Origin of the sequence: Janibacter melonis, from assembly GCF_003721155.3 — a bacterium.
In the GTDB taxonomy this organism is placed as follows: domain Bacteria; phylum Actinomycetota; class Actinomycetes; order Actinomycetales; family Dermatophilaceae; genus Marihabitans; species Marihabitans melonis.
Map to the genome: position 1 here is coordinate 2977708 of NZ_CP044548.2, position 55813 is coordinate 3033520.

The 55813-nt window shown below is 70.8% G+C and carries 48 protein-coding genes, 1 tRNA gene and 3 rRNA genes (2 of these 52 running past the window's edge); 32 read left to right on the forward strand and 20 right to left on the reverse strand.

Features of this window, described 5'->3' with window-relative positions; translation table 11 throughout:
* The 4 genes from EEW87_RS14270 to EEW87_RS14285 form a co-directional block, all read left to right on the forward strand.
* Positions 1-161, forward strand: the end of a protein-coding gene (locus tag EEW87_RS14270) for a thiamine pyrophosphate-dependent dehydrogenase E1 component subunit alpha (RefSeq protein ID WP_224767056.1). It extends 1078 nt beyond the left edge of the window; 161 of the gene's 1239 nt are visible here — the last part of the coding sequence; the start codon falls outside the window, past its left edge; it ends in the stop codon at positions 159-161.
* Positions 161-1150 carry an alpha-ketoacid dehydrogenase subunit beta gene (locus tag EEW87_RS14275; protein WP_123092421.1) on the forward strand — a complete coding sequence of 330 codons (990 nt, stop codon included), beginning with the start codon at positions 161-163 and terminating at the stop codon, positions 1148-1150. Before EEW87_RS14270 ends, EEW87_RS14275 begins: the two co-directional genes overlap by 1 nt.
* A 1-nt stretch (position 1151) precedes the next feature.
* Complete coding sequence (locus EEW87_RS14280) at positions 1152-2582, forward strand: dihydrolipoamide acetyltransferase family protein (protein ID WP_123092420.1); 1431 nt, start codon at positions 1152-1154, stop codon at positions 2580-2582.
* Positions 2583-2702: 120 nt separating this feature from the next.
* A complete protein-coding gene (locus EEW87_RS14285; RefSeq protein WP_123092419.1) occupies positions 2703-3371 on the forward strand; it encodes a GOLPH3/VPS74 family protein in 669 nt (222 codons plus the stop codon).
* A gap of 78 nt (positions 3372-3449) precedes the next feature.
* On the opposite strand, the gene EEW87_RS14290 is transcribed toward EEW87_RS14285, so the two are convergent.
* From EEW87_RS14290 to EEW87_RS17180, 3 genes are all read right to left on the reverse strand, one after another.
* On the reverse strand, positions 3450-5138 hold the full coding sequence (locus EEW87_RS14290) for an alpha/beta hydrolase (RefSeq protein WP_123092418.1): 1689 nt from the start codon (positions 5136-5138) through the stop codon (positions 3450-3452).
* 128 nt (positions 5139-5266) lie between these two features.
* Positions 5267-6175 carry a serine hydrolase gene (locus tag EEW87_RS14295; protein WP_123092417.1) on the reverse strand — a complete coding sequence of 303 codons (909 nt, stop codon included), beginning with the start codon at positions 6173-6175 and terminating at the stop codon, positions 5267-5269.
* Entirely contained in the window at positions 6172-6981 is an 810-nt protein-coding gene (locus EEW87_RS17180) for a LysR family transcriptional regulator (protein ID WP_123092416.1), read from the reverse strand. Before EEW87_RS17180 ends, EEW87_RS14295 begins: the two co-directional genes overlap by 4 nt.
* Before the next feature lie 95 nt (positions 6982-7076).
* On the opposite strand from EEW87_RS17180, the gene EEW87_RS14305 reads away from it, so the two are divergent.
* Positions 7077-9035 carry a penicillin-binding transpeptidase domain-containing protein gene (locus EEW87_RS14305; protein WP_163562466.1) on the forward strand — a complete coding sequence of 653 codons (1959 nt, stop codon included), beginning with the start codon at positions 7077-7079 and terminating at the stop codon, positions 9033-9035.
* Positions 9032-9769, forward strand: coding sequence for a hypothetical protein (locus EEW87_RS14310; protein ID WP_123092414.1), 738 nt, complete (start codon positions 9032-9034; stop codon positions 9767-9769). Before EEW87_RS14305 ends, EEW87_RS14310 begins: the two co-directional genes overlap by 4 nt.
* Positions 9770-9798: 29 nt before the next feature.
* Here EEW87_RS14310 and EEW87_RS14315 read toward each other — a convergent pair whose 3' ends face one another.
* Positions 9799-11793: an FG-GAP-like repeat-containing protein gene (locus tag EEW87_RS14315; RefSeq protein ID WP_123092413.1), complete on the reverse strand. Its 1995-nt coding sequence runs from the start codon at positions 11791-11793 to the stop codon at positions 9799-9801.
* A 101-nt stretch (positions 11794-11894) separates the two neighbouring features.
* Here EEW87_RS14315 and EEW87_RS14320 point away from each other — a divergent pair, with 101 nt between their 5' ends.
* Positions 11895-13925 carry a bifunctional copper resistance protein CopD/cytochrome c oxidase assembly protein gene (locus EEW87_RS14320; RefSeq protein WP_123092412.1) on the forward strand — a complete coding sequence of 677 codons (2031 nt, stop codon included), beginning with the start codon at positions 11895-11897 and terminating at the stop codon, positions 13923-13925.
* A gap of 7 nt (positions 13926-13932) precedes the next feature.
* Here EEW87_RS14320 and EEW87_RS14325 read toward each other — a convergent pair whose 3' ends face one another.
* Positions 13933-14664, reverse strand: a complete 732-nt coding sequence (locus tag EEW87_RS14325; protein ID WP_148041592.1) for a hypothetical protein — start codon at positions 14662-14664, stop codon at positions 13933-13935.
* Positions 14665-14799: 135 nt separating this feature from the next.
* Between EEW87_RS14325 and EEW87_RS14330 the strand changes: the two genes are divergently transcribed.
* Together EEW87_RS14330 and EEW87_RS14335 are read left to right on the forward strand one after the other, a co-directional pair.
* Complete coding sequence (locus EEW87_RS14330; protein WP_123092410.1) at positions 14800-15021, forward strand: hypothetical protein; 222 nt, start codon at positions 14800-14802, stop codon at positions 15019-15021.
* 105 nt (positions 15022-15126) lie between these two features.
* The gene (locus EEW87_RS14335; protein ID WP_123092409.1) at positions 15127-15387 is read left to right on the forward strand and encodes a DUF6458 family protein; all 261 of its coding nucleotides are present in this window, start codon (positions 15127-15129) and stop codon (positions 15385-15387) included.
* A gap of 181 nt (positions 15388-15568) precedes the next feature.
* Here EEW87_RS14335 and EEW87_RS14340 read toward each other — a convergent pair whose 3' ends face one another.
* The gene (locus EEW87_RS14340; RefSeq protein ID WP_123092408.1) at positions 15569-16918 is read right to left on the reverse strand and encodes a 6-phospho-beta-glucosidase; all 1350 of its coding nucleotides are present in this window, start codon (positions 16916-16918) and stop codon (positions 15569-15571) included.
* A gap of 103 nt (positions 16919-17021) precedes the next feature.
* Between EEW87_RS14340 and EEW87_RS14345 the strand changes: the two genes are divergently transcribed.
* From EEW87_RS14345 to EEW87_RS14360, 4 genes are all read left to right on the forward strand, one after another.
* Complete coding sequence (locus tag EEW87_RS14345; protein ID WP_123092407.1) at positions 17022-18125, forward strand: carbohydrate kinase family protein; 1104 nt, start codon at positions 17022-17024, stop codon at positions 18123-18125.
* A 66-nt stretch (positions 18126-18191) separates the two neighbouring features.
* Complete coding sequence (locus EEW87_RS14350) at positions 18192-19547, forward strand: extracellular solute-binding protein (protein ID WP_123092406.1); 1356 nt, start codon at positions 18192-18194, stop codon at positions 19545-19547.
* 58 nt (positions 19548-19605) lie between these two features.
* Positions 19606-20448: a carbohydrate ABC transporter permease gene (locus tag EEW87_RS14355; protein WP_123092405.1), complete on the forward strand. Its 843-nt coding sequence runs from the start codon at positions 19606-19608 to the stop codon at positions 20446-20448.
* Entirely contained in the window at positions 20445-21248 is an 804-nt protein-coding gene (locus EEW87_RS14360; protein ID WP_123092404.1) for a carbohydrate ABC transporter permease, read from the forward strand. Before EEW87_RS14355 ends, EEW87_RS14360 begins: the two co-directional genes overlap by 4 nt.
* Positions 21249-21353: 105 nt before the next feature.
* On the opposite strand, the gene EEW87_RS14365 is transcribed toward EEW87_RS14360, so the two are convergent.
* The 5 genes from EEW87_RS14365 to EEW87_RS14385 form a co-directional block, all read right to left on the reverse strand.
* Complete coding sequence (locus tag EEW87_RS14365) at positions 21354-21866, reverse strand: hypothetical protein (protein ID WP_123092403.1); 513 nt, start codon at positions 21864-21866, stop codon at positions 21354-21356.
* A gap of 52 nt (positions 21867-21918) precedes the next feature.
* Positions 21919-23373 (reverse strand): immunity protein Imm33 domain-containing protein, encoded by a 1455-nt coding sequence (locus EEW87_RS14370; RefSeq protein WP_123092402.1) that lies wholly within the window; start codon positions 23371-23373, stop codon positions 21919-21921.
* An 80-nt stretch (positions 23374-23453) separates the two neighbouring features.
* Entirely contained in the window at positions 23454-24098 is a 645-nt protein-coding gene (locus tag EEW87_RS14375) for a hypothetical protein (RefSeq protein ID WP_123092401.1), read from the reverse strand.
* A 308-nt stretch (positions 24099-24406) separates the two neighbouring features.
* Positions 24407-25054, reverse strand: coding sequence for a hypothetical protein (locus tag EEW87_RS14380; protein WP_148041591.1), 648 nt, complete (start codon positions 25052-25054; stop codon positions 24407-24409).
* A gap of 107 nt (positions 25055-25161) precedes the next feature.
* Positions 25162-25584, reverse strand: coding sequence for a MarR family winged helix-turn-helix transcriptional regulator (locus EEW87_RS14385; RefSeq protein WP_123092399.1), 423 nt, complete (start codon positions 25582-25584; stop codon positions 25162-25164).
* A gap of 71 nt (positions 25585-25655) precedes the next feature.
* On the opposite strand from EEW87_RS14385, the gene EEW87_RS14390 reads away from it, so the two are divergent.
* From EEW87_RS14390 to EEW87_RS14410, 5 genes are all read left to right on the forward strand, one after another.
* Positions 25656-27476, forward strand: a complete 1821-nt coding sequence (locus EEW87_RS14390) for an ABC transporter ATP-binding protein (RefSeq protein ID WP_123092398.1) — start codon at positions 25656-25658, stop codon at positions 27474-27476.
* Between the two features lie 458 nt (positions 27477-27934).
* Positions 27935-29458 (forward strand): 16S ribosomal RNA (locus tag EEW87_RS14395).
* 398 nt (positions 29459-29856) lie between these two features.
* Positions 29857-32966: ribosomal RNA gene (locus tag EEW87_RS14400) — 23S ribosomal RNA — on the forward strand.
* A gap of 111 nt (positions 32967-33077) precedes the next feature.
* Positions 33078-33194: ribosomal RNA gene (gene rrf / locus EEW87_RS14405) — 5S ribosomal RNA — on the forward strand.
* Together the 16S, 23S and 5S rRNA genes form the textbook arrangement of a ribosomal RNA operon.
* Positions 33195-33375: 181 nt before the next feature.
* On the forward strand, positions 33376-33666 hold the full coding sequence (locus EEW87_RS14410) for a response regulator (protein ID WP_123091499.1): 291 nt from the start codon (positions 33376-33378) through the stop codon (positions 33664-33666).
* Between the two features lie 190 nt (positions 33667-33856).
* On the opposite strand, the gene EEW87_RS14415 is transcribed toward EEW87_RS14410, so the two are convergent.
* The 7 genes from EEW87_RS14415 to trxA form a co-directional block, all read right to left on the reverse strand.
* On the reverse strand, positions 33857-34951 hold the full coding sequence (locus tag EEW87_RS14415; protein ID WP_148041559.1) for a cytochrome P450: 1095 nt from the start codon (positions 34949-34951) through the stop codon (positions 33857-33859).
* A 338-nt stretch (positions 34952-35289) separates the two neighbouring features.
* Positions 35290-36510: an MBL fold metallo-hydrolase gene (locus EEW87_RS14420; RefSeq protein ID WP_123091497.1), complete on the reverse strand. Its 1221-nt coding sequence runs from the start codon at positions 36508-36510 to the stop codon at positions 35290-35292.
* Positions 36511-36660: 150 nt separating this feature from the next.
* The gene (locus tag EEW87_RS14425) at positions 36661-36897 is read right to left on the reverse strand and encodes a hypothetical protein (RefSeq protein WP_123091496.1); all 237 of its coding nucleotides are present in this window, start codon (positions 36895-36897) and stop codon (positions 36661-36663) included.
* Positions 36898-36964: 67 nt separating this feature from the next.
* On the reverse strand, positions 36965-37798 hold the full coding sequence (locus EEW87_RS14430) for a sigma-70 family RNA polymerase sigma factor (protein WP_123091495.1): 834 nt from the start codon (positions 37796-37798) through the stop codon (positions 36965-36967).
* A 155-nt stretch (positions 37799-37953) separates the two neighbouring features.
* Positions 37954-39822 (reverse strand): acyl-CoA dehydrogenase, encoded by a 1869-nt coding sequence (locus tag EEW87_RS14435; protein WP_123091494.1) that lies wholly within the window; start codon positions 39820-39822, stop codon positions 37954-37956.
* A 223-nt stretch (positions 39823-40045) separates the two neighbouring features.
* On the reverse strand, positions 40046-41473 hold the full coding sequence (locus EEW87_RS14440; RefSeq protein ID WP_123091493.1) for a cytochrome P450: 1428 nt from the start codon (positions 41471-41473) through the stop codon (positions 40046-40048).
* Between the two features lie 49 nt (positions 41474-41522).
* Positions 41523-41888: a thioredoxin gene (gene trxA, locus EEW87_RS14445; protein WP_068272517.1), complete on the reverse strand. Its 366-nt coding sequence runs from the start codon at positions 41886-41888 to the stop codon at positions 41523-41525.
* Between the two features lie 89 nt (positions 41889-41977).
* Here trxA and EEW87_RS14450 point away from each other — a divergent pair.
* From EEW87_RS14450 to EEW87_RS14475, 6 genes are all read left to right on the forward strand, one after another.
* Positions 41978-42048: transfer RNA gene (locus tag EEW87_RS14450), tRNA-Gly, on the forward strand.
* A 201-nt stretch (positions 42049-42249) separates the two neighbouring features.
* On the forward strand, positions 42250-43140 hold the full coding sequence (locus EEW87_RS14455) for a thermonuclease family protein (protein ID WP_192826193.1): 891 nt from the start codon (positions 42250-42252) through the stop codon (positions 43138-43140).
* A 203-nt stretch (positions 43141-43343) separates the two neighbouring features.
* Positions 43344-44009, forward strand: coding sequence for a hypothetical protein (locus EEW87_RS14460; protein ID WP_123091492.1), 666 nt, complete (start codon positions 43344-43346; stop codon positions 44007-44009).
* 173 nt (positions 44010-44182) lie between these two features.
* Entirely contained in the window at positions 44183-44842 is a 660-nt protein-coding gene (locus tag EEW87_RS14465) for a hypothetical protein (RefSeq protein WP_123091491.1), read from the forward strand.
* 76 nt (positions 44843-44918) lie between these two features.
* Positions 44919-45473 carry an RNA polymerase sigma factor gene (locus EEW87_RS14470; RefSeq protein ID WP_123091490.1) on the forward strand — a complete coding sequence of 185 codons (555 nt, stop codon included), beginning with the start codon at positions 44919-44921 and terminating at the stop codon, positions 45471-45473.
* On the forward strand, positions 45473-46186 hold the full coding sequence (locus EEW87_RS14475) for a hypothetical protein (protein WP_123091489.1): 714 nt from the start codon (positions 45473-45475) through the stop codon (positions 46184-46186). Before EEW87_RS14470 ends, EEW87_RS14475 begins: the two co-directional genes overlap by 1 nt.
* Before the next feature lie 57 nt (positions 46187-46243).
* Here the strand turns inward: EEW87_RS14475 and EEW87_RS14480 are convergent, their stop codons facing one another.
* A complete protein-coding gene (locus EEW87_RS14480) occupies positions 46244-47368 on the reverse strand; it encodes an alkene reductase (protein WP_123091488.1) in 1125 nt (374 codons plus the stop codon).
* 152 nt (positions 47369-47520) lie between these two features.
* Here EEW87_RS14480 and dcd point away from each other — a divergent pair, with 152 nt between their 5' ends.
* The 6 genes from dcd to EEW87_RS14510 all read left to right on the forward strand — a co-directional run bounded on the left by dcd (position 47521) and on the right by EEW87_RS14510 (position 51973).
* Positions 47521-48102, forward strand: coding sequence for a dCTP deaminase (gene dcd, locus EEW87_RS14485; RefSeq protein ID WP_123091487.1), 582 nt, complete (start codon positions 47521-47523; stop codon positions 48100-48102).
* The gene (locus tag EEW87_RS14490; protein ID WP_123091486.1) at positions 48099-48626 is read left to right on the forward strand and encodes a MauE/DoxX family redox-associated membrane protein; all 528 of its coding nucleotides are present in this window, start codon (positions 48099-48101) and stop codon (positions 48624-48626) included. The genes dcd and EEW87_RS14490 overlap by 4 nt, the downstream gene beginning before the upstream one ends.
* Positions 48623-49393, forward strand: coding sequence for a hypothetical protein (locus EEW87_RS14495; protein WP_123091485.1), 771 nt, complete (start codon positions 48623-48625; stop codon positions 49391-49393). Before EEW87_RS14490 ends, EEW87_RS14495 begins: the two co-directional genes overlap by 4 nt.
* A gap of 92 nt (positions 49394-49485) precedes the next feature.
* Entirely contained in the window at positions 49486-50094 is a 609-nt protein-coding gene (locus tag EEW87_RS14500) for a sulfite exporter TauE/SafE family protein (RefSeq protein WP_123091484.1), read from the forward strand.
* Positions 50091-50588, forward strand: coding sequence for a hypothetical protein (locus EEW87_RS14505; RefSeq protein ID WP_123091483.1), 498 nt, complete (start codon positions 50091-50093; stop codon positions 50586-50588). Before EEW87_RS14500 ends, EEW87_RS14505 begins: the two co-directional genes overlap by 4 nt.
* A complete protein-coding gene (locus tag EEW87_RS14510; protein ID WP_123091482.1) occupies positions 50585-51973 on the forward strand; it encodes an LGFP repeat-containing protein in 1389 nt (462 codons plus the stop codon). Before EEW87_RS14505 ends, EEW87_RS14510 begins: the two co-directional genes overlap by 4 nt.
* Positions 51974-51985: 12 nt before the next feature.
* On the opposite strand, the gene EEW87_RS14515 is transcribed toward EEW87_RS14510, so the two are convergent.
* Positions 51986-53407, reverse strand: coding sequence for an MFS transporter (locus tag EEW87_RS14515; protein WP_123091591.1), 1422 nt, complete (start codon positions 53405-53407; stop codon positions 51986-51988).
* Positions 53408-53440: 33 nt separating this feature from the next.
* Here EEW87_RS14515 and EEW87_RS14520 point away from each other — a divergent pair, with 33 nt between their 5' ends.
* Both EEW87_RS14520 and EEW87_RS14525 read left to right on the forward strand, forming a co-directional pair.
* Positions 53441-54868, forward strand: a complete 1428-nt coding sequence (locus tag EEW87_RS14520) for an amidase (protein ID WP_123091590.1) — start codon at positions 53441-53443, stop codon at positions 54866-54868.
* 84 nt (positions 54869-54952) lie between these two features.
* Positions 54953-55813, forward strand: partial view of an ABC transporter ATP-binding protein gene (locus EEW87_RS14525; protein ID WP_123091481.1) — the 5' portion only. Its footprint extends 264 nt past the window's final position; the window shows 861 of its 1125 coding nt (coding positions 1-861); it begins with the start codon at positions 54953-54955; the stop codon falls past the right edge of the window.

Sequence of the window (55813 nt, forward strand, 5' to 3'; positions counted from 1 at the left end):
AGGTCGCCGCCCGCATCCGCCACGCCTGCCAGACGATGCCCGACCCGGAGCTGCCCACGATGTTCGACGACATCTACGTCGACGACCACCCGGTCGTCGCCGCCGAGAAGGCGGAGTTCGTCGCCTACCACGAGTCCTTCGTCGGGGAGGGTGGTCACTGATGGCCGGCACCAAGCTCACCCTCGCGAAGGGGTTGAACGCGGGCCTGCGCAAGGCGATGGAGGACGACCCGAAGGTCGTCCTCATGGGAGAGGACGTCGGCAAGCTCGGCGGCGTCTTCCGCATCACCGAGGGCCTGCAGAAGGACTTCGGCGAGGACCGGGTCATCGACACCCCGCTCGCCGAGTCCGGCATCGTCGGCTCCGCGATCGGTCTGGCCCTGCGCGGCTACCGCCCGGTCGTCGAGATCCAGTTCGACGGCTTCGTCTACCCGGCCTTCGACCAGATCGTCAGCCAGGTCGCGAAGATGCACGCCCGCTCCCTGGGCCACCTGCGCCTGCCGATGGTCATCCGCATCCCCTGCGGCGGCGGCATCGGCGCGGTCGAGCACCACAGCGAGTCCAACGAGGCCTACTTCGCGCACACCGCCGGTCTGCGGGTCGTCACCTGCTCCGACGCCGCCGACGGCTACTGGATGATGCAGCAGGCCATCGCCAGCGACGACCCGGTGATCTTCTTCGAGCCCAAGCGGCGCTACCACGAGCGCGGCACGGTCGAGATCGACGAGGCCGCCGGACCCGTCCTCGGCCTGCACGACGCCCGCGTCCTGCGCGAGGGCACCGACGCGACGCTGCTCTGCTACGGCCCGATGGTCAAGGTCTGCCTGGCCGCGGCCGAGGCCGCCGAGCAGGAGGGGCGCAGCCTCGAGGTGCTCGACCTGCGCAGCCTCAGCCCGCTGGACCTGCCGCGCATCCTCGAGTCGGTGCGCAAGACCGGCCGGGCCGTCGTCGTCCACGAGGCGTCGACCTTCCTCGGTCTGGGCGCGGAGATCGCCGCGCTCGTGCAGCAGGAGGCCTTCTACCACCTCGAGGCGCCCGTGCTGCGGGTCGGTGGGTACAACATCCCCTACCCGCCGAGCCGCTTCGAGGAGCACTTCCTGCCCGACCTCGACCGGGTCCTCGACGCCGTCGACCGATCGCTGGGGTACTGACATGGCGCTGCAGAAGTTCAACCTCCCCGACCCCGGCGAGGGCCTCACCGAGGCCGACCTCGTCACCTGGCGGGTCGCCGTCGGCGACGAGGTCAAGGTCAACGACATGGTCGTCGAGGTCGAGACCGCGAAGTCGCTCGTCGAGCTGCCCATCCCCTTCGCCGGCCGGGTCGTCGAGCTGCTCGCCGCCGAGGGCGACACCGTCGACGTCGGCGCGCCGATCATCGTCGTCGACACCGGGGGCGAGGCGGCCCCCGCCGCCGCGCCGCCGGCCGGCTCCGCCACGGCGGAGGAACCGGACGAGTCCAGCGGGCCCAACCTCGTCGGCTACGGCGCGAAGGCGGGGTCCACCCGTCGTCGGGCGCGCCGCGGGGAGCCCGCCCAGGCCTCGCTGCCGACCGAGCAGCCGGTCGCCTACTCGCCGGCCCCGCCGGTCGAGGCGACCCCGCAGCCCGAGCCCGCCCCGGCCCCGGCCGCCCCGGTCACCGGTGAGCGCGCCCGCGCGCTCGCCAAGCCGCCGGTGCGCAAGATGGCCAAGGACCTCGGCGTCGACCTCGCGTCCGTGACCCCGAGCGGTCCTGGGGGCGTCGTCACCCGTGAGGACGTCCAGGCCGCGGCCTCGGGTGCCTCCACCTCGACCTCCTCGGACGGTGGTCTCGAGGCTCGTGCCTCGCACCTCGACCAGAAGGTCGTGGCCGCGACCGACCAGCGGGGGATCCCCGCCGAGCGTCGTGTCCCCATCAAGGGCGTGCGCAAGGTGACCGCCCAGGCCATGGTCGACTCGGCCTTCACCGCGCCGCACGTCACCGAGTTCGTGACGGTCGACGTCACGGCGACGATGGACCTCGTCGACCGGCTCAAGAAGGACCGGGCCTTCCGCGACGTCAAGGTCACCCCGCTGCTCGTCGTCGCCAAGGCGCTGTGCCTGGCGATCCGGCGCAACCCCGACGTCAACGCCAGCTGGGACGAGGCCGCGCAGGAGATCGTCTACCGGCGCGACGTCAACCTCGGCATCGCCGCGGCGACCCCCCGCGGGCTCGTCGTGCCGAACATCAAGGGCGCGGACTCGATGCCGATGCGCGAGCTCGCCGACGCGATGGCCCAGCTCGTCGCGACGGCGCGCGAGGGTCGCACCCAGCCGGCGGACTTCGCCGGCGGCACGGTGACGATCACCAACGTCGGCGTCTTCGGCGTCGACACCGGCACCCCGATCCTCAACCCCGGCGAGGCGGCGATCCTCGCCTTCGGCGCGGTGCGGCGGATGCCGTGGGTCGTCGAGCGCGACGGCGTCGAGAGCATCGAGCCGCGCTGGGTCACCCAGCTCGCGCTCTCCTTCGACCACCGGATGGTCGACGGCGAGCTCGGCAGCAAGGTCCTCGCCGACGTCGCCGCCCTCCTGCACGACCCCGGTCAGGCGCTCGTCTGGGCCTGACCCGGGAGCGACGGCGAAGGGGGAGCCCGCGGGCTCCCCCTTCGCTCGTCCTCACGGCGGAGAGCGGGTCATCCGGCAGAGGGAGGTGCGCCTCCCTGCCCCCTCGCTAACGTCGAGGTCATGAGGACGACAGACGAGCTCTTCCTGCTGCTGACCACCGACGACGGCCGTCTCGAGGGCATGTCCCAGCGCGGCTTCGGTCTCACCGCCTCCCTCCTCGCCGATCTCGTCGAGGCGGGCCGGCTCCACCTCAGCGACGACCGCGACCCGAAGGCCCACCTCGTCGACTCCTCGCCGACGGGCGACCCGGTCCTCGACCACGGGGTCCTGCGGCTCGTCCAGAAGCGGCCCGGGACCCGGCTGTCCAGCCTCGTCGCCGACCGCGAGCTCAACCCCGAGCCCCTCGTCGTCGTCCGCCTGCAGGGAGGAGGCGTCATCGGCCACGAGCCGAAGCGGATGCTCGGCCTCGTCCCCGACCGCTACCCGACCCTCGACCCCGGTCCCGAGGCGCATGTGCGCAGCCGACTGGCCGCGGTGCTCGCCGGCGCGCAGGCGCCCTCGCGTGGTGACGCGACGATCCTCTCCGTGCTCCAGGGCCTCGGGGTCGCCCACCGCGTGCTCAAGGCCGAGGCGGCCGGGCGCAGCTCGCGCGAGCTGAAGAAGCGCGTCGAGGAGGTCGTCGCCAGCACCCCGGCCGGCGACGCCGTCGGCCGGGCCGTGAGCGCGCTCAACACCGCGATGATCACCGCGGTCGTCATCCCCGTCGTCGTCGCCGGCGGGTCGAGCTGACCTCGAGCGCATGACGAAGGGGGAGGGACCGGCGAGCCGGCCCTCCCCCTTCGCGGTGGTGGTGCTGTGCGACGGCGATCAGAAGCCGCGGGCCCCGTCGAGCAGCTCGCGCAGCTCGCGGTTCTTGATCCCGACGGACTTCTCGGTCGGCTGACCGCTCTTGCGGGCGGCCGCGGTGACGCTCGGCTCGGGGGCCGGGACGGGCGCGCACTTGACGTCGGACAGCACGCCCGAGCGACGCGTCGGCAGCGTGCCCGACTTCAGGTACGCGGCGATCTTGTCGTCGGTGCAGGCGACACCGGACAGCGAGCCCGAGTGGGTGCTGCCGCCGACGCCCTCGATGAGGACCGACTTCGGGAAGCGACGACGGACCTCGATGGCGCCGGAGAAGGGCGTCGCCGCGTCGTTGGTCTCGCCGATGAGGAGCATCGCCGGGGCCTTGCTGCCGTTGATGTACGGGTCCTGCTGGGACTGCGCCGGCCACCAGTGGCACGGGGCGTTGAACCACGTGTTGCCCCACGTCTCGAAGGGCGCGGACTTGTTGAGCTGCCACGCGTCCTCACGCCACGTCGACCACTTCGCGGGCCAGATGGCGTCGGTGCACTGCACCGCCGCGTAGACGGCGTAGCCGTTGTCGGCGCCCGGACCGGTCGGGTTGCCCTCGACGTAGGTCTGCTCGGCGGGGGAGAAGTTGCCCTCCTGCGCCGCGGCGAAGACCTGGGCGAGGTAGTCCCAGTCGTAGACGTAGTAGCCCGCGGAGAGGAAGACGTCGGTGAACTCCGACGGCCCGAGCTTGCCCTGCGGGTTGTAGTACAGCTTCGAGCGCAGCTTGTACCACTTCGCTCGGACGTCCTGGCCGTCCGTGCCGAGGCCGTACGAGGCGTCGTTGTCGGCCACCCAGTTGAAGAACTGGCGCATCGACTTCTCGAAGGCGATGTTCTGGTCGAGGTTGGCCTTGTACCAGACGCGACGCGGGTCGACGACGCCGTCGAGGACGAAGCGGCGGACCTGGTTCGGGTACTTGCTGGCGTACATCTGGCCGAGGTAGGTGCCGTAGGAGAAGCCGTAGAGGTTGATCTGGTGCCGGCCGAGGGCCCGGCGCAGCGACTCCATGTCGGCCACGGTCGCCGACGTGCGCATGTGCTTGAGGATCGACCCGTTCTTCGCGCACTTGTTGGCGTAGTCCTTCGAGCGGTTGATCCACTGCGTGTAGATCGTGCTCTTGAAGGGCGTGTAGTACGGGCGCGGGGCGGCCGTGACGTTGCCGTCGCAGGTGAGCGCGGGCTGGGAGCTGCCGACCCCGCGGGGGTCGAAGCCGATCCAGTCGTAGCCGGCACCGGCGCCGTCGGGGACGAACTCGCCGAGGACCGCGAGGCCGAGACCGGAGCCACCGGGGCCGCCGGGGTTGACGAGCATGGCCCCCTGGTAGCGCACGGACGGGTCGGCCTTGACCCGCGAGACGGCGAGCTTGATCTTCGTCCCGGTGGGGCGGGTGTAGTCCATGGGGACGGTGAGCATGCCGCACTGAGCACCGGCACCCTGGAGGCGCTCGCTCTCGCACGAGCCCCAGCGGATCGGCGGCGGGGTGTAGCGGTGGACCTGCGTGGCGGTTGCGTCCGGCACGACCGGCGCGGTGGCGACGGACGGTGCGGCGACGGTCGACGGCGCTGCCGCGACCTCAGGCGTGGCGTTCGCCGCACCCGTGGCGTACGACCCGAGTCCGGCGGCCAGGGCCACCGTCGTCAGTGCCGTGAGAGTTCTCCTCATGCGAAATGTCCTCCCTCGGGGATGCGCCCCGGACGAGGCGCAGGAGACACCTTCCTCCTCCGGGGCGGATTGCGCACCCCCTTGGGGTGACCAGTTCGCGGCGATCTGGCGAAGGGGGGGGCCCCAGATCAGCCCCCCAGCTCGGCGCCGGAGGGGGCCGGTCGGCGCAGGGGGTGCACGGCCGTGCGTGCGATGACGCCGATCGCGGTGTCGACCCGCGGTTGGTGGGACTCCGGCCGCAGCGACCTGGTGAGCACGCTGACGGCGACAGGCACCTCGCCCGGGATCTCCACGACGGCGATCTCGTGACGCAGCCGGCCGAGCGTGCCGGTCTTGCCCGCGACGACGACGTCGTCGTGCGGGAAGCCCGACGCCACCCGGTGGCGCCACACCTGCCGGCGCATCGCCTCGCGGACCGGCAGCGCCGACTCCTCGCGCCACAGGTGGGCGAGCATCGTCGTGAGGTCGCGTGCCGTCGAGCTGCTCGTGAGGGCGGGGTCGTACTCGCTCGTCGTCCGGTCCGCGGCCGGGTCGGCGAGCAGGGCGAGGGCCTGGCCGAGGTCGCGGCCTCCGGTCTCGGCGACGACCGCCCGCATGGCGTCGGCGGTCCCGCGTCGCGCGTCGGTGGAGCGGCACCCGGCCCCCACGAGCCAGGTCTGGACCGCGTCGGCACCGACGAGCGACAGGACGGCCGCGGCGCAGGCATTGTCCGACGCCGCCAGGGAGAGGCGGACGCAGTCGCGCTGCGTGAGCACGACGCGGTCCTGCAGCGCGCTGACCCCCGTCGGGCCGGCGGTGCGGTCCGTGGGGTCGAGGACGACCTCCGCGAGGGGGTCGAGCTCTCCCGCGGTGACGAGCGCCGCCCACGTCCCGGCGACCGCGACCTTGTACAACGAGGCCATCGGCACGGCGACGTCGGCCCCGACGGCGATCTCGTCCTCGACGTCGTCGACCCGACGGGCATGGACGTGCGCGGTGATGCCGGCGTCCTCGGCCGTCCGCTCGACGGCCCGGGCGGCCTGGGTGAGACGAGTCATCGCAGGGCCTCGTACAGGGCCGAGACGACCGCTGCGTGGTCGAGGTCGGGCCGCTGCTCGGAGATCACCGGCACCGCGGCGCGGTACCTCAGCGGCACCATGTCTGCGCTCCCGTCCTGGACGTCCTGCTCCTGCGTCGGCCGCAGCCCGGAGGCCAGACCGGCCTCGACCCGGACGGACCGCTCCTGCGCGGAGGCGATCTCGTGCACCGGAGCCAGGCGACCGAGCCTGAGCAGTGCGTCGACGACCTGGTCGTGGGCCGCCGGGTGGTGGCTGCGTGGCGGGAGCACGAGCGGCAGGTCGTCATGGTCGGGGACGACGGCGGCCGAGACGGTGATGACGTCTCCGGTGAGCAGGCCGTCGAGGGCCACGGGGTGCCGCACGAGGACGACGTCGAGGTCGCCGTCGCGCAGCCGCCCGACGAGCTCGGTGCTGCCGGTGAGCACGGGCTCGACGTCGATGCCGGTGCCGACGAGGTGCGCGAGGACCGGCCCGGCGAGGGTGTCGAGGTCGGCCGCGAGCCCAAGGCGGACGCAGCGCCGCTCGGACCACCGGCGTGAGCTCTCGACGAGGGCGTCGGCGTCGGCGAGCAGCTGGCGGGCCGCGGGGAGCAGGGCGGACCCGGGAGCGGTGAGCGCGACCCGACGGGCATCTCGGTCGAAGAGCCGCTGGCCGAGGTGGCGCTCGAGGCGCTGGACCCCCTGCGAGAGCGGGGGCTGGGCCATCGACAGGCTGGCGGCCGCACGACCGAAGTGGCGGTGCTCCGCGACGGCGACGAAGAGCCGGAGGTGGCGCACGAGGTCCATGAGGGCACCGTAGCCCCCGCCCGATATCTGTCCGATATCGAATGCCGCCTTCCATAGTCTTTGACTCTCGACCGCCGTCAGGTGACGGTGGACCCATGCGCAGGGGCGAGGACGAGACGACGACCGGTCGCGGTCACGGGCGGCGCCGACGGGGCATGGCGGTGGTCGTCGTGCTGGCCCTGGTCCTCGCCGTCGGGACGGGGTGGTGGTGGCAGGACAGGCGCAGCAGCGCCGCAGCCGTCGGCGCGGCCCAGGAGCACGCCGAGCAGGTCGCGCAGGACCTCGCTGCCGGGCGACCCCCGTCGCTCGACGGCGCGCCGTCCGAGGGCAAGATGGGCGAGGTCCTCGAGGGGATGGGCGAGATCGCCCACACCGTGACCGCGGGCGAGGTCAGCCTCGACGACGACGCCCGACGTGGCACCGTCACCTTCGAGCATGCGTGGCGCATCCACGAGGACAAGCAGCCGTGGACCTACGAGACGACGCTGGCCGTGCGGCGTGACGGCGAGCGCTGGTCGGGCACCTGGGAGCCGGGTCTCCTCGCACCGGACCTCGAAGCAGGAGAGGGGCTGCAGGCGCGCCGGCTGAGCGCCGAGCGGGGCGAGGTCCTCGGCGACGGCGGACGGGCCCTGGTCGCCGACCGTGCGGTCGTGCGCGTGGGTGTCGACCGCTCGCAGACGTCGTCCCTCGGCCAGGCGCGGCGCAGCGCACGCGAGGTCGCCGAGCTCGTCGACGTCGAGGTCGGACCCTTCGTCGACGCCGTCGAGGCCGCCGGACCGCAGGCCTTCGTCGAGGCGATCGTCCTGCGCGCCCAGGCTCCCGAGCTCGACGAGGTCTCGCGCGGCATCGCCGAGATCCCGGGCGCGCGGGGCGTCGAGGACACGATGCCGCTCGCGCCGACGAGCACCTTCGCCCGTGCGGTGCTCGGCAGCGTCGGTCCGGCGACGGCGGAGCAGGTGGAGGGGTCGAAGGGGGCGATCCGCGCCGGTGACGTCGTCGGCACGAGCGGGCTGCAGCTCGCCCAGGACGACCGTCTGCGCGGGACGGCCGGCTACGTCGTCGAGGCGGTCGACCTCGAGGGATCCGCGAAGCCACGTGAGCTGCGCTCGGTGCCGGCCGTCGACGGCCGGTCCGTGCGCACGACGCTGAGCCGGACCCATCAGGAGCAGGCCGAGGCGGTGCTCGAGGACGTCGCGCCAGAGAGCGCGGTCGTCGCGATCCGTCCGTCGGACGGCCACGTCCTCGCCGCGGCGAGCGGGCCGGGCAGCGAGGGGACCTCGACGGCGACGCTCGGCCAGTACGCGCCCGGCTCGACCTTCAAGACCGTCACCGCGCTCGCGCTCCTGCGCAGCGGGATCACGCCGCAGACCCGTGTGCCCTGCACGACGACCACGACGGTCGAGGGGCGCTCCTTCACCAACTACGACGACTACCCGAGCAGCGCGACAGGTGACGTCCCTTTCGCCACGGCCTTCGCCAGCTCGTGCAACACGGCGCTCATCTCGCAGCGCGACCGTCTCGGCGACGGAGCGCTCGACGAGGCCGCCGAGGCGCTGGGTCTCACCCTCGACCCCTCCCTCGGCGTGCCGGCGGAGCTCGGTGACGTGCCCGACCCGAAGGCCGACGTCGACCTGGCCGCCGCGACCATCGGGCAGGGCACGGTCCTGTCGACCCCCATGGGCATGGCGACCGTCGCCGCCAGCGTGGCGAAGGGGGCAGCGGTCTCGCCGGTCCTCGTGCTCGACGGCGGGTCGCGCCGGCCCGCGAGTCCCGCACGACCGCTCACGGCGGCCGAGAGCGAGCAGCTGAGGAGCCTCATGCGTGGTGTGGTCACCGACGGGTCGGCGCGCTTCCTCGCCGACGTGCCGGGCGGGCCCGTGGGTGCGAAGACCGGCACGGCCGAGTACGGCACCGACGAGCCCCCGCGCACCCACGCGTGGATGATCGGCACCCAGGGCGACCTCGCGGTCGCGGTCTTCGTCGCGGATGGTCCCGGTGGCGCGTCGACCGCCGGCCCGGTCCTCGAGGACTACCTGCGCCGCCTCCAGCGGTGAGCCGACGGCGCAGCGGTCTCCTCGCGCTGGCCGCCCCGGTGCTCGGCGTCGCGCTCGTCGCCGGGTGCTCGTCCAGGCAGGCCGAGGCAGACGCGCGGGCCGAGGAGGGCGTGGCCCAGGTCGTCGCGCTGCTCGAGAGGGTGCCGAGGCAGCAGTGGGCGCGCCCGTCGGCAGCGGTCCGCGAGCAGCTCGCCGCGAACGCCGTCTCCTACCGGGTGCTGGAGCTGGAGGCCGACGGGACGGTCGACCTCGCCGTGTGGCGCTTCGACACCGGGGCAGACCCCTTCACGGACGACACCGTGCGCACGGGAGTGGCCTGCGCGCAGGTCGAGCCGGACGGCGTCTCGCGCGCCACCGCCTGCCCGCCGCGCCTGGCGCCCGAGGCGCCGGCGACCTCCGTCGACTGGTCCGACGCCTCGGCCGCCCACGACGCAGCGCTCGTCGACATCTCCGGTGCGCTGGACCGCACCCAGGAGGAGGTCCGGCGGGGGCGGGTCGTGGACCGGCGTCAGGCGGAGGCAGAGCTCACGCGCAGAGGTCTCGTCGTGCGGGTCCTGCCAAGCGACGACCCGACGACCCTGCGCGCGACGGTGCAGCGCACCGCGCGCTCCGAGCGGATGGGCGACACGAGCCGCTCGGTCTCGGCGACGTCCTGCACGACCGTCACCGTGTCCGTCGACCCGGCGGCGCCGTACTACAGCAGCGTCGACGGGCAGGCGTGCTCGCCCCGCTGAGGGGCACGCCCGTCCGCCGAGCCGTCGCGTCAGAAGAGGTGGACCATCCCGTAGCCGCTCGGGCCGAGGCGGACGGGCCCGGAGGTGTCGCCGTCGGAGGTGCCCCACCACGCGTGCAGCTCGCGACCCTCGAGACCGATGACGTCGGCCTGCCCGGTGGACGAGCCGTTGACGTCGCCCGGTGACGCGACGACCGAGTAGCGCTCCCAGCCCAGCGAGGTCCCCGAGAGCTGGCTCCACGTCGAGCCGGTCGAGCGCCACGCGCGCATCCGACCGCCGGTGGCGACCCCACGGATGTCGCCGCGTCCGTCGCCGTCGAGATCGGTCGTCGCGAGGATCGTCGGGTACCAGACGAAGGGCTTGCCCATCGTGCGGACCGTCGTGAGCCGACCGGAGTCGCTGATCGAGTGCAGGGTCGCACCGCCCCCGACGCTGCGCGTCACGACGTCGAGCGAGCCGTTGCCGTCGACGTCGGTGCCGCTCGCGATGCTCGTGTACGAGCCCCAGGACGTCGCGATCGTGCGGGGCGAGGCGTACCCGGTGCTGCCCGAGCTCATCCACAGCTGGAGGCGCCCGTCACCGCGGCGCACGAGCAGGTCGGCGCGCTTGTCGCGGTTGAGGTCACCCGCGCTGCCGTACCAGGTGGCGTCCTTCGGCCCGGTCTTGAGCCGGACCTTGTCGGCGAAGGAGCCCCGCCCGTCGCCCCGGTAGAGGTACATCGTGCCGCTGGCGCTCGTGCCGACGAGGTCGGCGCGTCCGTCGCCGTCGACGTCGCCGAAGGTCCCGCGGGCCGGGGGTGCCGGCGGCGGGGTCGAGGGGACGAGCCGGTCCTTGTACTTGTGGATGATCCGCGACACCCCCTCGATCGTCGTGATCTGGGTGCCGAAGGCTCCCGGGTCGTCGTGCGTGAGCACGCCGATCGTGTAGTCCTGCCCGCTCGTGCTGTATCCGATGCTGTTGACGTGCCAGCCGTCGGTGCGCGGGAGCCAGCCGTTCTTCAGCGCGACCGTCCCGGCGGGCGCGCCGGCGGTGACGCCCCAGTCCTGGTCGGAGGAGATGCTGCGCATCTGGGTCAGCCCGTAGTCGCGGTTGGTCTGCGACAGCACACCCGTCGCCCGGGCGAAGTGCTCCATGAGCCGGGCCTGGTCCTGCGGCACGGTCGAGGTCAGGCCCCACCGGCCGCCCGAGTCGGCGTAGGTCGCCGTCATCCCGAGCCGGGCCGAGGCGCGGTCGAGGGCGGCGCGGCCGCCGATGCTGTTGAAGAGATCCGTCGTCGCGCCGTTGTCGCTGTAGCGGATCATCGGGACGATCTTGCTCTTCTCCCAGTCGGTGAGCCCCCGCCCGGCGTCCTGCGCGCGCATCATCACCGCCGCCATGATCTCGGTCTTGACGATGCTCGCCGTGACGTTGCGGGCGTTCGTCTTCGTGTACGTGTAGACGCGCGACGTGCCGGGGATGCGCACGGCGACACCGACCGCGCCCGGACGTCCCGCGAGGTAGGTGCGCAGCGTGTACTCGAAGGGGAAGTCGCCCGCCGCGGCCGTCGTCGTCTCGCCCGAGGCCTCGGCGCGGCGCGCCGCCGCCGTGTTCACCGAGTCCGCGTCGACGGTCACGGTGAAGGTCAGCCGGCCGGTCACGGAGGAGGAGGTCGCCCCCTTCGCCGCCTGGGTGGAGGGGAGGACCTGGCGAAGGGAGCCCGCGCTCACCGTCGAGCGGGCGGTGCAGGTGACCCCGTCGCCTGTCGGGTCGACCGTCACGGCGCGTCCCGAGGCGTCGGTGCCGGTGAAGCCGGGTCGGCCGACGACGGTCAGCGGGCCCGAGGCGATCGCCGCGGTGCCGCCGGAGGCGAGGTCGCCGGTCACGGTGACCGTGTCCTCGCCGACGCCGTCGCAGACGACCTGGACGTCGACGGGGCCGGAGTCGGCGGCGCTGGCCGGTCCGGCGGTGCTCAGGGCGGTGGCGGCGACGGCCGCCCACGCCACGGTCAGGCCGGCGCGGGACCGCCAGGTGCTTCGGACGGACATGGCGGATCTCCCTGCGCTCGCGACGTGGTCGGGCCCATCCTGGCACCGTCGTCGGTCCCCGTCTCGGCGACTGCCCAGCCGCGCTCATTACAGTTGAGCCCATGTCCACCGCCCCGGGTCGCTCCCTCGCCCGGACGACGCTGACCCTCGGTCCCGCCCTCGTCCTCGCGCTCGCCGTCGTCGTGACGACCGTCATCGGCGTCCTCGTCGGCCGCGCCGCCGTGCCCTACGCCGCCGGTGACCCCGGGGCACTCGTGCGCTGGGGGCTGCCGGTCCTGCAGGGGGTCCACGACCTCGCGGCCGCCGTCACCGTCGGCTTCCTGCTCCTCGGGGCCTTCGTGCTGCCCGAGACGACGCGCACCCGGCGCCGGTGGACCGCCGGCCGGGTCGCCGCGACCTCCGGCACGCTGTGGCTCGTCAGCCTCCTGCTGCTCATCGTCCTCACCTTCGCCGATCTCGCCGGGGTGCCGGTGGGCCAGCCCGGCTTCGCCACCCAGCTCGCGGCGGTCCTGTGGGACCTGCCCACGCTGCGGATGAACCTCATCAGCGCCGTCGTCGTGCTCGTCGTCGTCATGGCGTGCGCCGGGTCGGAGAGCAAGGCGGTCCTCGGGTGGGGCTGGGCCGGGTCGCTGCTCGCCCTGCTGCCGCTCGCGCTCACCGGCCACTCCTCGGCGGCGCTCGACCACATGAGCGGGGTCAACGCCCTGGCGATCCACCTCGTCTCGGCCACCGTGTGGGTCGGCGGGCTCGTCGCCCTCGCCTGCTTCCAGCGCGGGCTCGGCGCCCACCTCGGGCCGACGATCCGGCGCTACTCCGTCGTCGCCGGGTGGGGCTTCGCGGGGGTCATGGCCTCGGGCCTGCTCCTCGCGTGGACCAACATCGGGGCGCTGGAGAACCTCCTCAGCCGCTACGGCGCGCTCCTCGGGGTCAAGCTCGCGCTCGGCGTCGTCCTCGGCGGGTTCGGCTGGTGGCACCGCCGGCGCTTCGTCCAGCAGCTCGACGAGGGCGGCACCCCGTCCTTCGTGCGCTTCGTGCTCGCCGAGCTCGTCGTCATGGGCTCCGCCTTCGGCATCGGTGCGGCGATCAGCCGCACCCCGTCGCCGACCAACGTCATCGTCAGCCCGCCCGACACCGTCGTCTACGCGCTGTCGGGCTACCCCGACCCCGGGGCGCCGACGTCGTCGAGCTGGTTCACCGCGTGGCAGACCGAGTGGCTGTGGCTCACCGTCGCGCTCGTCGCCTGCGTCGTCTACATGCGGTGGGTGCTGCGGCTGCGCCGCCGCGGCGACAGCTGGTCGCTGCTGCGCACGGTCTCGTGGGTCCTCGGCTGGGCGGTCTTCGTCTACGCGACGAGCGGGGCGCCCGGCGTCTACGGGCGCGTCTCCTTCAGCTGGCACATGATCGAGCACATGACGGTGGCGATGGTCGTGCCGCTGCTCCTCGTGCCGGCTGCCCCGATCACCCTCGCCCTGCGGGCGCTGCCCGCCCGGCGGGACCGCACGCTCGGCCCGCGCGAGCTCGTCCTCGCGTCCGTGCACGCGCCCTACCTGCGCGTCGTCGCCAACCCCGCGGTCGCCGCCGCGATCTTCTTCTTCAGCCTGGCGATCTTCTACTACAGCCCGCTCTTCGGGCTGTCGATGAGCACCCACACCGGGCACGTGCTCATGATGGTGCACTTCCTGCTCAGCGGGTACCTCTTCGTCTGGGTCCTCATCGGCGTCGACCCGGGCCCGACGCGCTGGTCGCCCCTCGCGCTGCTCGTCATCCTCTTCACGACGATCAGCTTCCACGCGTTCTTCGGCGTCATCCTCACCCAGAGCACGACGCTGCTCGCGCCGGACTTCTTCGGGGTGCTCGACCTGCCGTGGGTGCCCGACCCGGTCGCCGACCAGCGCACCGGCGGCGAGATCGCATGGGGCGTCGGCGAGGCCCCGACCCTCGTCCTCGCCGTGGCGGTCGCCGTGCAGTGGATGCGCTCGGACGAGCGGGAGTCCCGTCGCCGCGACCGCTCGGCGGAGCGCGACGGCGACCGCGAGCTCGAGGCCTACAACGCCCACCTCGCCTCGCTCGGGCAGGGCGGCGCCGCGTCGGGCACGGACCGCGAGCAGGTCCGCTCGACGACGGAGCGCTAGGCGCCGATCAGGTGCAGCTGCTCCAGCTCGCGAGCGTGCTCTTGGGCGCCCACGTGCTGTTGCCCTTGTAGATCGCGCGATAGCGGTAGCACTGCTTCGGCGAGACCGAGGTCTTCCACGTGTAGTACCCGTGGCGGTTGGTCTTCGCGGTGCCGGCGGGGGAGAAGGAGTTCGAGTAGGCCTTCGCCGACTCGATGGTGATGTTGGCCCCCCACAGCGGGCGGGTCGTGCTGCTCCACAGCTTCGTCGCGCGTCCGTTGACCCGGGCCCCGGTGCCGTCGGCCTTGAGCGTCGCGCTGACCCGGACCTTCGTGCCGGCCTTCGCGGTCTGGCCGACCCAGTTGCTCTGGTCGGGGTAGTACCAGGAGTTGCCGGCGTACACGGCCCGGTAGGTCCGCGAGCGGTCGGCGGTGCGCACGAGGCGGAAGCTGCCCGACGAGCCGGTCTCGACGGTGGCGAGTCGGGTCCACGTCGTGGTGCCGGCCGGCTTGGACTCGAGCCGGATGACGCGGTTGGGCAGCGCGCGGTAGGTGTCGCGGTCGTACGCCTCTCCGCTCAGCTCGATCTGCTCGCCGGTGCCGGACCACAGGGGTTCGGCCCGCAGGATGACCTCGGAGTACTTCTTCGCGGCGGCGGGCGCGCTCGGCCCGCCGGGTGCGGCGCCCGCGGGCGCGGCGAGCGGCAGGGCGAGGGCCGAGGTGACGAGGGCGGTCAGGGGGAGTGCGGCGGTGCGTCGCATGATCGCGTCCATCTGCTCAGGGGGTGTGACGGGTGGGTCCAGTGTGACGTAGACCGATCGGCGCCTCAACGTCCGCCGCGGTGCGTCGGCCCGTCGGTAGAGTCGTCGCCGAAGACCTGAGCCGAAGGGGGAGCCATGCTCCAGGAGTCGTTGAGCACCACCGAGCTCGTCGTGTGGGGGCTCGTCATCCTCGCCCTCGCCGTGGTCATCCTCGTCGCCTTCGTCCTCGTCGAGCGCCCGCCCCGTCGGGGCCAGGTGCGGGTGCACCGCCGTCCCGAGGGCGACGTCCGCGACCCCCGTGGACGCTGGGACCGGGCCGAGCGCGTCGACCGCGAGCGCGACCGCACACGGCGCTGACCAGCCATGACGAAGGGGTGCCCCGTAGCCCCCGCTGGACCTCGCGCAGCCCTACTGTCTGACTCCGAGACGCGGACCCTGCCGCGTCAGCACAGGAGGTACGCCATGTACATCGGACTCGGCATCGCGCTGCTCGTCATCGGGGCGATCCTCTCCTTCGCCATCGGACCGGACGCCATCGAGGGAGTCAACCTCGAGATGATCGGCTACATCTTCATGGCCGGTGGCGTCCTCGCCATCCTGCTCAGCCTCGTCCTGGGTCGTCCCCGCGGCCCGCGGGGCTACACCTCGCGCCGGGTCAGCCACACCGACCCGCGCACCGGCGAGGCCTACGACGAGGTCCAGGTGGACCCCGACCGCCGCTGAGCGACGGGACGGCGAAGGGGGCGTGGCCGGGCACCGGCCACGCCCCCTTCGCCATGCCCGGGCTGGGATGGGCTGGGCTGGGCTGACAAAACCCTGCCAGCAGGGTCTTGACGAGCCAGGACCCTCTCGAGACCCGGCTGGCTCGTCAAAGGGCAGCCAGCAGGGTTTTGTCGGCGATGGGTCAGGGCGTGCCGAGCAGGGCGCCGATCTGCGGGCTGCGGCGGCGGAAGCCGTCGAGCATCTCGCGGGCGGTCGTGACCGACGGCACGAGGGGGTGCAGGGCGAGCGCCTCGAGGGCGAGGGCGGGGGAGCGCTCGAGCGAGGCCCGGATCGTCAGCTGCTCGACCTCCTTGACCTGGGCCATGAGCCCGAGGCGGTGGCCGGTGGGTGCGGTGACGCGAAGGGGGTGCGGCCCGTCCGCGTCGACGCGGCAGGGGATCTCGACGACCGCGCCAAGGGGCAGGCCGGGCACGGTGCCGTCATTGCGCACCCCGAGGATGAGGTCGGCGGCCTCACCGCGGCTGATCGCCGCCATGATCGCCAGGGCCACCCCTTCGTACCCGCCGCCCTCGATGTCGGCGGCGTCGCGGGCCTCGTCCTCCTCGCGGGCCTCGCGCATGTACGTCGCGTCGCGCTCCTCGCGCACCCGCCGCCAGGTCGCGAGCGCGTCGTCGGGTCGCGCCGCGAGCTCGGCGTAGAAGGCGTCCTGCTGCTGCAGGAGGAACTCGCCGCGCGTCTGCTCGGCCTCGAGGATCGAGGCGACCGCGTCCCGGGTGAAGTAGTAGTAGTAGAGGTACTCGTTGGGGATCGTGCCGAGCGCGCCGAGCCACTCCGGCCCGAAGAGCCGGCCCTCCTCGATGGTCGCGAGCCGCTGCGGGTCGGCGACGAGGTCGGGCAGCAGGTCGGTGCCGCCGGTGCGCAGGCCCTGCAGCCAGCCGAGGTGGTTGAGCCCGACGTAGTCGACGTCGAGCGCCGTCGTCGTCGGGTCGACGCCGCACGCGCGGGCGGCGCGACGGGCGAGGGCGATGGGCGAGTCGCAGATGCCGACGACCCGGTCGCCGAGCACCGCCGACATCGCCTCGGTGACGATGCCCGCGGGGTTGGTGAAGTTGATCGTCCACGCGTCGGGCGCGAGCTCGTGGATGCGCTCGGCGATGTGCACGGCGACGGGGACGGTGCGCAGCGCGTAGGCGAGACCGCCCGGTCCGGTCGTCTCCTGGCCGAGCACCCCGCACGACAGCGGCACCCGCTCGTCGACGGTGCGCCCCTGCGTGCCCCCGACCCGGATCGCGGAGAAGACGAAGTTGGCGCCCGCGATCGCCTCGTCGAGGTCGGTGCTCGCCCGCACGCGCGGCGGGTCGTCGTGGTCGGCGCCCATCTGCTGCAGCACGCGCTCGATGCTCGCAAGCCGGGTCGCGTCGGTGTCGTGGAGGACGACCTCGCGCACCCGGTCGGGGTGGTCGTCGGTGAGGAGCGCCCCGTAGACGAGAGGGACGCGGAAGCCACCACCCCCGAGGATCGTCAGCTGCATGCCTGGCACCTTCTTCGCACGGACGTCACGACGAGCAGGCTAGTCGCGCCCCCTCGCGCGTCGGGCGGGGCCCGGCCCGGGGGCGCCGGTGCACAATGCACGGGTGACCGCACCTCCCTTCGACCCGCTCTCGCACCTGCGCGAGTCCGCCGACACCCCGGCGGTCGAGCCCGAGGCCGACGTCCTGCTCTACGGGACCGTCTTCCTCGACCTCGTCCTCACCGGCATCGACGGGGGCGTGACGCCGGGCACCGAGGTGTGGGCGTCGGGGATGGGCTCCTCTCCCGGCGGCATCGCCAACCTCGCCGTCGCGACGTCACGGCTCGGCCTGCGCACGACGCTGGCGGCGGCCTTCGGCGACGACGCGTACGGCGACTTCTGCTGGCGCACCCTCGAGGAGCAGGAGGGCGTGGCCCTCACCCGCTCGCGCCGCTACCCCGACTGGCACACCCCGGTGACCGTCTCGCTCGCCGTCGACGGCGACCGCTCGATGATCAGCCACGGCCACCCGAGCCCGGAGCCCGCGAGCGCGCTCATCGGCGACCCGCCACGCACCCGGATCGCGCTGCTCGACCTGCACGCCGACGACCTCACCTGGACGACGAAGGCCCGTCAGCAGGGGGCGCTCCTCTTCGCCGACGCCGGGTGGGACGCGACGGGGGAGTGGTCGACCGAGCTGCTCGACCGGCTCGACGGCATCCACGCCTTCACCCCCAACGCCGTCGAGGCGATGGCGTACACGCGCTCGCGGACCCCGCACGAGGCGATGTACGCGCTCGCCGACCGCGTGCCGCTCGTCGTCGTCACGAACGGCGCCGAGGGTGCGCTGGCCATCGACTCCTCGACGGGCGAGGAGGAGCACGTCCCGGCGCTGCACGTCGAGGCCGTCGACGCGACCGGCGCGGGCGACGTCTTCCACGCCGCGATCGCTCTCGGCACCCTCGCCGGCTGGCCGCTGCGCGACCGGCTCGCCTTCGCCACGCTGTGCTCCGGGCTGGCCGTCCAGCACGTCGGCGGCTCGCTCGCCGCTCCCGGCTGGGGCGACATCGTGGACTGGTGGCGCCGGGTGAAGGCTGACCCCTCCGGCACCGCACGGTGCGCCTCGGTGCGCCGTCGCTTCGCCTTCCTCGACGAGATCGTCCCCGACGTCCCGCAGCACGCCGTGCGTCGCGCGCAGGCAACGATCGCGCGACAGTCCGATGTCTGAGGCACTCCGCCGGCCCGCACGAGGCAGGCTCCAGCTCAGCAGCACCGCACCCATCGAGGAGACACCATGACCCGCAGGTACACCACGGTCGCCGTCCTGGTCGGCGCGAGCCTGACCGCCGCCGCGTGCGCCCCCGGCGGCTCCGGCGGCGAGGAGTCGGCGACGAGCAAGGCCGCCTCGGAGGTCGAGACCGACCCCGCCGCGATGGGCGACATCACCCTCACCGTCTGGGACCAGGAGGTCCGCGGCGGTCAGGACAAGCAGATGAAGGCGCTCAACGCCTCCTTCGAGAAGAAGTACCCGAACATCACCATCAAGCGGGTCTCGCGCTCCTTCGACGACCTGACGAAGACGCTGCGCCTGGCCCTCACCGGTGACGACGCCCCCGACGTCGTCCAGGCCAACAACACGCGCTCGCAGATGGGCCAGTTCGTCAAGGCCAAGCAGATCATCAACCTCGACCCCTACGCCGAGGCGTACGGCTGGCGCGACCGCTACCCGGAGTCGGTGCAGTCCGTCGTCTCCTACTCCCCGGACGCGAAGACCTTCGGCGAGGGCAGCATCTTCGGCCTGCCGCAGGTCGGCGAGGTCGTCGGCATCTTCTACGACAAGAAGATGATGGAGGACCTCGGCATCGAGCAGCCGAAGACCTGGGCGCAGTTCGAGGAGGCGCTCGCGACGGCCAAGGAGGCCGGCGAGACCCCGCTCGTGCTCGGCAACATCGAGAAGTGGCCGGCGGTGCACGTCTTCGGCGCGCTCCAGGGTCGCTACACCGACGCCGAGACCATCCGCACGCTCGGCTACGGCCGGCCCGGCGCGAGCTGGACCGACGAGGGCAACGAGCAGACCGGCGCCACGCTCGTCGACTGGGTCGACAAGGGCTACTTCAACGAGGGCTTCAACGGCGAGGGGTACGACGCCGCCTGGCAGTCCTTCAGCAAGGGCGACGGCCTCTTCCTCATCGCCGGCTCCTGGCTGCAGTCCGACCTCTACGCCGCGATGAAGGACGACGTCGGCTTCATGCTCCCGCCGGTGGAGAAGGAGGGCGACACCCCCGTGACGACCGGTGGCTCGGGGCTCCCCTTCGCCGTCACCTCGAAGGCCGAGAACCCCGACGCCGCTGCCGCGTACATCGACTTCATCACCAACGACGACGCGATGGACGTCCTCGCCGAGAACGGCAACATGCCGGTCGTCGGGACCGCCGAGCGCAAGGCGGCCGACCCCCTCGGCGACGAGATCTTCGCCGCCTTCGGCGAGGTCAGCGAGAAGGACGGGCTCACCCCCTACCTCGACTGGGCCACCCCGACGATGGGCGACACCATGGGCGCCGGGCTGCAAGACATGCTCGCCGGCAAGAAGGACCCCAAGGCCGCGATGGAGACCATCGAGGCCGACTACGCCGAGTTCACCAAGGAGTAGGCGGCAGGTGGCGGCGCAGAAGGTTCGGCAGCACGGCCCTCCCGGTGAGCCCCGGAGGGTGGCCTGGCTGTACCTCCTGCCCGCCCTGCTCGTCTACGGGGCCTTCGCCCTCTACCCGCTGCTGCGGGCCTGCTGGATCTCGCTCTACGACTGGGACGGGCTGTCCGTCGGGTCGTGGGCGGGCCTGTCGAACTACACCGAGGTCCTCACCGACGAGCGGCTGCGCGCGGCGCTGCTCCACGCGCTCGTGCTCATGGTCTTCTACGCCGTGCTGCCGCTGCTCATCGGCCTCGTGCTCGCGGGCATCATGCACCGCTCGCGGGTGCGGGGGCTGGGCTTCTTCCGCACCGTGGTCTTCCTGCCGCAGGTCGTCGCGATGGTCGTCATCGCGGTCGCGTGGCGCCGGGTCTACGCCTCCGAGGGCTCGCTGAACTCGTTGCTCTCGGCGATCGGCCTGGACTCGCTGACCCGCGGCTGGCTCGGCGACTACACCTTCGCCCTGCCCTCGGTCGGCGTCATCGGCACGTGGTTCGAGACCGGTCTGGTCACCGTGCTCCTCCTCGCGGGGCTGAGCCAGGTGCCCAAGGACCTCTACGAGGCCGCGCGCCTCGACGGCGCCGGCCCGATCCGCGAGTTCCTGGCGGTGTCGCTGCCCTCGATCCGCGGCGAGATCGCCGTCGCCCTCACCCTCACCGTCATCGCGTCGCTGAAGACCTTCGACCTCATCTTCATGACGACGAAGGGGGGACCCGGCCACTCGACGACGGTGCCGAGCTACGAGGTCTACCGGCAGGGCTTCGAGCAGGGGGCGGTCGGGCTGGCGAGCGCGGTCGGCGTCGTGCTCACCCTCATCATCTTCGCCATCAGCTTCGTCATCACCCGGCTCGGTGACCGCGCATGAGGGTGCGGGCCCGCGAGACCGTCGGCAGCTACGTCGTCCTCGTCGTCTTCGCGCTCTTCGCGATCGCGCCGCTCGCCGGCATCGTCGGGGCGGCGCTGCAGACCGACTCCGGGGCGCCGGGTGGTCTGGCCAACTTCGCAGAGGCGTGGCGGGTGGGGCGCTTCGGCACCTACCTGCGCAACTCGGTGCTCGTCTCGGTCTTCGTCGTCTCCGTGAGCACGGTCCTGTCGATCCTCGCCGGGTACGCCCTGGGCACGATGCGCTTCCGCGGCTCTACGGTGATCTTCTACGTCATGCTCGTCGGCATCATGATGCCGGCGGAGGCGATCGTCGTGCCGCTCTTCTACGACCTGCGCACGATCGGTCTCACCGACACCTTCTGGGCCGTGACCCTGCCCCAGGTCGCGCAGTCGGTGGCCTTCGGCACCTTCTGGATGCGCTCGTTCTTCCGCTCCACCAACCGCTCGCTCATCGAGGCGGCCCGTCTCGACGGGGCGGGGCACATGCGGATCCTGTGGCAGGTGCTCGTGCCGCTCGCCCGGCCCGCGATCATCACCCTCGTCGTGCTCACCTTCATGTGGACGTGGAACGAGTTCCTCATCCCGCTCGTCATGGCCCCGACGAACGAGGCCATCCGCACCGCGCCGCTGGGCCTGGGCTTCTTCTCCGGGCAGTACACGCAGGGCTTCGCGCTGCTCGCGGCGGGCGCGACGATCATCGCCGTGCCGGTGGTCGTCGTGTACCTCTTCCTGCAGCGGCACTTCATCGCCGGGATGCTCGAGGGCGCGGTCAAGGACTGAGGGGTTCAGGGACGCAGCAGAGCCCGGCGGCCAGGCCGCCGGGCTCGTGAGGTCTCCCCGGACCGAAGGGGGACGGTTCCCCCTTCGGTCGAGATCCCCCTTCGCTCAGTCCTGCGGTCGCAGCGCCCGGTGCACGGCCTCGACCCGGAGCACCTCGATGCGGTCCTCCTGGTCGAGCGCCCGCTCGAGCAGCGTCGTGACGTGCCGCTGGTCGAGGCGGGGGTCGGAGAGCTCCTGCAGCGTGCGGAAGCCGAGGATGCGGGCGTTCGTCGCGGCCTTCATCGCCTCGAGCTCGATGACGTCGGTGAGCGGCGAGCGTCTGAGCAGGGTGCCGGCGGGGTGGAGCCGGCCGAGCTGCTGACCGATGCGGGTGATCGCCTCCTGCACCTGCGGCTGGGTGACGCCGACACTCTTGGCGATGTCGAGCAGGCCGCGGCGGTCGGCGGCGACGTCGTCGGCGAGGCGGACGACCTCGTCTCGGGCGAAGGCGGGGATGCTGCCGGCGACGCGGCGGAAGAGGTCGACACCGCCGGCCGACGCGGCGAGGTGCCGGCGCAGGTAGACCTTCAGCAGCTCGTCGGGGTCGGGACGGGCCTCGGACGTGTCGTCGGTGCTCATCGCCCCACTCTGCCGGGCGCACCTGCGCCCGTCACCACCCCCGAGGGTGCGCTCAGCCGGTGACGTCGTCCCCGGCGAGGATTGGACGGGCGATATGCGGGTCGGCGAGCAGCTCTCCCATCGTGCGCGCCGGGCCGGACTCGACAGCGGCGTCGAGCCGGTCGGGGTCGACGAGGTGGGCCCGGACGAGCTGGTCGTCGAAGAGCTGGACCATCGTCCCGACGGGCAGCGCGAGGTAGGGCGCGAGCCATCGGGCGTAGGAGTGCACCTCTCCGGCGTCGACGTTCAGCACCGCTCGCTGGTCCTCGGTGAGCTCCGTGCTGGCGTTGGCCCACACGAACCACCCCGAGCGCCGGGTGCCGTCGTCGAGCCGGTCGGCGTCGCCGAGGGCCATGCGGTCGAGGACGACCCCGATGCGCTGCCCGTCGGCGAGGGCGTCGACGACCGCACGCTGGATGCCGATGGTGTCGTCGACGTGGGTGGGCTCTGCCGCGACGCCCGCCCGGCCGACGAGGGTCTGCTGCTGCACGTGGGCGAAGACGGCCTCGGTGAGGTCGACGGTCGTGCCGGAGCGGTAGGCCAGCGGGTGCGAGAAGTCCGGTGACGTCACGTCGAGCACGTCCGGCTCGGCCTGCTCGAGCCGGTAGGTGACGTAGTCGGTCTGCAGAGCGGCGCCGGGGACGAGGCGCTCGCGGCCGCCCGCGGCTGCGGTCCTCAGCAGGGTGCGGGCGACCTCGACGAGAGCGGGGGCGATGGTGGCCCGCACCGTGAGCCCGTCGACGTGCTCCTCGACGGTCACCCGCTCGCCGGCGGCGAAGGGGGTGCCCCCCGTCGTCGCGCGACGCGGAGCCTCTCCGGCGGTGACCTCGAGGACGCGGGTGGTCGTGAGGCGGGCGGTGGTGCCGACGGGCAGGGGGAGGAGGGCGACGACCGCGGGGGCTCCACGGACGAGGAGCCCGGCGAGGACGTCGCTCTCGCGCCGGCCGATGAGGCCGGCCTTCGTGGCGGTGCTCAGGTGCCAGCCCGAGCTGCTCTTCGAGGTCGGCGCGCGACGGGTGAGGACGAGCTCGTCGTCGCCGCCGGACTCGACGACCTTGAGCGCGGCACGGGTGCACATGACGCCTGAGGAGAGGTCGACGACGTCGCCGTCGACGTCGAGCTGGCGCAGGACGTCGTCGTGCATGGCCTCGACCCACAGCGCGGTGGTGAGGTCGTCGGTCGTGTCCTCGGTGAGGTCGGGGTCAGGGCTGAGATAGCTCGGGGCCTGGATCGTCATCCGGCCGGGGGAGGACTGCCGCAGCTGCCACATGCTGAAGCCCACCATCGTGCGCAGGCCGTCGTGGTGCTGGCCGTCCTCGTGGTAGCGCATGAAGCGCTCGACGACCGGGGCCGCGTACGACGCGACGCTCGGCGCGCAGCAGAGGTCGAGGGCGAAGCCCCCGAGGTCGACCGGTGCCTGCAGAGCGGGAGCGTCGACGGGGTGGGGCGGCAGCTCGAGCGCAGTCATGCGGCGACGCTAGTGACGGGTCCGACACCGGCGACACCCACGGATTCCGTGGAATCCACCGGCGCCGAAGGGGGATCCGCTCACCCCGTCGGGTCGGCCTGCAGCCTGTTCTTCGCCTCGACGACCTCGTAGGTCGCGGCCGGCTCGTCCTGGAGGTCGGCGACGGTCTCGATGTCCTGCCAGGCGCCGCCGTCGACCCGGTAGCTGCCGGTGAGCCGGGCGTCGACCCTGACGTCGACCGACCCGGTGTCGCGGTAGGCGTGGGTGATGTCGCCGTCGGGGTAGCCACCACCGGTCGACGTCGTCCACTCGCTCGATGCGCCGTCGCCGTAGCTGAAGCGGTAGTCGCGAGCCGCGACCGTGAACTCGACGCTCCACGACAGGAGCTGGACCTTCGCGCTCGTCTCGCCGGGGGAGAGGCAGGCGCCATCGGGCCAGCCGGCCTCGTAGTAGGTGGCGAGGTTGACCACCGTCTTGCCGCCGACGGGCTGCATGCTCGGGCTGGGCTTGCAGAAGGGGAGCTCGCGGAAGGCCTGCTGGATCTGCCCAAAGGTGGGCACGGGTGGAGCCGCGACGACGGCTGGGCCGGGCTGGCCCGGAGTCGCGCCGCAGTCGTACCCCTCGAGCTGACCGCCCGGCTGCCGGATGATCGCGACCGGTCCCTCGCTGTCCGGCGAGGTCGCGGCGCACGTCCCCGCCGCGGCCTGGCACTGCAGCTCGGCCATCCGCCCCGCGCACGACTCGCTGACGAGCTGGGAGCCGTCGTCACCGGCCCGCGGACCACGCCCGACCTGCTGGGTGTCGGGTCCGCCACTCCTGGGTGACGCACTACCCGCCGCGTCGGGGTCTGCGCCTTGGGCTGGGCTCGGTACGCGCGGGGCGCAGCCCCCCGACTCCCCAAGCACGCCGATGCCGCCGTCGTTCGCTACGCCTTGTGTCTGGGGGCGCTTGCACTCATCTTGCCTGTCGCTGTTCGCAGAGCCGACGCCAAACATCATCAGCACGAGGGCCACGATGGGCGTGAGCACGCGCATCATGACTCATTCTCGCGGTACGCCAGGGTCACCTCAGAGACGCGCCATACATCGGACGACCGGACTAAGCGCATAGCGATGCCGGCCTTCTCGGCACGGACCGTCGCCTCCTTCTCGCCCTGATCGTTCAAGAGGTGGTGACGTGGGATGGAGATGTCGACCTGGAATGTCGGTTTTGTCCCCCACTTGAGGACCCTGGCGTTGGTGACGTCCTCATAGGGGTTGATGGAGGGATGCTGGACGCCCCTGCCACTGTCGGCGAACGTGGCGATGTCCTCGCACTTCACACATCCCGACGTCGACTGCTCTCGGATGAGATCACCGTCCATGAGGTGCTGGGCCGCGCCGGTCACCTGGGTGTACCACTTGGCGAACTCCTGGGCTCCCTGGCGGGTGTTCGCCCTGGCCGCCTCAGGTGGCGACGTCCATCGGGCAGCGTCGTCGGTCGAGCTGCTGGGCGTGGCTTCTCCCGAGTTCGTCGTCGACCCGCCGCTGCTCGAGGTTGCGCTGCTCGAAGAGGTCGAGGACGAGGCGCTCGTCGGGGTGGCGATGCTCGTCGATGACGTCTCGGGGTCCTCTCCGCCCCCGGTGCAGCCGGCGAGCGTGACGGCCCCCACCGCCAGCAGTCCCAGGGTGCGTGTGCCCATGCGTCCGAGCCCCTCCCTCGCGGCGACCGACCCGCCCGGACGCCTCATCGCTGCCGTCCAAGTTAGCGAAGCAGCGGCCTGGCGCCACCGGACGATCCACAGGCGGCTCAGCCGACGAGGTCGCGCAGGATCCGCTCGAGGTGAGCGCGGTCCCCCTTCGACAGGCCGGCGAAGATCTCCCGGCTGGCCGCACGCCTCACCTGCTCGACCTCGGCGGCCATCGTCCGACCCGCGGCGGTGACGTCGATGACGGTGGCGCGGCGGTCCGCAGGGTCGGGGGAGCGCTCGACCCAGCCGGACTCCGTGAGGTGGTCGACGACGTCGGTCACCGTGCGCGGCGCGACGTGCAGGGCCTCGGCGAGCTGACCGAGCCGCATGGGGCCGTCCCGCTCGACGACCCGCAGCGCCCGTGCGTGGTGAGGCGTGATGCCCAGCGGGGTGAGCGCATAAGCCGTGCCCCTGCGCAGCCGCCGGGTGACGGCGAGCATGAGCTCGCCGAGCCCGTCCGCCGCGGGGGGTGTCGTCGCCATGTGGGAATGATACCGACACCCTTGTGGTTACCTCATACTGAGTCAACCTCAGCAATCGAAGGAGGGCGCCCATGACAGACGCACCCACCCCCCACGTCGGCGGCCGCGGCCCCGGCGGTCCGCGCCGCATCTCGAAGGAGGATCGCGCTCAGCTCGAGGCGCGCCCCGTCCCCTTCGCCCGGATCGCCGCGCTCTTCGGCCCCCACCGACGCACGCTCGGCGTCGTCGTCGCGATCATCGTCGCGACCTCCGTCGTCTCCATGGCCTCGCCCTTCCTCGTGCGCGAGGTCGTCGACGTCGCCATCCCGCAGCAGGACGTCTCGCTCCTGCTCTGGGTCGTCGGCGGCATGGTCGCCGTCGCCGTCGTCACCTCTCTGCTCGGTGTCGTCCAGACATGGATGTCGGCCCAGGTGGGCCAACGCGTCATGCACGGGCTGCGCACCCAGCTCTTCAGCCACCTCCAGCGTCAGTCGCTCGGCTTCTTCACGCGCTCTCGGGCCGGCGAGGTCCAGTCGCGCCTCATCAACGACGTCGGGGGCATGCAGGGCGTCGTCACGACGACGGCCACCTCGATCGCCAGCAACCTCACGACAGCCGTGGCGACCGCGGTGGCGATGGTCGCTCTGTCGTGGCGGCTCTCGCTCATCTCGCTGGTCGTCGTCCCACCGGCCATCTGGCTCACGCGCAAGGTCGCGCTGCTGCGCCGGGAGATCACGGCTCGCCAGCAGTCAGCGCTGGCGGACCTGCACGTGCGCATCGAGGAAGGGCTGTCGATCAGCGGCATCCGTCTCGCGAAGACGATGGGGACGACCCGTCGCGACTCGCAGCGCTTCGCCCAGGTGAGCCACGACCTCATCGACCTCGAGCTGCGCAGCCAGCTCGCCGGACGCTGGCGGATGGCGACGATGCAGGTCGTCTTCGCCGCGGTGCCGGCCGCCATCTACCTCGCCGCCGGCCTCCCGGCCACCTCCGGGGCGATGACGATCGGCACCCTCATCGCCTTCACCACGCTGCAGGCCGGGATCTTCCGTCCGCTCATGGGTCTGCTCAACGTGGGCGCCCAGTGGGTCAGCTCGATGGCGCTCTTCAGCCGGGTCTTCGAGTACCTCGACCTCGAGCCGGAGATCACGGCACCGGAGCACCCGGTCCGCCTCGACCTCGAGGCGGTCCGTGGTGAGGTCCGGCTCGAAGGGGTGAGCTTCCGCTACACGGGGGCGGAGAGGGACGCGCTGCACGAGGTGTCTCTCGACGTGCCGGCCGGCACCTCGCTCGCCCTCGTCGGGCACACCGGGTCGGGCAAGTCCACGCTCGCCGCGCTCGTCTCGCGTCTGTACGACCCCACGCAGGGGCGGGTGACCGTCGACGGGGTAGACATCAGGGACCTCGACCCCGAGGACCTCGCGTCGGTGGTCGGGGTCGTCAGCCAGGAGACCTACCTCGTCCACGCGTCGATCCGCGAGAACCTCCTGCTCGCCCGACCCGACGCCGACGAGGCCAGGCTGTGGCAGTCGCTTGCTGCGGCCCAGGTGGCCGACCTCGTCGCGGGCCTCCCCGACGGGCTGGACACCGTGGTGGGCTCACGGGGCTACCGCTTCTCCGGGGGAGAGCAGCAGCGCATCGCCATCGCACGCACTCTCCTGCGCGACCCGAGGGTCCTCGTGCTCGACGAGGCGACCAGTGCGCTCGACAACGAGACCGAGCGCGAGCTGCAGGCGGCGATCGAGACCCTGGCGAAGGGGCGCACGACGATCACCATCGCCCACAGGCTCTCGACGGTCGAGGGAGCCGACCAGATCGTCGTCCTCGACGGCGGGGTGGTGGCCGAGCAGGGGACGCACGACGAGCTCCTCCAGCAGGCCGGCGCCTACGCAGGACTGGCCCTCGCGGCCTGACCTGGCGGGGCCGAAGGGGGCGGGCGGCCCTGCGCCGCAGCCGAGTTGGAGGTTGCCCAGATCGGGTGCTACCTTTGCGGAGCACACCGCAGAGATCCAAGCGCGATGCAGTTCGGCCGCTCCGAGAGCGGATCACGGATTTGTCGCCCAAGCTGAGATGCGGTAGGCTGGAGAAGTTGCCCCGGAGCTTCGCACGAAAGTGCTGAGTGATGGTGCGCGTCCGAACCTTGAGAACTCAACAGCGTGTCAAAAATCGATGCCAATACCTCGTCTTCTGAGGTGCGGCACATCCTCCTTCTGGTGGGTGTGTGGTACTGATGAAACGATATTTTAATCCTTTGGTTGACAATGATCATCTAGTATTTTTGCTAGTTGTTCTTGCTCAGCTGGGATGACAACCCTTTGTGGGTATCAGTATTTCACCGCGGTCCTTTTGGGGTTGTGGTGGGAGTTGAACATCAACGGAGAGTTTGATCCTGGCTCAGGACGAACGCTGGCGGCGTGCTTAACACATGCAAGTCGAACGGTGAACCTTGGAGCTTGCTCTGAGGGGATCAGTGGCGAACGGGTGAGTAACACGTGAGTAACCTGCCCCGGACTCTGGAATAAGCGCTGGAAACGGCGTCTAATACCGGATACGAGACGCAACCGCATGGTTAGTGTCTGGAAAGTTTTTCGGTCTGGGATGGACTCGCGGCCTATCAGCTTGTTGGTGAGGTAATGGCTCACCAAGGCGACGACGGGTAGCCGGCCTGAGAGGGCGACCGGCCACACTGGGACTGAGACACGGCCCAGACTCCTACGGGAGGCAGCAGTGGGGAATATTGCACAATGGGCGAAAGCCTGATGCAGCGACGCCGCGTGAGGGATGACGGCCTTCGGGTTGTAAACCTCTTTCAGCAGGGAAGAAGCGAAAGTGACGGTACCTGCAGAAGAAGCACCGGCTAACTACGTGCCAGCAGCCGCGGTAATACGTAGGGTGCGAGCGTTGTCCGGAATTATTGGGCGTAAAGAGCTTGTAGGCGGTTTGTCGCGTCTGCTGTGAAAATCCGGGGCTCAACCCCGGACTTGCAGTGGGTACGGGCAGACTAGAGTGTGGTAGGGGAGACTGGAATTCCTGGTGTAGCGGTGAAATGCGCAGATATCAGGAGGAACACCGATGGCGAAGGCAGGTCTCTGGGCCACTACTGACGCTGAGAAGCGAAAGCATGGGGAGCGAACAGGATTAGATACCCTGGTAGTCCATGCCGTAAACGTTGGGCGCTAGGTGTGGGACTCATTCCACGAGTTCCGTGCCGCAGCTAACGCATTAAGCGCCCCGCCTGGGGAGTACGGCCGCAAGGCTAAAACTCAAAGGAATTGACGGGGGCCCGCACAAGCGGCGGAGCATGCGGATTAATTCGATGCAACGCGAAGAACCTTACCAAGGCTTGACATATACCGGAAACACCCAGAGATGGGTGCCCCTTTTGGTCGGTATACAGGTGGTGCATGGTTGTCGTCAGCTCGTGTCGTGAGATGTTGGGTTAAGTCCCGCAACGAGCGCAACCCTCGTTCTATGTTGCCAGCACGTAAAGGTGGGGACTCATAGGAGACTGCCGGGGTCAACTCGGAGGAAGGTGGGGATGACGTCAAATCATCATGCCCCTTATGTCTTGGGCTTCACGCATGCTACAATGGCCGGTACAAAGGGCTGCGATACCGCAAGGTGGAGCGAATCCCAAAAAACCGGTCTCAGTTCGGATTGGGGTCTGCAACTCGACCCCATGAAGTCGGAGTCGCTAGTAATCGCAGATCAGCAACGCTGCGGTGAATACGTTCCCGGGCCTTGTACACACCGCCCGTCAAGTCACGAAAGTCGGTAACACCCGAAGCCGGTGGCCCAACCCTTGTGGGGGGAGCCGTCGAAGGTGGGACTGGTGATTGGGACTAAGTCGTAACAAGGTAGCCGTACCGGAAGGTGCGGCTGGATCACCTCCTTTCTAAGGAGCACTGGCCAGATATCTGGTCCAGGGCCTGGTCTGCTCGCGAATGTCGAGCAGCAGGTGCTCAAGGGTGGAACATCGATTATTTGGCACCGCAGGACCTGCCTGGTCCGTTAGTACGCACAGCTCTTGGGTTGTGATGGAACGCGCAGGGTGGGTGTTGGGGTGCTTGACACGTTGTTGGGTCCTGAGGGTTCGGGCTCACCGCCACGCGATTTCGGTTGCGGGTGGTGACGCGAGCGCCTCGAGGCCATCGGCCCCCACGGTTGTGGGGGTTGTGGTGCGGGCCGGCCATGTGGGACGAACCACCACGCGTGATCGCGTGGTAGGCGCCCGGTTGTGGTTGGTGCCGACCGTATGTTGAGAACTGAACAGTGGACGCGAGCATCTTTGTGGCTCAAGTTTTTAAGGGCGCACGGTGGATGCCTTGGCACCAGGAACCGAAGAAGGACGTAGGAATCTGCGATAAGCCTCGGGGAGTCGATAACCAGACTGTGATCCGAGGATTTCCGAATGGGGAAACCCGGCTGGAGGCAAGTCCAGTCACTCCCAGCTGAACACATAGGCTGGGTAGAGGGAACGTGGGGAAGTGAAACATCTCAGTACCCACAGGAAGAGAAAGCAACCGCGATTCCGTGAGTAGTGGCGAGCGAAAGCGGATCAGGCCAAACCGTATCTGTGTGATAGCTGTCAGGCGTTGCAGGTACGGGGTTGTGGGATCTCTTGGTCAGGACTGACATCCTGGCATGGAGTCAAAAACGCGTGTCATAGTCGAAGGGTCTTGAACGGCCCGGCACAGAGGGTGCTACCCCCGTAGACGAAATGATGCGCACTTCAAAGAGATATCCCAAGTAGCACGGGGCCCGAGAAATCCCGTGTGAATCTGGCGGGACCACCCGCTAAGCCTAAATATTCCCTGGTGACCGATAGCGGACAAGTACCGTGAGGGAAAGGTGAAAAGTACCCCGGGAGGGGAGTGAAATAGATCCTGAAACCGTGTGCCTACAATCCGTTGGAGCCTCCTTGTGGGGTGACAGCGTGCCTTTTGAAGAATGAGCCTGCGAGTTAGTGCTCAGTGGCAAGGTTAACCCGTGTGGGGAAGCCGTAGCGAAAGCGAGTCCGAATAGGGCGATTGAGTCGCTGGGTCTAGACCCGAAGCGGAGTGATCTACCCATGGCCAGGTTGAAGCGACGGTAAGACGTCGTGGAGGACCGAACCCACTTAGGTTGAAAACTGAGGGGATGAGCTGTGGGTAGGGGTGAAAGGCCAATCAAACTCCGTGATAGCTGGTTCTCCCCGAAATGCATTTAGGTGCAGCGTCACGTGTTTCTTACCGGAGGTAGAGCTACTGGATAGCTAATGGGCCTCACCAGGTTACTGACGTTAGCCAAACTCCGAATGCCGGTAAGTGAGAGCGTGGCAGTGAGACTGCGGGGGATAAGCTCCGTAGTCGAGAGGGAAACAGCCCAGATCACCAGCTAAGGTCCCTAAGCGTGTGCTAAGTGGGAAAGGATGTGGAGTTGCATTGACAACCAGGAGGTTGGCTTAGAAGCAGCCACCCTTTAAAGAGTGCGTAATAGCTCACTGGTCAAGTGATTCCGCGCCGACAATGTAGCGGGGCTCAAGCACACCACCGAAGCTGTGGCATTGACACACTGCCTGGCCACTTGTGGTCCAAGCGTGTTGATGGGTAGGGGAGCGTCGTGTGGCGAGTGAAGCGGCGGTGTGAACCAGCCGTGGATGCCACACGAGTGAGAATGCAGGCATGAGTAGCGAAAGACGGGTGAGAAACCCGTCCGCCGAATATCCAAGGGTTCCAGGGTCAAGCTAATCTGCCCTGGGTAAGTCGGGACCTAAGGCGAGGCCGACAGGCGTAGTCGATGGACATCCGGTTGATATTCCGGAACCGGCGAAGAACCGCCCCTGATGAATCTAGTGATGCTAAGAGCCTGAAGCTCACCACCGGCGACTTCGGTTGCCATCGGTGAGTGGAACGCTCGACCCGATCTAGTAGTAGTCAAGCGATGGGGAGACGCAGGAAGGTAGCCTCCGCGTGGCGATGGTTGTCCACGTCCAAGGGTGTAGGGAGTCAGGTAGGCAAATCCGTCTGACACATATCCTGAGACCTGATAGTGACCGCATCAGCGGGAAGCAGGGTGATCCTATGCTGCCAAGAAAATCCTCTAGCGAGGTTCTAGCCGCCCGTACCCCAAACCGACTCAGGTGGATAAGTAGAGAATACTAAGGCGATCGAGTGAATCGTGGTTAAGGAATTCGGCAAAATGCCCCCGTAACTTCGGGAGAAGGGGGGCCCGGATTCTGAAGTCCTTTCGGACTAGGATGATGGGCCGCAGAGACCAGGGAGAAGCGACTGTTTACTAAAAACACAGGTCCGTGCGAAGTCGCAAGACGATGTATACGGACTGACGCCTGCCCGGTGCTGGAAGGTTAAGAGGACCGGTTAGTCACCTTGTGTGGCGAAGCTGAGAATTTAAGCCCCAGTAAACGGCGGTGGTAACTATAACCATCCTAAGGTAGCGAAATTCCTTGTCGGGTAAGTTCCGACCTGCACGAATGGCGTAACGACTTCTCCACTGTCTCAACCGCGAACTCGGCGAAATTGCACTACGAGTAAAGATGCTCGTTACGCGCAGAAGGACGGAAAGACCCCGGGACCTTCACTATAGCTTGGTATTGGTGATCGGGACGGCTTGTGTAGGATAGGTGGGAGACTGTGAAGCATGCACGCCAGTGTGTGTGGAGTCATCGTTGAAATACCACTCTGGTCGTTCTGGTTGTCTAACCTCGGTCCGTGATCCGGATCAGGGACATTGCCTGGTGGGTAGTTTAACTGGGGCGGTTGCCTCCTAAAATGTAACGGAGGCGCTCAAAGGTTCCCTCAGCCTGGTTGGCAATCAGGTTTCGAGTGTAAGTACACAAGGGAGCTTGACTGCGAGACAGACATGTCGAGCAGGGACGAAAGTCGGAACTAGTGACCCGACGGTGGCTTGTGGAAGCGCCGTCGCTCAACGGATAAAAGGTACCCCGGGGATAACAGGCTGATCTTCCCCAAGAGTCCATATCGACGGGATGGTTTGGCACCTCGATGTCGGCTCGTCGCATCCTGGGGGTGGAGTTGCTCCCAAGGGTTGGGCTGTTCGCCCATTAAAGCGGCACGCGAGCTGGGTTTAGAACGTCGTGAGACAGTTCGGTCCCTATCCTCTGTGCGCGTAGGAAACTTGAGAGAGGCTGACCCTAGTACGAGAGGACCGGGTTGGACGAACCACTGGTGTGTCAGTTGTCCTGCCAAGGGCACCGCTGATTGGCTACGTTCGGAAGTGATAACCGCTGAAAGCATCTAAGCGGGAAGCACGTCTCAAGATGAGGTTTCCATGGAGCGCAAGCTCTGAGAGGCTCCCAGTAGACTACTGGGTTGATAGGCCAGATGTGGAAGTGCAGCAATGCATGGAGCTGACTGGTACTAATAAGCCGATAACTTGATACACACCCCCAACCCCGCTTGCGGGGTCGGTGGTAAATGAAGAAGTCTTCGCGTCCACTGTCCAGTTCCCGAGATACGGTCGGGAAACGAACAACCGATACATCTCCATAGAGTTTCGGCTGTCATAGCGAAGGGGAAACGCCCGGCTCCATTCCGAACCCGGAAGCTAAGCCCTTCAGCGCCGATGGTACTGCACTGGTGACGGTGTGGGAGAGTAGGACGCAGCCGGACAACCATTCACCACCCCCATTGCGGGTGGACAAGAAACGCCCCGCGAGACCCTCACCGGTCACGTCGGGGCGTTTTTTGCGTCCTCTCGGGTCTAGGCCGTCGGCGTGACTCGACCTTCCGCCGGCCCGTCTGCGCGGCGCCCTCGGCAGATGCAATCCATTACCGACAGCGTTGCGCTGCAATGGAACCCACAGCCCTGCGGGTCGTCGTGCTGGACGACGAGCCCGACGTCGCGCAGTACGTCCAGCTCAGCCTCGAGATGCGGCTCGAGTGCGACGTCTGGGTGCTCCCCAGCCCGCACGGGTTCACCGAGCTTGTCCGTGAGTTCGTCCCCGACGTCGTCGTCACCGACATCGAGATGCCCGGTGGGACCGGTCTCGACGTGCTCCTGCGCGCCCGCGAGATCGACCGCGAGCTGCCGGTCGTCATCATGACGGCGCACGGGACGGCGGAGTACGCGATCACCGCGTAGCGTGGGGGTGCCGACGAGTTCCTCGGCAAGCCGTTGGACTCCCGCGAGCTGTTGGCCGCGGTGAGCCGGCTGGGGTCGACGTACCGTCGCACACGGGAGGCGCGTCGGGGTCGCAGCGTCCTGGCGATCGGCGCGGGCGGATCGCCCTCGTCGGCGGCTCGTGAGACGACTGCGTCCGGGGAGCGACCGGTCAGGCCGAGACACGCGGCGTGATCGTCACCGGGTAGCCCCTCGGCCAGCACAGGTTGTCTCTGCGCGGTCGGGGCGAGGCCGAGGCGTCGACCTCGTACCAGCGACCCAGGAGCGTGACGAGCTCGACGAGCACGGTGTTGGCGAGGTGCATGCCCAGACAGACCCGCGGACCCGCCCCGTAGGGGAGGTACGCGCCCCGGGTGTGCGGCCGCGGTCTAGCCCACCGGGTGGGGTCGAAGACTGTGGGGTCCTCGCTCCACAACGACGCTCGACGGTGCATCCCCTCGACTGCGACGACAAGCTCGGTGCCCTGCGGCGCGGGGCACCCCCCGACGGTCGCCTCACGCGAAGAGGTCCGATTCAACCCGGCGATGACGGGGGTGTGACGCAAGATCTCCTTGATCACGTGCTCGGCCGTCCGATGGTCCTCGCAGGCAGCCTGGTCATCAGACGTCATCCCTCCAATGGTGGTCAGCACCCAGGCCACCGCTGCGCCTGTCGTCTGCATCCCGCTGTCGAGGGCGATGGCCATGGTCTGGGCCACCTCGAGGTCGTCGAGGGGCGGCGCGTCTCCTGCGAGCAGCGCGTCGAGCAGGTCCCCACGCGGCTCTTCGTGGCGTCGGCGCGCCACGAGCGACATGAGCCCCTCGATGACCTCGTCGAACTGACGTCGCAGACGCCGCTCCCACCACGGTGAGCGGAACCCCTTCGAGTGCTGGCGGGCGTGGGAGGTGCGTGAGAGCGTGTCGGCGAGGTGGTCGGCCTCACCCCGGCCGATGTCGTCGAGGAGCTCCGGCCAGACGACCCGCGCGGTGAGGTCGACGACTTGCGTGGACGCCGTGAGTCGCCGGGCGGTAGGGAGAGCTCCGGCCCAGCGGGCGGCGATCTCCGGAGCACGTCCGGGGCTGGTGGCCAGGTGGTCCCACGCGTATCGGCGGGCATGATGCCAGCGGTCGGAGCTGTCGACCTGCACCGAGGTCCGGGACGTGCGAACCGCCGCCGGGGCCAGTGCGAAGTCGTCCTCCCGCCGCAGCACGTCGCGAGCCCCGGCCGGGTCCCAGACCTGGATGTGCTGGGGGGTCAGGGCGAACACATCGCCGTAGCGGTCGGCGCAGGCCTCGAGGTACGCCGCCGGGTCGCGTCTGGGGGAGAGGCGAGGACCCCCGTCGAGGTGGACCCCAGGAAGAGGTCCGGCCGGCCCGTCCGTGGAGGACTGGCCGGCCGGGACTCGGGCAGCGTCGGTCACACCGGGTACATGCGGATGTAGTACTTGCCCGCGGAGGCGGCGGCGCGCTTGGCCTTGATCGAACGGAAGATGCTCATGCGGTCAGACTCCTTTGTCCGTCACCGGCGCGTCGGGCCGGCGTGCGCACCACCATAGGGAGGCCCACGCCGGCCCGCATGTCGAGACGAGTCCCGGCGCAGCTCGGCTCAGCGACGCCCGGGTCGACGTCCGAGCGTGAAGCGGTCGAGGTCCCAGCCGACCGTCGTGCGGCCGCGGTAGCCGCGCTGGGCCAGTCGCGTCCACTGTCGCACGTCGACCTTGGGTGCCCCGAGGTCGGCGTAGTGCGAGACGACGAGGTGCTTCGCGTGCGCCTGCTGGGCGACCTCGCCGACCTTCTCGATGAGGACGTGCGACTGGAGCATGTGGTCCAGGGTGGCGTCCGGCAGGCCGGCACCCTCCACGCCGATCGCCTCGTGGACGAGGATGTCGGTGTCCTCGGCCATCTCGACGAGGTTGGTCGAGTAGCGGGTGTCGCCGGAGAAGGTCACCGACCCGTACGCGGTGTCGAAGCGGAAGGCGTACGCGGGGAAGACCGGGCCGTGCGGCACGAGCGTCGCGGTGACCGTCACCTTGTCGTCCCGGTAGATCTCGAAGGGGGACATGTCGGGCGAGGTGTTGAGGTAGTCGGCCGTCACGGTGCCGGGCAGCTGGATCTCGCGGACGTCCATGAGCGTGCGGATGTCGATGACGTTCATGTCTCGCAGGAAGACGTTCATGCTGTACGCGTACGCCGCGTGCAGCGACTCGGTCATCTGCTTCGTGCCCGGCGTCGGGTCGGCGGGGTTGACCGTGGGTGCGGTGCCGCCGCCGAACTTGGGCTGCAGACCGCCGGCCGGGCCGGGGCCGAGGACCGGCACCCGACGCTCGATGTGGTCGCCGTTCTGGTTCTTGATGTGCCCGCCGAGCATGAAGAAGTTGTAGTAGTCGGCGATGTGATCGGCGTGCAGGTGGGTGAGGAAGATGCCGCGGATGGAGTCCAACCGCAGCCCGGCCTTGACGAACTGGGTCACCGAGGCGCGGCCGCAGTCGACGACATAGGTCTGGCCGTCGACGACGAGGGCGGTCGCGGCGCCCACCTGGTGCAGGTCGACCGGCGGGCCGGCGCGCGTGCCGAGCAGGACGAGCTCGAGACCCCGCGTGGGGGCTGCGGGCGGGCGGTGCGCCGGGCTCGCCGCGGCAGCGGGGGCGAGGGCGGCGCCCGCGGCGGCCAGACCGACCCCGGCGACGATGCTGCGTCGGGAGAGCGACAGCCCGGAGCGGGCCTGGTCGATCGCCTCGTCACGCTCGCTCGTCACCGCCTCGACGGGCAGCCGGTCGCACAGGCACTCGGCTCCGTGGTCGTGATGGTCGTGCGGTGCGCGCACCATGAGAACTCCTTCGTCCAGTGGGTGCGCGTGACGCTATGGGTGGAGCAGGCGCCCCAGGGACGATGTTCTCCTGCGACGAACCGTCCTCGGCACGCACGAAGGGGGCGAGGAGACTCGCGTCTCCCGGCCCCCTTCGCCCCGCCGTGCCGCTCAGCTCTCCGGCAGGTCCGCGAAGGTCTGCTTCATCTCGCGGTACCAGCCGAGCGACTTCTTCGGGTGGCGCCAGCGGCCCTTCATGTCGTCGCGGGCCGGCTGGTGCGCGGCGTCGCCCGCCCGCTCCATCTCCTTGAGGTGCTGGTCCTGGGCGTTGATGACGTCGTCCGCGCTCTCGCCCCGGTGGGCGAGGTCGCACGGGCCGCCGAGCTGGCTGCAGGTCATGGTCTTCATCTCGTGCTCCTCCTGTGGGTGGGGTCCGTCGTCGAGATGACGAGCGGGATCGCGCAGGTGTGACAGGTCATCGCTCCCGGTCCTCCTCGCGGCGCACCACCGCGGCGAGGACGTCGGGGTCGGCCCGGAAGTCGACCCGCGTCACCACGCCGTCGACGACGGTGAAGTCGAAGGCGACCATGGCCGCGCCCCGGTGGTACCACGCGTACCCCGGGCGGCCCTCGACGAGCGCGGGCAGGGCGGCATGGGCGCTGCCGTCGAAGAAGCCGGCGACGCTCTCGCGCCCCGACATCCGCGCGGGCGTGCCGACGAGCACCGCGGCCGCGTCGCCCTCGACGACGGCGTCGGGCGCGAGCAGGCGCAGGAGCCCGGCGAAGTCACCCTCGCGCGCCGCCGCCATGAAGGCGTCGACGACCTGCCAGTCGTCGAGCCGGTCGGCGGGTGCGGGCCGGCTGACCTTCGCCCGGGCCCGGGACGCGAGCTGACGGGCCGCGGCGGGCGTCGTGCCGAGGATGGTGGCGACCACGGGGAAGTCGACGGCGAAGCTGTCGTGCAGGACGAAGGCGACCCGCTCGCGGGGGGAGAGCCGGTCGAGCACCGCCTGGAGGGCCACCCCAACGGTGTCGGCGAGCGCGACGTCGTCGGCGGGGTCGGGCGCGACGTCGGTGACGCCGAGGTCCTCGACCGGCACCGGGGTGCGGGCGCGCAGGCGGTCCAGGCACAGCCGGGTCGTCACGGTCGTCAGCCACGCGGGCAGGCTCTCGATCTCGGCTGCGCTGCCGTGCAGTCGCAGCCACGCCTGCTGCACGACGTCCTCGGCCTCGCCCGGGTCGCCGAGCACCTTCGTCGCGATGCGCTGCAGCCGCGGCCGCTCCGCCTCGAACGCCGCCGTCGTGTCCATCCACTCATCGTCTCGTCTCATGCCCTGATGACGCACGCGGCGGGCGAGATGTGACGCGGGAGAGGGGGTCCCCCTTCGCCCGGTGCCGGGGGACGACGAAGGGGGCGCCCCCGGGTCGACCCGGCGGCACCCCCTTCGTCGTGGGGCGAGCTGGCTCAGAAGGCCGCCTCGGGCACCTCCATGAGGGCGTTGTCCGTCGCCTCGGCGATGGCGCGCTCGGAGGCCAGGCGCGGGAGCACCTGGGTGGCGAAGAAGCGGGCGGCCGCGATCTTGCCGGTGTAGAAGTCGACGTCCTTGCCCTGCGCGCTCTCGAGCGCGTCGACCGCGACGGCGGCCTGGCGCAGGAGCAGCCAGCCGATGACGAGGTCACCGGCCGCGAGGAGCAGGCGGGTCGTGTTCTGGCCGACCTTGTAGAGGTTGGTGACGTCACCGCCCTCCTGGCGCGGGTCGGACGCCGTGAGCGGGCCGACCATCGCTCCGAGGATGCCCTGGGTGTCCTCGAGCGCCTGGGCGAGGAGCCGGCGCTCCTGGGTGAGCCGACCGCCCTGGGCCTCGACGTCCTGGGCGAACTGCTGGATCTGCGTGGCGAGGTGGCCGAGGGCCTGGGCCTGGTCCCGGATGATCTTGCGGAAGAAGAAGTCCTGGCCCTGGATGGCGGTCGTGCCCTCGTAGAGGGTGTCGATCTTCGCGTCGCGGACGTACTGCTCGACGGGGTAGTCCTGGAGGTAGCCCGAGCCGCCGAAGGTCTGCAGCGACTCGGTGCCGAGGAGCACCCAGGCCCGCTCGGAGCCCAGACCCTTGACGAGCGGCAGGAGCAGGTCGTTGACCCGGCCGGCCATCGCGGCGGGGGAGTCGGGCGCGATCTGCTCGGCGCCGGTGCGACGCTGCTCGAGGTCGACGACGTCCTGCTGGGTGGCGGTGAAGAGCACGAGCGCACGCAGGCCCTCGGCGTAGGACTTCTGCAGCATGAGGCTGCGGCGCACGTCCGGGTGATGGGTGATCGTCACGCGGGGCGCGGCCTTGTCGCTCATCTGGGTGAGGTCGGCGCCCTGGACGCGCTGCTTGGCGAACTCGAGGGCGTTGAGGTAGCCGGTCGACAGGGTGGCGATGGCCTTCGTGCCGACGAGCATCCGGGCATTCTCGATGACGCGGAACATCTGCGCGATGCCGTCGTGGGTGCCGCCGAGGAGGGTGCCGATCGCCGGCTCCTTCTCGCCGAAGGTCACCTCGCAGGTCGTCGAGACCTTCAGACCCATCTTCTTCTCGAGGCCGGTGACGTAGGCGCCGTTGCGCTCGCCGAGCTCACCGGTCTCGAGGTCGACGTGGTACTTCGGGACGATGAAGAGGGAGAGGCCCTTCGTGCCGGGGCCGGCACCCTCGGGGCGGGCGAGGACGAAGTGGATGACGTTGTCGGTCATGTCGGACTCTGCCGAGGTGATGAAGCGCTTGACGCCCTCGACGTGCCACGTGCCGTCCCCGGCGTCGACGGCCTTCGTGCGGCCGGCGCCGACGTCGGAGCCCGCGTCGGGCTCGGTGAGCACCATCGTGCAGTGCCAGCCGCGCTCGATGATCCAACGGGCGAGCTTCTTCTGCTCGTCGGTGCCGAGGATGTAGAGCAGGTTGGCGAAGGAGTACGACGCCGAGAACATGCCGATGGCGGGGTTGGCGCCGAGGACCATCTCGTTCATCGCCCACTTCAGCGACGGGGGCGCCGGGGTGCCGTCGAGCTCGGCCGGCACGTCGACGGACCAGAAGCCGGACTCGGTGTAGGCCTGGTAGCTCTTCGCGAAGGAGCCCGGCATCGTCACCGACGACGTCGTGGGGTCGAAGACGGGCGGGTTGCGGTCGGCGTCGGCGAAGGACTCGGCGAGCTCGTTCTCCGCGAGGCGCGAGACCTCCTTGAGCATGTCGCGGGCGGTCTCGCCGTCCACCTGGTAGGGCTCGACGCCGAGGACCTCGTCGCGGCCCAGGACCTCGAAGAGGTTGAACTCGATGTCACGGAGGTTGCTCTTGTAGTGACCCATCGCGGGCTGTGCTCCTGGACGTGCTCGGGGACGTGAGGTAGGTGAGCGCTTGCTTACCTACCGCCATGGTCCGTCCGAGGCCCGCGCTGCTGCAAGGCAGGGCCTGGTGATGTGGCGCACACGGGCTCGCCTCTGTCGTCGAGGTGAGCGATCTCGATGGTCGAGGTGCGAGCGCCGGCGAGCCTCGAGACCACGACCCGACCTCCCCCCCCTTCGCCCGTCGTCAGCGCGGCCGCAGGGACAGCCGCAGGTCCCGCGGCATGAGCGTCAGCCGCTCGGTGATCTCCAGCTCGTACCCCGGGTCGGCCTCGATCTCGAAGCGGTGGAGGACGCGCGCGAGGACGAGGACGGCCTCGTGGAGCGCGAACTGGCGCCCGATGCACGCGCGCTCGCCGGTGCCGAAGGGCTTGTACGTGTGTGCGGGGCGGGCCTTGACCTCGACCGGGAGGAAGCGGTCGGGGCGGTACTCCTCGGCGTCGTCTCCCCAGACCGCCGGGTCGCGGTGCACCGCGGGCAGCAGCGCCATCGCCCAGTCACCGGGCTCCATCTGCCAGCGCCCGCCGAGCACCGTCGTCTCGCGCGGCCCGCGGGCGAAGGCGGGGGCGGTCGGCCACAGCCGCAGCGCCTCGTCGAGGCAGCGGCGCAGGTGCCGCAGCTTCGGCACCTGCTCGAAGGTCGGCCGGGCGTCGCGGTCCGGACCGAGGACGGCGTCGGTCTCGGCGTAGGCAGCAGCCAGGGCCTGCGGGTCCCGCGAGAGGTAGTGCAGGGCGAAGGAGAGCGCGCCCGAGGTCGTCTCGTGACCGGCGACGAGGAAGGTCTGGATCTGGTGACGGATGTTCTCGTCGTCGAGCATCGCGCCGGTCTCCGGGTGGGCGCTGCCGAGCATGATGCCGAGCAGGTCACGGTCGTCGACCTCGCCGGACGAGCGCCGCTCGGCGACCCACCCGTCGATCATCGCGTGCACCTCCTCCCGGTGCTGCGACATGCGCGCGTCGACCCGGTCGGCGAGACGCCGGCCGACGAGGGGGAGGGAGCCGACGGCGGCGATCCGCTGACCCGCGCCGAGGGTGCGCACCATGCCCTGGACGAAGGGGTGGACCTCCGCCGAGGTGAAGGAGCCCATGTCCTTGGAGAAGGCGCAGCGGCTGATCGTCTCGAGGGTGAGCCGGGTGAGGTCGCCGGGGACGTCGACGGGCTCGTCGGCGGCGGCCGCGGCGTCCCACTTCGAGACGAGCTCGTCCGCGGCGCCGAGCATCGTCGCGTGGTAGCGCAGCATCGCGGGCCGGGCGAAGGCGGGGAGCAGCAGGTCGTGCGCGAGCCGCCAGTTCGTCTCGTCGTTGTAGGCGGTGAAGAGCCCGTCGCCGGCGTTGCGGCGCAGGGCGACGAGACCGGGCGGGAGCGCCTTGACGAAGCGGCGCTCGTCGCACAGCTCGGCCATGAGCTCGCCGGTCGTCACGAGGACGAAGCGGTTGCGGAAGGCCTTGAACTCGCAGATGTCGCCGAGCCCCTCCACCCCGCGCAGGATCGTCTGGACTGGCGTACGGGGCAGCCCGCTGAGGTCGCCCACGAGCGGGCGACGACCTGGGGGGTGCGGGAAGGTCGTGCGAGCGAAGCGCGGCAGGGCCTGCGACCTCGCCGTGGTCGGGCTCATCGAGCCACGATATCGGCGCGGCGACGTCGAGGTCGCCGCGCCGACAGGGTCACTGCTGCTGCTGGGTCTCCAGCTGGCGACGGATGTCGTCCATGTCGAGGTCGCGGACCTGCGAGATGACCTCCTGGAGCGCGGCCTCGGGCAGGGCGCCCGGCTGCGAGAAGACGAGGATGCCGTCGCGGAAGGCCATCGTCGTGGGGATCGAGGTGATCGACGCAGCGGCGGCGAGCTCCTGCTCGGCCTCGGTGTCGACCTTGCCGAAGACGACGTCGGGGTGGGCGTCGCTCACCTTCGAGTAGACCGGGGCGAACTGCTTGCACGGTCCGCACCACTCCGCCCACCAGTCGACGAGCACGATGTCGTTGCTCGTGATGGTCTTCTCGAAGTCTTCCGTGGTCAGGTCGGTGGTGCTCATGACGCTCCTGTCCGCCGGGACGCGACTGGGGTCCGGGGGGCGCTAGGGGGTGGGTTACGATGGCCGCCGCACCCGCTGGTCGGGTGCGCGCCGGTGTAGCTCAATGGTAGAGCGCCAGCTTCCCAAGCTGGACACGCGGGTTCGATTCCCGTCACCGGCTCAGCAGCGCGAAGGGGAGGTGGCCACCGGCCACCTCCCCTTCGCCGTCCCCGCCCCCGCGAGCCCGGTGGTTCGAAGAAGCACTGTCACCTCGAGGTGACGATCCTTCTTCAAACCAGGTGCCTCACCCGCCGCAGTTCCCGACGAGTTGCTCACCTGTATGTTCCCGGCCATGGGCGCGGGGTGGGGTTCAGTGGTCGCGGTGTCGGCTCTCGCAGTGGGCGGGGGAGCGGTGGCGGGCGTGATCGCTCTCGACCCGTCGGGGGCCCGCACCGAGGCGTCGGTCGTCAAGGTGATCGACGGAGACACCATCGACGTCCGCTACGACGCACGCACCCATCGCGTGCGGCTGCTCAACATCGACACCCCGGAGCGCGGCGGCCCGGGACGGGACGGGGAGTGCCTGGCGGATGTCGCCACCTCCTTCGTACGAGCGCGACTCGCGAAGGGCGACACCGTCCAGCTCGAGTGGGACGAGGAGCACCACGACCGGTACCGGCGCGAGCTCCGTGGCGTCTACGACGACGAGGGTCTCGTCAACGCTGCCGTCGTGAGGGCCGGGCTTGCGGTCCCGATGTACGTCGCCCCAAACCAGCGCTATCGCGCGGAGGTCGAGGACGCCCACCTCGAGGCGGCGCGGGACGAGGTCGGGCTCTTCGACCCGGATCAGGGCTGCACGCTCCCTGCCCGTCAGGAGCGCATGGAGCGAGCGGTCGTAGGTGATGACCCCGCAGCCGCGTATGCACAGGCGCGCGCGCTGCAGAAGGTGCTCGGCGACCCGCGCAGCTTCGCCGCGCGCCAGGTGAGCCCGCGAGAGCTGCGTGACCTACTGCGACGCCTGAAGGTGGTGGTGTCGGACAGCAGGCCGAGGCCGGCCCCGCGCACGCCCACGTCGGCGACCCCAGCGCCTGCCCCTGACCCAGCCCCTGCCCCAGCGCCGCAGCCGACCCCGCAGCCCGCGCCGCAGTCGACCACCGCACCCCCTCAGGCCCCGGTTGCTCCTCGCCCGGGCAATGCTGCTCCCTGCCGCTCCTATGCACCGGGTGGCAAGACCTTCACCTACATCGACTGCGACACCAAGCTGCCCCTCTGACAGCCCTGACGGAGCCCGGTGGTTCGAAGAAGGATCGTCACCTCGAGGTGACGATCCTTCTTCGAACCGGCGTGCTGGCACTTGGGGCAGGTGCAGCACGTCGTCGGATCGGCCCGAAGCGGTGCGGGAGGTGGGTGGTGGTCGCTACGGTGCACCTGTCGCGGTGCAGGGTCGCGGCATCCACGACTCACGAAGGACTTGCCATGCTCGCGCGCGTCGCGGCGGTCGCCGCCATCTCTCTCGTCCCCACGGCGGTCGCCGTCGCACCGGCTCAGGCCTACGGGAGCTGCTCGATCAGCGTGCCGAGCAAGGTGTCGATCTACTCGCCGTACCGCGAGATCACCGCGAAGTTCAGCGCCGGCTGCGTGAGGTACGCACAGGACGCGTGGTGGGACATCGTCCACCCGACCCAGGGCTACTCCGGGGGGTTCAACTACGACGGGACCCACTCGACGGACACGATCGACTGGTACGACTTCGAGGGCACGGGGACCTTCAAGATCCGGCCCGAGGGCGCGTACGACGACGACTACGACGACCTGCCGCAGAACTCCACGACGATGACCGTCAAGCTCGGCTCGCGCACGACCGCGAGCAGCACCCGCTCCGGCAGGTACGTCACCGTCAAGGGCACGGCGAAGCGCTACTCGCCCGCCGCTGGCGGCTACCGCCCCTGGTCGGGCGCGAAGGCCAGCCTCCAGATGAAGTCCTGCTCGTCGTGCTCTTGGAAGTACGTCAAGAGCGGCACCACCAACGGCTCGGGCGTCGTCGCGATGAAGGCCTACGCGTCGACGAGCCGCTACTGGCGCGTCGTCACCTCCGACACCTCCTCCACCTGGGGTCGAGCCTCCAGCTACACGAAGCGCTGACGGGGGAGCCCGCTGGTTCGAAGAAGGATCGTCACCTCGAGGTGACGATCCTTCTTCGAACCCCGACCCCGTATGTTGCCGATCCGCCTCCGCCGCAGGCAGATCGGCGCTAGGTTGCGCTAGCCACCGGTGCTGGGCCGGGGTCTGAACCCCCTTCGCCCGACAGGACCCTCATGCTCACGCGCCTCGCGGCTCTCGCCGCTGTGTCCCTCGTCCCGCTCGCCGTCGCCGCCCCTGCCCAGGCCGCCGGCAGCTGCTCGATCTCCGTGCCGAGCAAGGTCTCGGTGAGCTCGCCGACCCGCGACCTCACGGCGACCTTCAGCGCCGGCTGCTCGAAGTACGCCGTCGACGCGTGGTGGGGCGTCATGACGCCCGCGGGCGAGTACGCCGACATGTTCCACTTCGACGGCGCCCGGACCGACACCATCGAGTGGTACGACGTCAACCGCACCGGGACCTTCCGGGTCCAGGCGGACGAGGCGTACGACGAGGCGCACAACCTCGTCCCGCAGAACTCCACGTCGATGTCGGTCCGCTTCGCCTCACGCACCGCCGTGACGAGCACCCGCTCCGGCAGCACCGTCTCCGTCACCGCGACGACGAGCCGGTACGCGTGGAGCGCCTCCGCCTTCCGCCCGTGGGCCGGCGCGAAGGCCACCCTCGAGTCGCGCAAGTGCTCCACGTGCGCGTGGACCCCGGTCAAGACCGGCACGACGAGCACGAAGGGGGTCCTCACCCTCACCGCCTACGCCTCGACCGCGCGCTCGTGGCGCGTCGTCACCGCCGACACCCCCTCGACGTGGGGCAAGGTGTCGAGCACGACGACCCGCTGACCCGTCTCGTGAACCCCTCGGTCCGCTTCGGGCAACTAGTGGTGTGAGGACACCCGAGGGGAGACGAGGACTCGTCATGACAGCGAGCAGCAGCCCGCCTCTGGCTCTGGGCGCGGACCCGCTGGCAGCGGTCTTCGAGCGCCACTACGCCGAGGTCTACCGCTACCTGGCGCGACGCGTGCCGCGTGCCGTGGCGGAGGACCTGGCGAGCGAGACATTCGCGCAGGCGGCCGCCCGACCTGGCGGCTTCGACCCGGCGCGGGGGAGCGCGCGAGCCTGGGTCTTCGGCATCGCCACCCACCTGCTCTCGCGGCACCACCGCGACGAGGTGCGGGCCTACCGGGCCTGGGCGCGGACCGGGGTCGACCCGGTCACGACAGGTGACGAGACCGAGCACGTCGACGCCCGCGTCGACGCCGGCCGTCGCGCGAGCGGCCTGCCGAGCGCCCTGGCGGCGATGACGGACGGCGACCGCGACGTGCTGCTGCTCGTCGCCCTGGCCGAGCTGTCGTACCCCGAGGTGGCGCAGGCGCTCGACATCCCCGTCGGCACCGTGCGCTCCCGTCTCCACCGCGCCCGCCGCGACCTGCGTGCGGCGCTGTCGACCGACGACCCGAAGGGGGAGCAGTGATGGACCTGGACATCGAGGACGCACCGGAGCTGCGCGCGCTGCGCGAGATGCGCGCGGACGTGGAGGGGCCGACGCAGGGCCAGCGACGTGCCGCTCACGAGCGGTGGCAGCTCGCGTCGGTCACGCCCGCGCAGCCACCCCGGCGTCACGGCCGCGCCGCGCTGCTCGTCTCCGTCGCCGCAGCCGCCGCGCTCGTCGCGGCGCTGGCCGCGATCCCGGCACTTACCCGTGACGAGGGAGCCGCCCCCGCCACGACGGGCACGAGCACGAGCACGAGCACGACGAGCGCTGCACCGACGCCCTACCGGACCGGTCGTGTCTGGCAGCCGTACGGGGCGAAAGAGACGGCGAGGCTCGCGGAGTACCGCTCCGAGCGGGTTGAGCGCCTCCCCGACGGCCGGGTGCGCATCGACGTCAGCCTCAAGGGCCTGAACCTCGGCACCCTGACCCGGGCGACGAACGCCGAGGGGATCCCGGTGCGATTCTGGGGCGACGACGGAGAGACCGGCGACTGGCGCACGGAGCGGGCCTGGAAGATCGACCCCGCTCGTGGGCTGATCATCAACGAGTACGAGGACGAGTCAGCCGCGGCCTACCCGAGGTCACGCATCACCGCCGAGCACGTCGACGGACCGGGCAGCGAGCTGAAGTACCTCACCTTCGACTCCGTGCCGACCGAGCCGGTCCTGATCCTCCTCGTCACCAACTGGTGAGCCGACGACGAAGGGGGAGGGCACCTGCCCTCCCCCTTCGCCATGCCCGTCGACCGCTCAGGCGGTGCGACCCTCCTGCGACTCGATCTCCTCGAGCGTCGGGTAGTCGGTGTAGCCCTCGGCGCCACCGCCGTAGAAGGTGGCCTGGTCCGGGGTGTTGAGCTGCGCGTCGTCGCCGTGCTCGCGCCAGCGCCGCACGAGGTCGGGGTTGGCGAGGAAGGGGCGGCCGACGACGACGGCGTCCGCGACGCCGCCGGCGAGCAGCTCCTCGACCTCGGCGTAGGTCGTGATCTTCGAGAAGCCGGTGTTGAGCAGCACCGGGCCGCCGAAGATCTCGGCGAGCTCACCGGTGAGCGCCATCGACGCGGCGTCGAAGGCGAGGATCGACAGGTACGCGAGGTCCATCGGCGCGAGCTGCTCGAGCAGCGAGGTGTACGTCGCGCGCAGGTCTGCGGCGTCGGGCTCCTCGATACCGCTGGCCGGGTGCCCGGGGCTGATCCGGATGCCGACGCGGTCGGCGCCGATCTCGTCGGCGACGGCCTGGGCGACCTCGACGACGAAGCGGGCGCGGGCCTCGGGGGAGCCGCCGTAGGAGTCGGTGCGCTGGTTCGTGCTCGGCGCGAGGAACTGGTGGAGGAGGTAGCCGTTCGCGGCGTGCAGCTCGACCCCGTCGAGACCGGCGTCGACGGCCAGGCGCGAGGCGGCGACGAACTCGTCGCGCACGCTCGCCAGCTCGTCGGTCTCGAGGGCACGCGGCTCGGCGAAGGGCTTCGAGCCGTCGGCGGTGACGATCTCACCGGGGGCACGGACCGCGCTCGGCGCGACCGTCTCGAGGCCGTCCTTGTTGTCCGGGTGGGCGACGCGACCGGCGTGCATGAGCTGGACGACGACGTGGCCGCCGCCCTCGTGGACGGCGTCGGCGACGAGACGCCACCCCTTCGCCTGCTCCTCGCTGTGGACGCCGGGCGTCGCGAGGTAGCCCTGGCCGACGGCGCTGGGCTGGCTGCCCTCGGTGATGATGAGACCGGCGCTCGCGCGCTGCCCGTAGTAACGGGCGTGGAGCTCGGTCGGGGCCTGGCCCTCGCCGGCGCGGTTGCGGGTCAGGGGCGCCATGACGAGACGGTTGGACAGGTCCCAGCGACCGATCGTGACGGGGGAGAAGGGGGAGGGGGTGCGGCTCACGAGAGCCTCCTTCGCGAAGGGGGGATGTCGGGGGTCGACGACGCGGCAGCGGGTCGTCGCACGGGTCTCACCCAGGGCGTAACCGCGCAGGGGCGTCGGGGATTCCCGGCCGTCCGGTGCCGGCCGTCAGGGCGCCAACTAGGGTGTGCGCCATGCTGCTCTCCGACCGTGACATCCGCGCCGAGGTCGACGCGGGCCGGGTCGTGCTCGACCCGTGGGACCCCGCGATGGTCCAGCCGAGCAGCGTCGACGTGCGGCTCGACCGGTACTTCCGGCTCTTCGACAACCACAAGTACCCGGTCATCGACCCCGCGCAGGACCAGCCCGAGCTCACCCGGCTCGTCGAGGTCGACCCCGCCGAGGGCTTCGTGCTGCACCCGGGCGAGTTCGTCCTCGGCTCGACGCTCGAGACGATCACCCTGCCCGACGACCTCGCCGCGCGGGTCGAGGGCAAGTCGAGCCTGGGCCGGCTCGGTCTGCTGACCCATGCGACGGCGGGCTTCGTCGACCCGGGCTTCTCCGGGCACGTGACCCTCGAGCTGAGCAACGTCGCGACCCTGCCGATCATGCTGTGGCCGGGGATGAAGATCGGCCAGTTCTGCTTCATGCGGCTGACCTCGCCCGCCGAGGTGCCCTACGGCAGCGCCACCTTCGGGTCGCACTACCAGGGCCAGCGCGGACCGACCGCCAGCCGCAGCTTCGAGAAGTTCCACCGCAGCGGTCTCACCCCATGACCGACGCGCTCGTCCCCTTCGTCCTCGCGGCCGCGGTGCTCCTCGTCGCCGCCGGGGCGCCGAAGGTGCTCGACCCCGCCGACACCGTGCGCGGGCTGCGCTCGGCCGGTCTGCCCGGCAGCCCCGCGCTCGTGCGGGTCCTCGCCGTCGTCGAGGTCGTCGCGGGCATCGCCGCCCTCGTCGGCCCGAGCCGTCCGGCCGCGGCCGCCGTCGCCCTGCTCTACGCCGGCTTCACCGGCTTCGTCCTGCTCGCGCTCGCCCGCGGCGGCGTCGTCGAGTCGTGCGGCTGCCTCGGCCGCGCGGACACCCCGCCGACCCGGGCGCACGCCGTGGCGACGGGCCTCGTCGCCCTCGCCGCCGCCGCGCTCGCCGTCTCCCCGCCCGCCCAGGCCTGGTGGTCCGTGCAGCCCGTGCTCGTCGTCGTGCTCGCCGCCGTCCTGGGCTTCCTGCTCTGGCAGGTCATCGCCGTCCTGCCCACCGCCACCGCCGCCGCTGCCCGATCCGCCGGGAGATCCATCTCATGAGCACCCCCGTCCTCACGACCCTCGTCGTCGTCCTGCTCATCGCCGTCGTGCTCCTCGGGATGCTCGTCCTCGGCCTGCTGCGCAGCCACGCCCTCATCCTCAAGGCCCTGCACGACCTCGGGGCCGGCCTCGAGCTCGACCGCCAGGCGGAGCGCGAGAGCGCGGCGGGCGGCGCCGGCGGGCCGGTCCCCGTCGAGATCGAGCGCGGTGTCATGGCCCCCGCCCGCTCCCAGCACGTGCGGGTCGCCGGTATCTCCGGCGCGACCCTGGACGGCGCCCCCGCCCAGGTCGACCTCACGAGCGGTCGCTACCTCCTGGCCTTCCTCAGCACCGGGTGCACGGTGTGCGGTGCCTTCTGGCAGGCTTTCCGCGCCGAGACCGAGGTGCCCGGTCAGGCCCGCCTCCTCGTCGTGGCGAAGGGGGACGACGGCGAGTCCCCGAGCGCGCTCGCCGAGCTGGCGGAGGGCGGGGCCGAGCTGGTCCGCTCCTCGGCCGCGTGGGACGACTTCGTCGTCCCGGGCTCGCCGTACTTCGTCTACCTCGTCGACGGCGACATCGTCGGCGAGGGCTCGGCCTCGTCCTGGCCGCAGGTCAGCGACCTCATGGGCCAGGCCGTCGCCGACCACGAGCACCGCACCGCCGCCCCCTTCGAGGACCGCGGCGAGCGCGACGACCCGACCTCCGTCGACGCCGAGCTGCGCGCCGCCGGTCTCGGCCCGGGTCACCCGAGCCTCTACCCCGACCCCTCCGGGCGGGACGGCGCGTGAGCCCCGACCCCACCCTCCTCGGGCTCGCGCTCGGGGTGCCGGTGGCGATCGTCGCGGCCGTGCGCGCCACGTGGTCGCCTTGAGGCGAGTCGATGCTCTCGAGCATCACCCCGCTCGGTGAGCGGGGACGCGCCTCCCGGTGGTCCGTCACGGCCGCCGCCTACGTCATCTCCTCAGCGCTCGCGGGCGCCCTCCTCGGAGTGCTCCTGGGTGCGGTCGGCTCGGTCGTGCCCGACGGGGTGCTCGGCTCGCCGGCGGTCCTCGGGCTGCTCGCGCTCCTGCTCCTGCTCGGTGCCGTCCTCGACCTGCGCGCCGGCGGGCACGCCGTGCCGTCCTGGCGCCGGCAGGTCGACGAGGCGTGGATCGGGCGCTACCGCGGGTGGGTCACGGGGGTCGGCTTCGGGGCACAGCTCGGGCTCGGCTTCGTCACCATCATCACGAGCACGACGACGTACGCGGTCTACCTCTTCGCGCTGCTCGCCTCGACGTGGTGGGCCGGCGGGCTGGTCGGGCTGACCTTCGGTCTCGTGCGGGCGCTCCCGCTGCTGCGGGTCCGTCGGGCGCAGACCCCCTCTGACCTCCACGACACCTTCCGTACCCTGAGGCGGTGGGCGCAGCCCGTTGCTAGGGTCGCGGCCATCGCGCTCGTCCTCTCGGGCGCCGTCCTGCTCGCCGCCGCACTGACAGGGGTCCCCGCATGAGGTCCATCGACCGTCACGGGATCGAGCTCCAGCTCCCCGACGACTGGGACGGCCGGGTGCAGCGCCGACCCGTCCTGCAGCCCGCACCGATGACCGACGGGCGTGCGGCGCCGGGGGCGCGCGACGTCAGCCGCCCCGTCCTGCACGTGTCGAACCGTGCCCTGCCGAGCGCCTTGTCCGACTTCGGCGGCGACGTCGTGCCGGGCATGCGCGCCGACGACGTCTTCCTCGCGCTCGTCGACTACGGCGAGGAGTGCGCCGACACCGCGCTCTTCGCCGCCCGTGGCGTGCCGACCCTCGCGCCGTCCCACTTCGCCCAGAACAGGATGGCCCGCTACGTGCCCGGTCGCAGCGCCTCCCAGAAGTTCTTCACCGCCGGCGGCCGGGGCTTCTGCCTCTACGCCGTCGTCGGCTCGCACTCGCGCCGGATGGTCACCGTGCCCCGGCTCTCGCGCGTCGCCTCGACGCTGAAGATCCGCGCGGTGGTCTCATGAGCGCCGAGCGCCAGCCCGCGAGCGTCCGGGTCGTCGAGGCCATCGCCCGCCGCCTGGGCGGCCGCGGCGTCGACCGGCGCAGCGTCCTGCTCGGCACGGCCGTCGCCGGCAGCGCGATCGCCACCGACCCGAAGGGGTACGTGCTGCGCCCGCAGACCGCGTACGCCTCGATCTGCGGCCCGGGCACCGGCCCCGGCGCGGGCTGGACCGTCTTCTGCGCGAGCATCAACAACGGCAAGAACGCCTGCCCCGAGGGCAGCTTCGCCGCCGGGTGGTGGAAGGCCGCGGACTCGTCGTGGTGCGGCGGGCGCTACCGCTACATCGTCGACTGCAACGCCCGGTGCACGAAGTGCACGACCGGCTGCTCCGACGGCATCTGCGACAGCAAGTGCTGGAACTGCTCGTGCTCGCACGGCGTCTCGGGCAGCTGCGACGACCGCCGCAACTGCTGCAGCGCCTTCCGCTACGGGCAGTGCAACACCCACGTCGCCTGCAGCGGTGGCGTGCGCTGCCGCCTCGTCAGCTGCACCCCGCCCTACGAGTGGGAGAGCTGCACCTCGCTCTCGCTCGTCGACAACCGCACCTCCGAGCACAGCTCGGACAAGCTGCCCCAGTGGGGCGCCATCAGCGCGAAGTACTTCGCGATGGGCGAGCAGAAGTCCTACCTCGGCTACTCCATCGGCCCCGTGCGTCCCGGGGGCGTCGGCACCGGCCGCTTCGTGCGCTACAGCGGGGGCCGGATCTACCAGGCGACCTCGAAGGCCGCGGCGGTCCCGGTGCGCGAGGCGGTCGTCAAGGCGATGTCGACCGTCGGTTCGATCCCGACCCTCGGCTACCCGGTGGCGACGGAGTTCATCGGCAGCACGGGCAGCACCCAGCGCTTCCAGAAGGGCGCGATCACCGCGCCGAAGGGCAAGCCCCTCGTCGCCGTCCACGGCACCGCGTACGAGGTCTGGGAGCGGCTCGGGCGCGCGGGAGGCACGCTCGGCTACCCGACCGGTGGACGGCAGGCCGTCGCCAACGGCTACCAGCAGATCTTCGAGCGCGGTGCGGTGTGCCAGAACTGGTCGGGCGGCGAGACCCGCGCGGTCACCGGCGTCCACTTCACCGCGTGGACGACCTTCGGGCGCGGCGCCGGCACGGCGCTCGGCATGCCGACCACCGATGTCTCGACGCTCGCGCGCGGCACACGCCAGCGCTTCCAGCGCGGCGAGACCTGGTCGCTCGGCACCGGCGAGGCGTGGGCGGTCTACGGCCCCGTCCTCGACGCGTGGAAGGCGGCGCGCAGCCACGTCGGCCGCTACGGCTACCCCACCGGTCACGTGCAGCAGCGCAGCGACGGCCAGTGGGAGGGCACCTTCGAGGGCGGGACGATCGTCGCCTGAGCGACGTGGGAGTCAGCGCTGCGTCGTCGTGCCGCGGGTGCCGGCCAGGCCGAACCACGACACGAGGCCGCCGGCGAGGAGCAGCCCCGCGACGACGAATGTCGCCAGCCGGTAGCCCTGCGTCATCGCCGTCGGGTCCGTGTAGTCGTCGCCGGACAGCCCGACGAGCGGGGGGATGGCCGCGACCGCGAGCAGCGTGCCGGTGCGCGCGACCGCGTTGTTGATGCCGCTGGCCGACCCGGCGAGCCGGTCCGGCGCCGCCGCGAGCACGGCCGCGGTGAGGGGGGAGACGAGCGTGGCCAGGCCGAGGGCGAAGACGACCATCCCGCCGAGGACGAGACCCCAGCCGGCGCCCGGCTCGATCGCCGACAGGACGAGGACGCCGGCGGCGCACAGCAGCGGCCCGAGCGACATCGGCAGGCGAGGACCGGTGCGCTGCGCGAGCTCGGCCATGCGTGGTGAGAGCACGAGCAGGAGCACCGTGACCGGCAGGGTCGCCAGACCGGACTCGAGGGGTGACCACCCGGCGGAGGTCTGCAGCTGCACGACGAGGACGAACATGATGGCGCCGAGCGCCCCGTAGACGAGGAAGGTCATGAGGTTCGCCGTCGCGAAGACCCGCGACGCGAAGAGGCCGAAGGGGACGAGCGGCTGGGCGGCGCGACGCTCGGCGACGACGAAGCCAGCGGCCGACCCGACGGCGACGACGAGCCCGCCGAGCACGAGGGCGGCGCTCGCCTCGGGACCGCTGATGAGCAGCCAGGTCGTCGCCCCGAGCGCCACCGCACCGTACACGGTCCCGGCGACGTCGAAGCCGCCGGTCACCGAGACGCCCCGGCTCTCCGGCACCGCCCGCAGGGTGAGCACGACGACGAGGACGCACAGGGGCACGTTGATGGCGAAGAGCCAGTGCCAGCTGAGGTGGTCGAGCACCCATCCGCCGAGGAAGGGGCCGATCGCGGTCGCGATGCCCGAGACGCCGGCCCAGGTGCCGATCGCCCGCGCCCTGTCCTCGGGGCGGAAGCTCGACTGGATGATCGCGAGCGCGCCCGGGGTGAGCAGCGCGGCGCCGATGCCCTGGACGACCCGCCCGACGACGAGCGACTCGGTCGACCAGGCGAGCGCGCAGCCCAGGGAGGCCAGGGCGAACCACACGACGCCGACGAGGTAGACCCGGCGCCGGCCGAGCCGGTCGCCGAGGCTGCCGCCGAGCAGGATGAGCGAGGCGAGCGCGAGGACGTAGCCGTTGTTGACCCACTGAAGGCCCGACAGGCTGCTGCCGAGGTCGCGCCCGATCGTCGGCAGCGCGATGCCGACGATCGTCCCGTCGAGCAGGGCGATGCCCGAGCCCAGGGTCACGGCGGTGAGCGCGAGCCGTCCCTGCGCCGAGGTGCGGCTGACGAGCTCGCGGGAGGGTTCGGTCACGACGACCATCATGCGCTCCTACCCGCGGGTAACGTGGTGGTCATGACGACGACGTCCGCGACCCAGACCCGCGTCCACGCCTTCGCCGACGACGCGCTGCGCGACGACGACGCGACGGGCGTGGCTGCTCGCGTGCGCTCCGGCGAGATCACCCCGCGCGAGGCGGTCGACGCCGCGGTGGAGCGCATCCGCTCGGTCGAGGTGCTCGGCGCCGTGGCCGAGTGGGACGACGAGCGCGCCCGCCGCCGGGCCGACGCGATCGGTGCCGGTGGGCCGGGCGCCTTCCACGGCGTGCCGACGGCGATCAAGGAGAACGTCGTCGCCGCCGGCCTGCCCCTGCGGATGGGCTCCGACGCGGTCCCCGAGCGCCGCAGCAGCCGGGACGGCGACGTCGTGACGCAGCTGCTCTCGACCGGGGCCGTCCCCGTCGTGCAGACGACGTGCCCTCCCTTCGGCTGGACCGCGACGACCGAGCGCATCGCCGACGTCACACGAAACCCCTGGGACACGTCGCTGTCGTCCGGCGGCTCGTCTGGGGGCACCGCCGCGCTCGTCGCGTCCGGGGCGCTCCCCTTCGCCCACGGCAACGACGGCGGCGGCTCGATCCGCATCCCCGCCGCCGCGTGCGGTCTCGTCGGTCTCAAGACGACCCGCGGCCGGCTGGCCGGCGACGAGACGACGAAGGGGATGCCCGTCCCGATCGTCGTCGACGGCGTGCTCACCCGCACCGTGCGCGACACGGCGCGTTTCCTCGCCGCCGCCGAGCGCCACCGCCCCCCGCGCTCGCTCGAGCCGGTCGGGCTCGTCGAGGGGCCGGTCGAGCGACGGCTGCGCATCGGGGTGCTCGTCGACAGCCCGCTCGCACCAGCGACCGACGCCCCGACGGCGGCCGCGGTGCGCGCGACCGGCGAGCTGCTCGCCGGGCTCGGGCACGACGTCGAGGACTACGACGCCGCGGTGCCGCTGCGCTTCAAGGAGGACTTCCTCCACTACTGGTCGATGCTCGCCTTCGGGATCCACCGGAACGGGCCGCGGATGTTCGGCGCGGGCTTCGACCGCGACCGGCTCGACCCCTTCACCCTCGGGCTGTCGCGCCGCTTCGCACGCAAGATCTGGCAGACGCCGTACACGCTGGCCCGCGTCGCCGCGGCGGGCGCCGTCTACGACCGCACCTTCGGCGACGTCGACGTCGTCGTCAGCCCGGTCCTCACGCACACGACCCCGCCAATCGGCTACCTCGCGGCCGACCTCGACTTCGAGACCCATCTCGAGCGGGTCTCCGCGTACGTCGGTTTCACCCCCCTGCACAACGTCACCGGGGCCCCCGCGATCTCGCTGCCGCTCGGGCGCACGCACGACGGCACACCCATCGGCGTCATGGTCCAGGCGCGGCGGGGGGCAGACCGCCTCCTGCTCGAGCTCGCCTTCGAGATCGAGGCCGCTCGGCCCTTCGCCCGGATCCAGGACTGACCTGGGCAAAGAGCCTCGACATGCGCGGGGCGCTGTCGGTGGTCCTCGGTTAAGTTTGGCGAGCCAACGGCAGGAGGCCTGAAGATGATCCGGCTCGACGGAGTCACCAAGCAGTACCCGGACGGCACGACCGCGGTGGACGACCTCAGCCTCGTCGCCCCGACCGGCAAGATCACCGTCCTCGTCGGGCCGTCCGGCTGCGGCAAGACGACGACGCTGCGGATGATCAACCGCATGATCGACCCGACGAGCGGGACGATCACGGTCGGCGACGCCGACATCATGTCGATGGACGCCGCCGAGCTGCGCCGCGGCATCGGCTACGTCATCCAGCACGGGGGCCTCTTCCCGCACCGCACCATCGAGCGCAACATCGCCACGGTGCCGATGCTCCTCGGGCAGGACAAGCGTCAGTCGCTGAGCCGCGCCCGTGAGCTCATGGAGCTCGTCGGTCTCGACGCCTCGCTGGCCAAGCGCTACCCCAGCCAGCTCTCGGGCGGCCAGCAGCAGCGTGTCGGGGTCGCCCGCGCCCTGGCCGCGGACCCGCCCGTCATGCTCATGGACGAGCCCTTCTCCGCCGTCGACCCCGTCGTGCGCGAGCAGCTGCAGGAGGAGTTCCTGCGGCTGCAGGACGAGCTCGGCAAGACCATCGTCCTCGTCACCCACGACATCGACGAGGCGATCAAGCTGGGCGACCACATCGCCGTGCTGCGCGTCGGCGGGCAGATCGCCCAGCTCGCCACGCCCCACCAGCTGCTCACCCACCCGGCCGACGCCTTCGTCGCGGACTTCCTCGGCAAGGACCGCGGCTACCGCGCGCTCGGCTTCGACGGGGCCCGCATCCCGCTGCACGACGAGGCGAGCGTCGTCCTCGGCGACTCCGGCGACGCGGCTCGCCGGGTCGGCGTCGGCGGCTGGGCCCTCGTCGTCGACGAGGAGTCGCGC

Excerpts from the sequence above, each read along its gene's own strand:
- EEW87_RS14305 (WP_163562466.1), top strand. The coding sequence starts at position 7,077 with ATGCGCAGGGGCGAGGACGAGACGACGACCGGTCGCGGTCACGGGCGG.
- EEW87_RS14475 (WP_123091489.1), top strand. The coding sequence starts at position 45,473 with ATGGACCTGGACATCGAGGACGCACCGGAGCTGCGCGCGCTGCGCGAG.
- EEW87_RS14515 (WP_123091591.1), bottom strand. The coding sequence starts at position 53,407 with ATGGTCGTCGTGACCGAACCCTCCCGCGAGCTCGTCAGCCGCACCTCG.
- EEW87_RS14435 (WP_123091494.1), bottom strand. The coding sequence starts at position 39,822 with ATGGGTCACTACAAGAGCAACCTCCGTGACATCGAGTTCAACCTCTTC.
- dcd (WP_123091487.1), top strand. The coding sequence starts at position 47,521 with ATGCTGCTCTCCGACCGTGACATCCGCGCCGAGGTCGACGCGGGCCGG.
- EEW87_RS14420 (WP_123091497.1), bottom strand. The coding sequence starts at position 36,510 with ATGGTGCGCGCACCGCACGACCATCACGACCACGGAGCCGAGTGCCTG.
- trxA (WP_068272517.1), bottom strand. The coding sequence starts at position 41,888 with ATGAGCACCACCGACCTGACCACGGAAGACTTCGAGAAGACCATCACG.
- EEW87_RS14465 (WP_123091491.1), top strand. The coding sequence starts at position 44,183 with ATGCTCACGCGCCTCGCGGCTCTCGCCGCTGTGTCCCTCGTCCCGCTC.
- EEW87_RS14460 (WP_123091492.1), top strand. The coding sequence starts at position 43,344 with ATGCTCGCGCGCGTCGCGGCGGTCGCCGCCATCTCTCTCGTCCCCACG.
- EEW87_RS14505 (WP_123091483.1), top strand. The coding sequence starts at position 50,091 with ATGAGGTCCATCGACCGTCACGGGATCGAGCTCCAGCTCCCCGACGAC.
- EEW87_RS14410 (WP_123091499.1), top strand. The coding sequence starts at position 33,376 with ATGGAACCCACAGCCCTGCGGGTCGTCGTGCTGGACGACGAGCCCGAC.
- EEW87_RS14520 (WP_123091590.1), top strand. The coding sequence starts at position 53,441 with ATGACGACGACGTCCGCGACCCAGACCCGCGTCCACGCCTTCGCCGAC.
- EEW87_RS14325 (WP_148041592.1), bottom strand. The coding sequence starts at position 14,664 with ATGCGACGCACCGCCGCACTCCCCCTGACCGCCCTCGTCACCTCGGCC.
- EEW87_RS14490 (WP_123091486.1), top strand. The coding sequence starts at position 48,099 with ATGACCGACGCGCTCGTCCCCTTCGTCCTCGCGGCCGCGGTGCTCCTC.
- EEW87_RS14375 (WP_123092401.1), bottom strand. The coding sequence starts at position 24,098 with ATGGCCGAGCTGCAGTGCCAGGCCGCGGCGGGGACGTGCGCCGCGACC.
- EEW87_RS14340 (WP_123092408.1), bottom strand. The coding sequence starts at position 16,918 with ATGCAGCTGACGATCCTCGGGGGTGGTGGCTTCCGCGTCCCTCTCGTC.
- EEW87_RS14365 (WP_123092403.1), bottom strand. The coding sequence starts at position 21,866 with ATGAGCACCGACGACACGTCCGAGGCCCGTCCCGACCCCGACGAGCTG.
- EEW87_RS14335 (WP_123092409.1), top strand. The coding sequence starts at position 15,127 with ATGTACATCGGACTCGGCATCGCGCTGCTCGTCATCGGGGCGATCCTC.
- EEW87_RS14430 (WP_123091495.1), bottom strand. The coding sequence starts at position 37,798 with ATGGACACGACGGCGGCGTTCGAGGCGGAGCGGCCGCGGCTGCAGCGC.
- EEW87_RS14320 (WP_123092412.1), top strand. The coding sequence starts at position 11,895 with ATGTCCACCGCCCCGGGTCGCTCCCTCGCCCGGACGACGCTGACCCTC.
- EEW87_RS14350 (WP_123092406.1), top strand. The coding sequence starts at position 18,192 with ATGACCCGCAGGTACACCACGGTCGCCGTCCTGGTCGGCGCGAGCCTG.
- EEW87_RS14510 (WP_123091482.1), top strand. The coding sequence starts at position 50,585 with ATGAGCGCCGAGCGCCAGCCCGCGAGCGTCCGGGTCGTCGAGGCCATC.
- EEW87_RS14330 (WP_123092410.1), top strand. The coding sequence starts at position 14,800 with ATGCTCCAGGAGTCGTTGAGCACCACCGAGCTCGTCGTGTGGGGGCTC.
- EEW87_RS14380 (WP_148041591.1), bottom strand. The coding sequence starts at position 25,054 with ATGGGCACACGCACCCTGGGACTGCTGGCGGTGGGGGCCGTCACGCTC.
- EEW87_RS14315 (WP_123092413.1), bottom strand. The coding sequence starts at position 11,793 with ATGTCCGTCCGAAGCACCTGGCGGTCCCGCGCCGGCCTGACCGTGGCG.
- EEW87_RS14440 (WP_123091493.1), bottom strand. The coding sequence starts at position 41,473 with ATGAGCCCGACCACGGCGAGGTCGCAGGCCCTGCCGCGCTTCGCTCGC.
- EEW87_RS14290 (WP_123092418.1), bottom strand. The coding sequence starts at position 5,138 with ATGAGGAGAACTCTCACGGCACTGACGACGGTGGCCCTGGCCGCCGGA.
- EEW87_RS14390 (WP_123092398.1), top strand. The coding sequence starts at position 25,656 with ATGACAGACGCACCCACCCCCCACGTCGGCGGCCGCGGCCCCGGCGGT.
- EEW87_RS14275 (WP_123092421.1), top strand. The coding sequence starts at position 161 with ATGGCCGGCACCAAGCTCACCCTCGCGAAGGGGTTGAACGCGGGCCTG.
- EEW87_RS14360 (WP_123092404.1), top strand. The coding sequence starts at position 20,445 with ATGAGGGTGCGGGCCCGCGAGACCGTCGGCAGCTACGTCGTCCTCGTC.
- EEW87_RS14425 (WP_123091496.1), bottom strand. The coding sequence starts at position 36,897 with ATGAAGACCATGACCTGCAGCCAGCTCGGCGGCCCGTGCGACCTCGCC.
- EEW87_RS14285 (WP_123092419.1), top strand. The coding sequence starts at position 2,703 with ATGAGGACGACAGACGAGCTCTTCCTGCTGCTGACCACCGACGACGGC.
- EEW87_RS14385 (WP_123092399.1), bottom strand. The coding sequence starts at position 25,584 with ATGGCGACGACACCCCCCGCGGCGGACGGGCTCGGCGAGCTCATGCTC.
- EEW87_RS14495 (WP_123091485.1), top strand. The coding sequence starts at position 48,623 with ATGAGCACCCCCGTCCTCACGACCCTCGTCGTCGTCCTGCTCATCGCC.
- EEW87_RS14500 (WP_123091484.1), top strand. The coding sequence starts at position 49,486 with ATGCTCTCGAGCATCACCCCGCTCGGTGAGCGGGGACGCGCCTCCCGG.
- EEW87_RS14370 (WP_123092402.1), bottom strand. The coding sequence starts at position 23,373 with ATGACTGCGCTCGAGCTGCCGCCCCACCCCGTCGACGCTCCCGCTCTG.
- EEW87_RS14470 (WP_123091490.1), top strand. The coding sequence starts at position 44,919 with ATGACAGCGAGCAGCAGCCCGCCTCTGGCTCTGGGCGCGGACCCGCTG.
- EEW87_RS14280 (WP_123092420.1), top strand. The coding sequence starts at position 1,152 with ATGGCGCTGCAGAAGTTCAACCTCCCCGACCCCGGCGAGGGCCTCACC.
- EEW87_RS14295 (WP_123092417.1), bottom strand. The coding sequence starts at position 6,175 with ATGACTCGTCTCACCCAGGCCGCCCGGGCCGTCGAGCGGACGGCCGAG.
- EEW87_RS17180 (WP_123092416.1), bottom strand. The coding sequence starts at position 6,981 with ATGGACCTCGTGCGCCACCTCCGGCTCTTCGTCGCCGTCGCGGAGCAC.